The organism is Paludibaculum fermentans (assembly GCF_051172195.1).
GTDB lineage: Bacteria > Acidobacteriota > Terriglobia > Bryobacterales > Bryobacteraceae > Paludibaculum > Paludibaculum fermentans_A.
On record NZ_JBPJAQ010000001.1, the window covers coordinates 1,159,011 to 1,215,420 of the forward strand.

At 63.4% G+C, this 56,410-nt stretch carries 52 protein-coding genes (2 of these 52 only partly in view); 21 read left to right on the forward strand and 31 right to left on the reverse strand.

The window, feature by feature from the left end; all coding sequences use genetic code 11:
- The 5 genes from ACR9Y2_RS04710 to ACR9Y2_RS04730 form a co-directional block, all read left to right on the forward strand.
- A protein-coding gene (locus ACR9Y2_RS04710; protein ID WP_435039902.1) for a TonB-dependent receptor crosses the window boundary here: on the forward strand, positions 1-694 show its 3' end. It extends 2,831 nt beyond the left edge of the window; 694 of the gene's 3,525 nt are visible here — the last part of the coding sequence; the start codon falls outside the window, past its left edge; the stop codon is at positions 692-694.
- A gap of 151 nt (positions 695-845) precedes the next feature.
- Positions 846-2,081 (forward strand): ROK family transcriptional regulator, encoded by a 1,236-nt coding sequence (locus ACR9Y2_RS04715; protein WP_435039903.1) that lies wholly within the window; start codon positions 846-848, stop codon positions 2,079-2,081.
- Positions 2,082-2,128: 47 nt separating this feature from the next.
- Entirely contained in the window at positions 2,129-3,442 is a 1,314-nt protein-coding gene (locus ACR9Y2_RS04720; protein WP_435039904.1) for a Gfo/Idh/MocA family protein, read from the forward strand.
- A 235-nt stretch (positions 3,443-3,677) separates the two neighbouring features.
- On the forward strand, positions 3,678-4,406 hold the full coding sequence (locus tag ACR9Y2_RS04725; protein ID WP_435039905.1) for an SDR family NAD(P)-dependent oxidoreductase: 729 nt from the start codon (positions 3,678-3,680) through the stop codon (positions 4,404-4,406).
- Between the two features lie 128 nt (positions 4,407-4,534).
- Entirely contained in the window at positions 4,535-5,485 is a 951-nt protein-coding gene (locus ACR9Y2_RS04730; RefSeq protein ID WP_435039906.1) for a thioredoxin family protein, read from the forward strand.
- Between the two features lie 45 nt (positions 5,486-5,530).
- Here ACR9Y2_RS04730 and ACR9Y2_RS04735 read toward each other — a convergent pair whose 3' ends face one another.
- From ACR9Y2_RS04735 to ACR9Y2_RS04760, 6 genes are read right to left on the reverse strand one after another with little or no spacing between them, the layout of a single operon-like run.
- Complete coding sequence (locus tag ACR9Y2_RS04735; RefSeq protein WP_435039907.1) at positions 5,531-5,785, reverse strand: hypothetical protein; 255 nt, start codon at positions 5,783-5,785, stop codon at positions 5,531-5,533.
- On the reverse strand, positions 5,772-6,875 hold the full coding sequence (locus ACR9Y2_RS04740) for a cis-3-hydroxy-L-proline dehydratase (protein ID WP_435039908.1): 1,104 nt from the start codon (positions 6,873-6,875) through the stop codon (positions 5,772-5,774). Before ACR9Y2_RS04740 ends, ACR9Y2_RS04735 begins: the two co-directional genes overlap by 14 nt.
- 40 nt (positions 6,876-6,915) lie before the next feature.
- Positions 6,916-8,997 (reverse strand): M1 family metallopeptidase, encoded by a 2,082-nt coding sequence (locus ACR9Y2_RS04745; protein WP_435039909.1) that lies wholly within the window; start codon positions 8,995-8,997, stop codon positions 6,916-6,918.
- On the reverse strand, positions 8,994-10,361 hold the full coding sequence (locus ACR9Y2_RS04750; protein ID WP_435039910.1) for an aminopeptidase P N-terminal domain-containing protein: 1,368 nt from the start codon (positions 10,359-10,361) through the stop codon (positions 8,994-8,996). Before ACR9Y2_RS04750 ends, ACR9Y2_RS04745 begins: the two co-directional genes overlap by 4 nt.
- Positions 10,362-10,410: 49 nt before the next feature.
- Positions 10,411-11,499: a hypothetical protein gene (locus tag ACR9Y2_RS04755; RefSeq protein WP_435039911.1), complete on the reverse strand. Its 1,089-nt coding sequence runs from the start codon at positions 11,497-11,499 to the stop codon at positions 10,411-10,413.
- A 2-nt stretch (positions 11,500-11,501) separates the two neighbouring features.
- A complete protein-coding gene (locus ACR9Y2_RS04760; RefSeq protein ID WP_435039912.1) occupies positions 11,502-12,008 on the reverse strand; it encodes a hypothetical protein in 507 nt (168 codons plus the stop codon).
- A 394-nt stretch (positions 12,009-12,402) separates the two neighbouring features.
- Between ACR9Y2_RS04760 and ACR9Y2_RS04765 the strand changes: the two genes are divergently transcribed.
- Positions 12,403-15,150, forward strand: coding sequence for an ADOP family duplicated permease (locus ACR9Y2_RS04765; protein WP_435039913.1), 2,748 nt, complete (start codon positions 12,403-12,405; stop codon positions 15,148-15,150).
- Positions 15,151-15,304: 154 nt separating this feature from the next.
- Here the strand turns inward: ACR9Y2_RS04765 and ACR9Y2_RS04770 are convergent, their stop codons facing one another.
- The 8 genes from ACR9Y2_RS04770 to ACR9Y2_RS04805 all read right to left on the reverse strand — a co-directional run bounded on the left by ACR9Y2_RS04770 (position 15,305) and on the right by ACR9Y2_RS04805 (position 25,932).
- Positions 15,305-16,018 carry a 3-keto-disaccharide hydrolase gene (locus ACR9Y2_RS04770; protein WP_435039914.1) on the reverse strand — a complete coding sequence of 238 codons (714 nt, stop codon included), beginning with the start codon at positions 16,016-16,018 and terminating at the stop codon, positions 15,305-15,307.
- A gap of 65 nt (positions 16,019-16,083) precedes the next feature.
- The gene (locus ACR9Y2_RS04775) at positions 16,084-16,572 is read right to left on the reverse strand and encodes a Rid family hydrolase (protein ID WP_435039915.1); all 489 of its coding nucleotides are present in this window, start codon (positions 16,570-16,572) and stop codon (positions 16,084-16,086) included.
- Positions 16,569-17,615 (reverse strand): ABC transporter substrate-binding protein, encoded by a 1,047-nt coding sequence (locus tag ACR9Y2_RS04780; protein WP_435039916.1) that lies wholly within the window; start codon positions 17,613-17,615, stop codon positions 16,569-16,571. Before ACR9Y2_RS04780 ends, ACR9Y2_RS04775 begins: the two co-directional genes overlap by 4 nt.
- 2 nt (positions 17,616-17,617) lie before the next feature.
- Positions 17,618-19,060: an ABC transporter substrate-binding protein gene (locus tag ACR9Y2_RS04785; RefSeq protein WP_435039917.1), complete on the reverse strand. Its 1,443-nt coding sequence runs from the start codon at positions 19,058-19,060 to the stop codon at positions 17,618-17,620.
- On the reverse strand, positions 19,057-20,208 hold the full coding sequence (locus ACR9Y2_RS04790; protein ID WP_435039918.1) for a ligand-binding sensor domain-containing protein: 1,152 nt from the start codon (positions 20,206-20,208) through the stop codon (positions 19,057-19,059). Before ACR9Y2_RS04790 ends, ACR9Y2_RS04785 begins: the two co-directional genes overlap by 4 nt.
- The gene (locus tag ACR9Y2_RS04795; protein ID WP_435039919.1) at positions 20,205-23,003 is read right to left on the reverse strand and encodes a multiheme c-type cytochrome; all 2,799 of its coding nucleotides are present in this window, start codon (positions 23,001-23,003) and stop codon (positions 20,205-20,207) included. Before ACR9Y2_RS04795 ends, ACR9Y2_RS04790 begins: the two co-directional genes overlap by 4 nt.
- A 2-nt stretch (positions 23,004-23,005) precedes the next feature.
- On the reverse strand, positions 23,006-24,649 hold the full coding sequence (locus ACR9Y2_RS04800) for a CRTAC1 family protein (RefSeq protein ID WP_435039920.1): 1,644 nt from the start codon (positions 24,647-24,649) through the stop codon (positions 23,006-23,008).
- Positions 24,646-25,932 carry a hypothetical protein gene (locus tag ACR9Y2_RS04805; protein ID WP_435039921.1) on the reverse strand — a complete coding sequence of 429 codons (1,287 nt, stop codon included), beginning with the start codon at positions 25,930-25,932 and terminating at the stop codon, positions 24,646-24,648. Before ACR9Y2_RS04805 ends, ACR9Y2_RS04800 begins: the two co-directional genes overlap by 4 nt.
- A gap of 153 nt (positions 25,933-26,085) precedes the next feature.
- On the opposite strand from ACR9Y2_RS04805, the gene ACR9Y2_RS04810 reads away from it, so the two are divergent.
- The 3 genes from ACR9Y2_RS04810 to ACR9Y2_RS04820 are packed head-to-tail and all read left to right on the forward strand — an operon-like array spanning position 26,086 to position 29,121.
- Positions 26,086-27,360 carry a Gfo/Idh/MocA family protein gene (locus ACR9Y2_RS04810; RefSeq protein ID WP_435039922.1) on the forward strand — a complete coding sequence of 425 codons (1,275 nt, stop codon included), beginning with the start codon at positions 26,086-26,088 and terminating at the stop codon, positions 27,358-27,360.
- An 8-nt stretch (positions 27,361-27,368) separates the two neighbouring features.
- Positions 27,369-28,373 carry a formylglycine-generating enzyme family protein gene (locus tag ACR9Y2_RS04815; protein ID WP_435039923.1) on the forward strand — a complete coding sequence of 335 codons (1,005 nt, stop codon included), beginning with the start codon at positions 27,369-27,371 and terminating at the stop codon, positions 28,371-28,373.
- Between the two features lie 31 nt (positions 28,374-28,404).
- Positions 28,405-29,121 carry an FAD:protein FMN transferase gene (locus ACR9Y2_RS04820; RefSeq protein ID WP_435039924.1) on the forward strand — a complete coding sequence of 239 codons (717 nt, stop codon included), beginning with the start codon at positions 28,405-28,407 and terminating at the stop codon, positions 29,119-29,121.
- Positions 29,122-29,124: 3 nt separating this feature from the next.
- Here the strand turns inward: ACR9Y2_RS04820 and ACR9Y2_RS04825 are convergent, their stop codons facing one another.
- The 4 genes from ACR9Y2_RS04825 to modA all read right to left on the reverse strand — a co-directional run bounded on the left by ACR9Y2_RS04825 (position 29,125) and on the right by modA (position 31,984).
- On the reverse strand, positions 29,125-29,511 hold the full coding sequence (locus tag ACR9Y2_RS04825; RefSeq protein ID WP_435039925.1) for a DUF1634 domain-containing protein: 387 nt from the start codon (positions 29,509-29,511) through the stop codon (positions 29,125-29,127).
- Between the two features lie 4 nt (positions 29,512-29,515).
- Entirely contained in the window at positions 29,516-30,352 is an 837-nt protein-coding gene (locus tag ACR9Y2_RS04830; protein ID WP_435039926.1) for a sulfite exporter TauE/SafE family protein, read from the reverse strand.
- A gap of 72 nt (positions 30,353-30,424) precedes the next feature.
- Entirely contained in the window at positions 30,425-31,324 is a 900-nt protein-coding gene (locus tag ACR9Y2_RS04835) for a LysR substrate-binding domain-containing protein (RefSeq protein WP_435039927.1), read from the reverse strand.
- A 9-nt stretch (positions 31,325-31,333) separates the two neighbouring features.
- Positions 31,334-31,984, reverse strand: coding sequence for a molybdate ABC transporter substrate-binding protein (gene modA / locus ACR9Y2_RS04840; RefSeq protein WP_435039928.1), 651 nt, complete (start codon positions 31,982-31,984; stop codon positions 31,334-31,336).
- Between the two features lie 127 nt (positions 31,985-32,111).
- On the opposite strand from modA, the gene dnaK reads away from it, so the two are divergent.
- The 3 genes from dnaK to ACR9Y2_RS04855 all read left to right on the forward strand — a co-directional run bounded on the left by dnaK (position 32,112) and on the right by ACR9Y2_RS04855 (position 35,716).
- Positions 32,112-34,049, forward strand: a complete 1,938-nt coding sequence (gene dnaK / locus ACR9Y2_RS04845) for a molecular chaperone DnaK (protein WP_435039929.1) — start codon at positions 32,112-32,114, stop codon at positions 34,047-34,049.
- A gap of 73 nt (positions 34,050-34,122) precedes the next feature.
- The gene (dnaJ, locus tag ACR9Y2_RS04850; protein WP_435039930.1) at positions 34,123-35,301 is read left to right on the forward strand and encodes a molecular chaperone DnaJ; all 1,179 of its coding nucleotides are present in this window, start codon (positions 34,123-34,125) and stop codon (positions 35,299-35,301) included.
- A gap of 4 nt (positions 35,302-35,305) precedes the next feature.
- Positions 35,306-35,716 (forward strand): MerR family transcriptional regulator, encoded by a 411-nt coding sequence (locus tag ACR9Y2_RS04855; protein ID WP_435039931.1) that lies wholly within the window; start codon positions 35,306-35,308, stop codon positions 35,714-35,716.
- On the opposite strand, the gene ACR9Y2_RS04860 is transcribed toward ACR9Y2_RS04855, so the two are convergent.
- Together ACR9Y2_RS04860 and ACR9Y2_RS04865 are read right to left on the reverse strand one after the other, a co-directional pair.
- Positions 35,713-36,354 (reverse strand): PepSY domain-containing protein, encoded by a 642-nt coding sequence (locus ACR9Y2_RS04860; RefSeq protein WP_435039932.1) that lies wholly within the window; start codon positions 36,352-36,354, stop codon positions 35,713-35,715. The genes ACR9Y2_RS04855 and ACR9Y2_RS04860 overlap by 4 nt on opposite strands.
- Positions 36,355-36,777: 423 nt before the next feature.
- Positions 36,778-38,103 (reverse strand): hypothetical protein, encoded by a 1,326-nt coding sequence (locus tag ACR9Y2_RS04865; protein ID WP_435039933.1) that lies wholly within the window; start codon positions 38,101-38,103, stop codon positions 36,778-36,780.
- Between the two features lie 169 nt (positions 38,104-38,272).
- Here ACR9Y2_RS04865 and trhA point away from each other — a divergent pair, with 169 nt between their 5' ends.
- A complete protein-coding gene (gene trhA, locus ACR9Y2_RS04870) occupies positions 38,273-38,929 on the forward strand; it encodes a PAQR family membrane homeostasis protein TrhA (protein WP_435044821.1) in 657 nt (218 codons plus the stop codon).
- A 1-nt stretch (position 38,930) separates the two neighbouring features.
- On the opposite strand, the gene ACR9Y2_RS04875 is transcribed toward trhA, so the two are convergent.
- From ACR9Y2_RS04875 to ACR9Y2_RS04885, 3 genes are read right to left on the reverse strand one after another with little or no spacing between them, the layout of a single operon-like run.
- Positions 38,931-39,788 (reverse strand): glycosyltransferase family 2 protein, encoded by an 858-nt coding sequence (locus ACR9Y2_RS04875; RefSeq protein ID WP_435039934.1) that lies wholly within the window; start codon positions 39,786-39,788, stop codon positions 38,931-38,933.
- A 3-nt stretch (positions 39,789-39,791) separates the two neighbouring features.
- Positions 39,792-40,463 (reverse strand): class I SAM-dependent methyltransferase, encoded by a 672-nt coding sequence (locus tag ACR9Y2_RS04880; protein ID WP_435039935.1) that lies wholly within the window; start codon positions 40,461-40,463, stop codon positions 39,792-39,794.
- Positions 40,460-41,998, reverse strand: a complete 1,539-nt coding sequence (locus ACR9Y2_RS04885) for a hypothetical protein (RefSeq protein WP_435039936.1) — start codon at positions 41,996-41,998, stop codon at positions 40,460-40,462. The genes ACR9Y2_RS04880 and ACR9Y2_RS04885 overlap by 4 nt, the downstream gene beginning before the upstream one ends.
- Positions 41,999-42,131: 133 nt before the next feature.
- Between ACR9Y2_RS04885 and ACR9Y2_RS04890 the strand changes: the two genes are divergently transcribed.
- Genes ACR9Y2_RS04890 through ACR9Y2_RS04915 form a run of 6 tightly spaced genes read left to right on the forward strand, consistent with a single transcriptional unit; the run spans position 42,132 to position 48,402 of the window.
- The gene (locus ACR9Y2_RS04890; protein ID WP_435039937.1) at positions 42,132-42,350 is read left to right on the forward strand and encodes a PGPGW domain-containing protein; all 219 of its coding nucleotides are present in this window, start codon (positions 42,132-42,134) and stop codon (positions 42,348-42,350) included.
- A complete protein-coding gene (gene uvrA / locus ACR9Y2_RS04895; protein WP_435039938.1) occupies positions 42,347-45,121 on the forward strand; it encodes an excinuclease ABC subunit UvrA in 2,775 nt (924 codons plus the stop codon). The genes ACR9Y2_RS04890 and uvrA overlap by 4 nt, the downstream gene beginning before the upstream one ends.
- Before the next feature lie 10 nt (positions 45,122-45,131).
- Positions 45,132-46,091, forward strand: coding sequence for a hypothetical protein (locus ACR9Y2_RS04900; RefSeq protein ID WP_435039939.1), 960 nt, complete (start codon positions 45,132-45,134; stop codon positions 46,089-46,091).
- Positions 46,088-46,828 carry a CPBP family intramembrane glutamic endopeptidase gene (locus tag ACR9Y2_RS04905; protein ID WP_435039940.1) on the forward strand — a complete coding sequence of 247 codons (741 nt, stop codon included), beginning with the start codon at positions 46,088-46,090 and terminating at the stop codon, positions 46,826-46,828. The genes ACR9Y2_RS04900 and ACR9Y2_RS04905 overlap by 4 nt, the downstream gene beginning before the upstream one ends.
- Positions 46,828-47,856, forward strand: coding sequence for an S-methyl-5-thioribose-1-phosphate isomerase (mtnA, locus tag ACR9Y2_RS04910; RefSeq protein ID WP_435039941.1), 1,029 nt, complete (start codon positions 46,828-46,830; stop codon positions 47,854-47,856). Before ACR9Y2_RS04905 ends, mtnA begins: the two co-directional genes overlap by 1 nt.
- Positions 47,857-47,859: 3 nt before the next feature.
- Positions 47,860-48,402: a TlpA disulfide reductase family protein gene (locus ACR9Y2_RS04915; protein WP_435039942.1), complete on the forward strand. Its 543-nt coding sequence runs from the start codon at positions 47,860-47,862 to the stop codon at positions 48,400-48,402.
- A gap of 62 nt (positions 48,403-48,464) precedes the next feature.
- Here ACR9Y2_RS04915 and ACR9Y2_RS04920 read toward each other — a convergent pair whose 3' ends face one another.
- From ACR9Y2_RS04920 to ACR9Y2_RS04940, 5 genes are read right to left on the reverse strand one after another with little or no spacing between them, the layout of a single operon-like run.
- A complete protein-coding gene (locus ACR9Y2_RS04920) occupies positions 48,465-49,154 on the reverse strand; it encodes a class I SAM-dependent methyltransferase (RefSeq protein ID WP_435039943.1) in 690 nt (229 codons plus the stop codon).
- 3 nt (positions 49,155-49,157) lie between these two features.
- Positions 49,158-49,835: a DUF4276 family protein gene (locus ACR9Y2_RS04925; RefSeq protein WP_435039944.1), complete on the reverse strand. Its 678-nt coding sequence runs from the start codon at positions 49,833-49,835 to the stop codon at positions 49,158-49,160.
- The gene (locus tag ACR9Y2_RS04930; protein ID WP_435039945.1) at positions 49,790-51,019 is read right to left on the reverse strand and encodes an AAA family ATPase; all 1,230 of its coding nucleotides are present in this window, start codon (positions 51,017-51,019) and stop codon (positions 49,790-49,792) included. The genes ACR9Y2_RS04925 and ACR9Y2_RS04930 overlap by 46 nt, the downstream gene beginning before the upstream one ends.
- A gap of 52 nt (positions 51,020-51,071) precedes the next feature.
- Positions 51,072-52,022, reverse strand: a complete 951-nt coding sequence (locus tag ACR9Y2_RS04935) for a pyridoxal-phosphate dependent enzyme (protein WP_435039946.1) — start codon at positions 52,020-52,022, stop codon at positions 51,072-51,074.
- Positions 52,022-52,951 (reverse strand): D-2-hydroxyacid dehydrogenase, encoded by a 930-nt coding sequence (locus tag ACR9Y2_RS04940; RefSeq protein ID WP_435039947.1) that lies wholly within the window; start codon positions 52,949-52,951, stop codon positions 52,022-52,024. Before ACR9Y2_RS04940 ends, ACR9Y2_RS04935 begins: the two co-directional genes overlap by 1 nt.
- A gap of 66 nt (positions 52,952-53,017) precedes the next feature.
- Here ACR9Y2_RS04940 and ACR9Y2_RS04945 point away from each other — a divergent pair, with 66 nt between their 5' ends.
- The gene (locus ACR9Y2_RS04945; protein ID WP_435039948.1) at positions 53,018-53,731 is read left to right on the forward strand and encodes a zinc ribbon domain-containing protein; all 714 of its coding nucleotides are present in this window, start codon (positions 53,018-53,020) and stop codon (positions 53,729-53,731) included.
- On the opposite strand, the gene ACR9Y2_RS04950 is transcribed toward ACR9Y2_RS04945, so the two are convergent.
- A complete protein-coding gene (locus ACR9Y2_RS04950) occupies positions 53,728-54,630 on the reverse strand; it encodes a DMT family transporter (protein ID WP_435039949.1) in 903 nt (300 codons plus the stop codon). The genes ACR9Y2_RS04945 and ACR9Y2_RS04950 overlap by 4 nt on opposite strands.
- Positions 54,631-54,676: 46 nt before the next feature.
- On the opposite strand from ACR9Y2_RS04950, the gene ACR9Y2_RS04955 reads away from it, so the two are divergent.
- Positions 54,677-55,609, forward strand: a complete 933-nt coding sequence (locus ACR9Y2_RS04955) for a 1-phosphofructokinase family hexose kinase (RefSeq protein WP_435039950.1) — start codon at positions 54,677-54,679, stop codon at positions 55,607-55,609.
- On the opposite strand, the gene cobA is transcribed toward ACR9Y2_RS04955, so the two are convergent.
- Entirely contained in the window at positions 55,523-56,308 is a 786-nt protein-coding gene (gene cobA / locus ACR9Y2_RS04960; protein WP_435039951.1) for a uroporphyrinogen-III C-methyltransferase, read from the reverse strand. The genes ACR9Y2_RS04955 and cobA overlap by 87 nt on opposite strands.
- Positions 56,309-56,364: 56 nt before the next feature.
- Positions 56,365-56,410, reverse strand: partial view of a hypothetical protein gene (locus tag ACR9Y2_RS04965; RefSeq protein WP_435039952.1) — the final stretch only. It continues 227 nt past the right edge of the window; 46 of the gene's 273 nt are visible here — the last part of the coding sequence; its start codon lies off the right edge, out of view — the gene reads right to left on this strand; it ends in the stop codon at positions 56,365-56,367.

The window sequence follows — 56,410 nt, forward strand, 5'->3', positions numbered from 1 at the left end:
CCAGAAGACATTAACGACCTCCGAGGGGGCGAACAGCAGCTTCAGCGCACTGGAGATGTTGCCCGCGGCCCTCACCAACAATGCTTCGTCAGACCAGCGGCTGCGGCTCATTTACGGTCGTGACGGCGGCCTGCCCACCCACAACATCAGCTTCAACGCGAACTACGAGCTGCCCTTTGGCCATGGCAAGCCGTTCCTGGGCCACTCGAACGGGTTTGTCAGCCGCCTGGTGGGAGGCTGGAACGTCAGCGCGTTCTACTACTGGCGTAGCGGCCTGTTCTTCTCTCCTTATTACAGCGCTCGCGGATCCAACACCTATCTGGCTCCTGGCAAGAACGCCATCCTGCCAGCCGACCAGCGCCAGGGCGCCAAGTGGTTCGACCCCAGCGTCTGCAGAGCCGATATCGGCGAGGTGTGCAATGGTCAGAGTTGGATCCGGCGCACGTCACTCGATAGCGACTTCCTGAACAATGTGCCTCGCAACTATATGACGGGGCCGGGCTTCAACAACATTGACGCCTCGTTCTACAAAGTCACCCAGATCACAGAGCAGTTCAAGCTCCGCCTCGAGGGCCAGGTGTTCAACCTGCTCAATCACAAGAACTTCAACTTGCCGAATCTCACCTCCGGTGTCGTTACCAGCGGCATCGGAAGTGCCCGGCTCGCGCAGTTCCAGCTTAAGTTGGAATTCTGATCCCCGGCTCGTGCTTGAATCTAGGGGTGGCCTGCGGTGCAAACCGTGGGCCGCCCGCAGCCCTGGGTGTGTGCCATGTGGCGGCCGGTTCCGGTCCTGCTTCGGGGTTTACTTCCGGACCCTGCCGAAAAGGACCAGAGGCAATAGCTAAATGCGTCTTCCGCACGAACATCTCATCTCTCAAAACCTGAGCGCGCCGCTGATGCGCAGCATTAACGGCATCGGACTGCTGAATCTGATCAGGGAGCACGGGCCCGTTTCCCGCGCCAGTCTGGCGAAGTTGAGTAACTTGAGTAAGCCGACGGTGTCCAGTCAAGTTGAGACGTTGATGCAGCGCGGCTGGGTCGTCGAATTGGGCAGGGGGGAATCCGGAGCAAAAGGCGGCAAGAAGCCGACCATGCTCACCTTCAACGCAAACGCGGGCCGGTTGTTTGCGGTCGAAATTGGCGCATGGCATGTGCGTCTGGCCGCAGCCGACCTGGAAGGCAACATTCTCGCCCGCCTGGCCATAGCCATCGGCAGCGATCGCCAGGCAGCCAACGTCCTCTCGCTGGCAAAATATGGGCTCGAACAGTTGATGGCGGGCAATCCCTGCTCGGCCGACCAGCGTGTGATCAGCGTGGCCGCGCCCGGACGTGTCGACGTGGTGCGCGGCATCGTCCTGCAGGCCGGAAACGTCTTCAACTGGCAGAACGTAGCGATTCGCGAAGAGTTGGAATCGGCCTTCGGCACCACGGTCATCGTCGACAATGACGTCAGGATGGCAGCCCTGGGCGAGGTGCAATTTGGGGCCGCCCGCGGCGAACAGGACGTCGTCCTGGTGAAATTGGAAACCGGCCTCGGCGCGGCGGTGATCTGCCGCGGCCAGTTGATGCTGGGCAGCCACTGGGCTGCAGGCGAGGTCGCACACATGTTGCTCGACCACGCGAACACCGACACCGATTGGAGCGTCCGCGGGTATCTGGAGTCGATTGTGGGCGCGGACCGCATATTGGCCGCCGCCCAGGAGGCGGGCAGTTCTGCGCAGACGGCCCTGGAATTCCTCCTGACCGCGCGCCATAAGACCGGACCGGAGCGCGTTCTCTTCGACTACCTCTCCAACCACCTTGGCATCGCGATCGCCAACCTGATCGTGGTCAACGACCCCGCCATGGTCGTATTGCAGAGCACCTTGCTGGGTGCGCTCGAGCAGGAATTGAGGGCCATCGTCGAACGTCTCGTGCCCTGGGAGACACGGATCGAAATCTCGACCATCGGCGACGAGGCTGTACTGCTGGGCACGATCGTCGCGGCGCGAAGGCAAGCCTACGAACACATCGCCCGGCTGTTTGAAAATGGCGGGCAGCAACCCCTGGACTCGGGCATTCCCGTCCTGGCTGAACGCTGACAAAACTCGTTGCCTGCGTTCGTCCTGCCACCACATAGGACTCCACCATGCCAAATCAAGTCACACAAGACAGCCAGTTGCCCCGGCGCACTTTACTGCGCTCCGCTGCGTCCATCAGCGCCGCCGCGCTGGCTGCTCCGCTCTTCGCCGCAAACGACCGGATCTCGCTCGCATTCATCGGCACCGGAGTGATGGGCTCAGAGAACCTGGGCGCCGCGATGAAGCAACAGGGTGTCGCCGTCAGCGCCGTTTGTGATGTCTATCAGCCCAACCTCGAACGCGCCGCCGCACTGGCCAGAAGAGCGGGACACCAGCCCAGGGAGGTGCGGGACTTCCGGGAGATCCTGGCCGACCGGTCCATTGACGCCGTCTGCATCGCAACGCCTGACCATTGGCACCCCTACATTTGCGTCGAAGCATGCAAGGCGGGCAAGGACGTGTATGTCGAGAAACCGGCCTGCGTCGCCGCCGGCGAAGGGGCGGTGATGGTGGAGGCAGCCCGGAAGTATAAGCGGGTAGTCCAGGCGGGCACGTGGCAGCGTTCGGGCGCTCACTTTCAGAAGGCCTGCGAGATTGTCCGCAGCGGCGAGTTGGGTAAGGTCACCGCCGCGCGGTCGTGGATCTATAGCAATCAGCCCTCCGCGGGCATCGGCAATCCGGCCGAGAAAGAGCCGCCAGCCGGCTTGGATTGGGACCTCTGGCTCGGTCCGGCGCCGGCACGCCGCTTCAATCCCAATCGCTTCGGCGTCTACCCGAATGCGTATTCCTACTTCCGCTTCTTCTGGGACTACGCCGGCGGCCAACTCACTGATTCCGGCATCCACATGCTCGACATCATCCAGATGGCGTTTGGCGACCCGATGCCGCGCGGCGTCGTGGCCCTGGGCGGTAAGTATTGGTTCCAGGACGATACGGAAACGCCGGACACCATGCAGGCGACCTTCGAATACCCTGGCTTCCTGGGCTCCTGGGAGCATCGCTCGAACAACACCGAACTCACTGGCAACCGCCTGATGGGCGTGACTTTCCATGGCACCCGCGGCACGGTTTATGTCGATCGGACGGTGCTGCGCGTGACGCCCGAGAAAGGCTCTGACCTTGCGCCATTCGAGATGAAGCGCGTGTCCGATCCGCACCCGCTGCACTGGGCAAACTTTCTCGAATGCGTGAGGACCAGGCAACGCCCGAACAGTGACATCGAGACCTGCGTCCGCTCTTCCATCACATCCATTCTCGGGAACCTCTCGCTGCGCGCCGGCATGCGTTTGGACTGGGATGAAGAACACCACACGGTCGAGCAGCAGTCGGCGCGTCCGCTGCTTCACCGCGAGTACCGGCAGCCCTGGAAACTGGAAGCCTGACAGGGCCCGGCCGGCCAACATCCTAAAATAGCGAGCCTTTCCACGTGCAGATCCGTGCGATGGTTGCACGTGCGCACTGCCATTCCCCTTCTCTTTGTATCTACCGGTGAAAAAAAAGTAACACCTTCGTGGAATAGATTTGTGAGCACGCCTCTGGCTTAATCGGAATTAGGACAGAAGCTCAAAATCAGTGTTGCCGTCATATTGATTAGCGGCAGCGAAAGAGAGGTGAACTATGGCGGGTAAGCAGAAGACAGTCATCGTAACGGGCGCCTCGCAGGGCATCGGAGCCGGTGTAGTTCAGGCATTCCTTGCGCGTGGATATAACGTGGTAGGCACTTCGCGCAATGCTACAAAATCGAAGGAGTTGGCCGCGTCCAACTCCCTGGCGCTGGTCGACGGCGACATCGGCCAGGCTGCCACCGCACACAATGTGGCGGATGTGGCCATCCAGCGGTTCGGCTCCATCGATGCTGTCGTTGCGAACGCCGGCATCTTCTTTGTGAAGCCGTTTACCGAGTACACGCAGGAAGATTTTCGATCGCTCGTCTCCATCAATCTCGAAGGTTTCATTTACATCACACAGCTCGCGGTGAAACAGATGCAGGTTCAGAAATCCGGCGGCAGTGTCGTGGCCGTCACTGCATCCTTGAGCCAGAATCCCATCGCCGGTATACCGGCCTCCCTGCCAATGATTACCAAAGGCGGGGTGGAGGCGGCGCTGAAGAATCTGGCGATGGAATATGCAAAGGAACACATCCGGTTCAATGCCGTGGCGCCAGGCGTTGTCGATACGCCTCTACACGCTGACAATCCGAAGGACTTCCTGAAGACGCTCTCGCCCATGGGCACAATATCCACCGTTGAAGATATAGCTGGTGCCGTTGTCTATCTGACTGAGGCCCGTCAGGTCACAGGCGAAGTACTGCATGTGGACGGCGGCGCGCACCGCGGTAAGTGGTAGGCGATCGCATGTCGCTAAATGGCAACTTCAATCGCCGCCGATTCCTGGGGGCAACAGCCATGACATTGACCGGTTGGCAATCCGGACTCGGGGGACCCTCACAGGTGCGGTTGCACGTAGAGGGCAGGATGGCTTCACTGGCTGGCGCCACGGGTTGGCTCAATTCGCCGCCACTGACAGCCGCCGGCCTTCGCGGCAAGGTCGTCCTGATCGACTTCTGGACGTACACCTGTATCAACTGGATGCGTACGAATCCTTATATTCGCGCCTGGTCGAAGAAGTACAGGGAGCAGGGGCTGGTAGTCGTTGGAGTGCACACGCCTGAGTTCGAGTTTGAGAAGGACCCGGCGAACGTCACCCTGGCCGTGAACGACTTGAAGGTCGAATACCCGGTGGCGATGGATAGCGACCGTGCGATCTGGCGTGCTTTCAGGAATGAGTACTGGCCGGCGTTGTACCTGGCCGACGCGCAGGGCCGCATCCGCTATCACCAGTTTGGCGAGGGCGGTTACGATCGCTCAGAGGCGGCCATCCAGCAGTTGCTGGCCGAGGCAGGCACAGGCGCCATCGACCGTGAACCTGCGGCGATCGAGGCCGGCGGCAGGGAGGCGCCCGCCGATTGGAGCAACCTGCGTTCCCCGGAAACCTATCTCGGGTACGAGCGTGCGGCCAATTTCTCCTCTAAAGAAGATGTGGTGTTCGACAAGCGCCGCGACTATAGCGCGCCGCGGAAACTCCAGCTCAATCAGTGGGCCCTCTCCGGCGGGTGGAGTATCAGGAGACAGGCGGCCACCCTGAACAAGGCGGGTGGACGGATCGCCTACCGCTTTCACGCCCGCGATCTTCACCTTGTGATGGGGCCGGCGGCGAGAGGCAGCGAGGTGCGATTTCAAATCCTCCTCGATGGACGGCCTCCCGACACAGCGCACGGATCAGATGTCGATGAGCAGGGCCGCGGAGTTCTGAATCAACAGCGGATGTATCAGCTCATCCGGCAGCCTCAACCGATCGCCGACCGGCTCTTCGAGATTGAGTTCTCCGGCCCTGGCGCGGAGGCCTTTTCCTTCACCTTCGGCTGAGGGCAAGGCGCGGCAGTCACGCCCAGTCTCATCGCTCTGCCCGCTTCAGAACCAGGGGAGACGCAGGCCCGCCGCGTCCTGGTCCCAAACCCGCACCAAACGACGGATCCGTGCCATCGGGCGGTGGACCAATGGCAGGTCGAGCCGCGCCATCCGCAGCAGCCGGCGCCATGCCCGGGCCGCCCCGCCGCATTGGCGTACTGCGCGTTCGACGGATGTCATCCACGGCAGTTCCGGTCCGCCCAACGTCGTTGCCGCCCGCTTCTGGTAGGGCGTGGTTCCCGCGCTAAGCGGTTTCAAACACCGCCGGTCCCAGGACCTCAAAGCGCGGCGCGATCCCCAGTCCCGGCGCCTTCGATGCCGCAAGACGGCCGTGGTTCCGCTGCGGAGCGCCTTCGGCGATGCTGACGGTGACATAGCTATTGAAATCGGTCGACGAAAACAGCAGTTCCGGTGGAGTGCTGTGCGCCAGGTGTGCGATGGCCGACGTGATGATGTCTCCGCCCCAGGTGTCTTCGATCGTCATGGCAATACCCAGCGAGATACAGAGATCGCGGATCTGCCGGGCTTTGGTGATTCCGCCCACCTTGGAGATCTTGAGGTTGATGACATCCATCGCGCGGTCGTGATAGCCGCGCAGCACCTGGAGCACGTCGTCGATCACTTCGTCCAGCACCATGGGCCGGTTGGTGTGCTGGCGGACCGCCAGGCACTCCTCGTAGTGAAAGCAGGGTTGCTCGATGTACACGTCCTCGTGGCGAACCGCATCGGCAATGCGCACCGCCTGATGCTGCGTCCAACCGGTGTTGGCATCAGCCACCAGGACATCTCCGGGCTGCAGTCCCGCGGCCGCGGCCTGGATGCGCTTGATATCGGTATCGGGATTCCCGCCCACCTTCAACTGGAACTTCGTATAACCCTGCTCGCGGTAGACCTGGACCATCTTCGCCATCGCCTCCGGCGCGTCCTGCGAGATGGCGCGGTAAAGGGCAAAGTCATCGCCGAAACACCCGCCCAGAAGGACGGCGACAGGCTGCCCGCTCACTTTTCCAAGGATGTCCCAGCACGCCATGTCGAGCGCCGACTTCACGTATGGATGACCTCGCATGGCCCGATCCATCGTCTGGTTGATCACCGCGAGTTGCGTGGGATCGCTGCCAATCAGGTGCGGCGCGAGCTCCGCGATGCCGGTTCGCGCTCCGGCCGCATAGGCGGGCAGATAGGCGGGCCCGAGTGGACAGATCTCCCCGAAGCCGCTAATCCCCTCGTCGGTCTGGATCTCTACGACGCTGGAGTCGAACACCTCCACCGAGTTCCCACCGGACCATTTGTAGCTCCCCTCGTGCAACGGCAGCGCCACCTGGTACACCTTGATTTTCGTGATCCGCATTCAGCTATTATGCTCCTTCCCTTTCATTCGCCCCAGCCCATCATCTGCCTTCCAGGGCCGCCAGCGCGCTTTCCGCCGCCCGCTTCAGCACGTGGGCCGGTGACGGCATCGCCGCCGCCTCTCGCAGCAAGGGAATCTGCGTCCGGTCACCGCATCCGCCGATCGCCCGCAGAGCCTCTGCCTGGACGGCATAGCTGTCCTCGGCGCGAAATCGCCCGGCCAGGTAAGCGCAATCGTGGAAGGCAGCCAGCTTGCGGATCGCGGCGGCCCGGACCTCTGGTCGAGGGTCGGTGGCGCGATCCGTAAAGAACGCCGCATCGGCGACCAACGCCTGCACTGCCTCTCGCCGCACCGCCCAGAATGGGTCCTGGACCGCGGAGCGCTGAAGAGCCCCCTCGGCGCCCCTGCCCTTTAGTTGCGCGGCAGCCCACATGCGTCCCATCGCATCGTCGTGCACGAGCTGAAACTCAAGTTCATCCCGCTCCTTGGGAAACTCCAGCTCCATCAGCAGGTGATTGCCTTCATCGAATCGAACCAGACGGGGTTTCGAGCCACTGGCGATGCGGAACACTTGCCGCTCCCGCTTAGCGATGAGTACCCTCTCCACCCTCTTACCGGAATCCGTGGTGATGCCGATATCGACAGGCGTCTCGAAGAGCGGAGTCTGTTTCTGGACAACGGTTAACTGCACGGCCTGCTCCGCCTCCAGCCAGTCCCAGCGCACTTCGAACACCGGGTGGCCGGCCTGATACAGCCATTGTTCGAAGAACGAATCGAGCACTTGCCCGGTCGACTCCCTGATCGCGATGAGCAGGTCGTGCGTATCCACTGGCTGGAACGAGTGCTGCTTCAGGAAGTGGGTGATGGCGCGCTGGAAATCCCTGTCGCCCATGGTCCAGCGCAGCATATGCAGGACGGCCGCTCCCTTCTCATATGTATGCCGGTCGAAATTCTGATTGGGCATGGCCCACTGGTGGGAGACGATCGGCCGCTGGTACTTGGCATGGGCCTCCTCCAGATACCGCTTTCTCTTCAGGGCCAGGTTCAGTGCTCCTTCGTCCTCACCCAGAGAGTGTTTCGAATAGAGATACTCGCCGTAGGTGGCGAAGCTCTCGTTGATCCAGGTTTCGCTCCAGCCGCGCATGGTGACCAGGTCGCCCCACCATTGATGCGCTGCCTCGTGAGCCACCAGCCAGTGGCTGGGGTAGTCCTTGTCGGCCTTTTCGTTGTGAATCGTCCCGTCCGCAACGACCGTGGCCGAGGTGCTCTCGGCGCCGCCGCCGATGCCCGGGATGGTGACCTGATCGTACTTCGCCCACGGGAAGGGTACTCCATACTCACGTTCGAAGAACTGAATGATTTCCCGGGTGTGGCCGAAAGAGCGTGTGGCGGCCTGCTCGTCATTTGGATAGACCCAGTAGTTGACGGGCAGCGGGCCACCGCTATCCGCCACCCGCACGTAGGGTCCGGCCACCAGAACGAAGAGGTAGGTTGAGTGCGGCTTCTCCTGCGACCAGTGAAACGTCCGCGTGCGCCCGCTTCGCGTCGTCCCCACCAGGCGGCCGTTGGAGATCACCTGGAAATCGTCCCGGACCGTGGCGATGATCTCCGCCGTGGCCTTATCGTTGGGCTGGTCGTTCGACGGAAACCAGTGGCGGGCGCCCTCCGGAAACGAGAGGGTGTTGATCACCGCCGGATGCTCCGGCGTCGCGTCCTTGAAACTGAGCCCCAGGTCGTAGCCTTTCTGCATGCCGTACTTCTCCGGGTCCACATTCACGTGCTGCGCCTCGTAGGCCACGGTGAACGATAGCGTCTCACGATAAGAATGGGGCCGCCGTAGCGACACGGCGAGCTTGCCCGGTTGCTGCTCGAAGTGGAGCGGGCCCTGGTCGTCATCCACGCCGACAACAGTGAACGACTCGGCATCCAGTTCACAGCGCGTGAACGCGTCCTTCAGGGGCTGCAGCGTGATGGTCGTCCGGCCCTGGAACGAGTGTGTCTTCTCATCCAGCCGGAGCTCAATCCGATAGTGCTGCACGTCATAGTCCCGCCCTCGTTCAAACTGCCTGGGCTGGCCGACCAGGACCACGGAGGCAGCCAGGAGCAGGCAGAGCCGGATCACTTTGTTCTCTCTTTGATGAGCTTCTCGATATCGTCGGGCCTGGCCGGCATGAAGTCTGTAAAGTTCTCGACACCAGTGGCGGTCACGGTGACGACGTCCTCCATGCGGACATACAGGCGTTCTTCCGGGATCCACATCATGGGGTCGATGGAGAACACCTGCCCCACCGCCAGCGGCGCCTTCCGGTAGTCCCCGACGTCATGAACCGTCATGCCTACGGAATGAGAGAGGTGGCCACGGAAGGCCAGCATCCCGCGCGCGCCTTCGCGATAGATCTCCTTGGAGACGGCCAGTGCTTTCACCAGGGGCGCCATCTCCTCCCTGGCGCCGTCCATCACCTCGTCCGCGGTGATGCCGGGGCGAATCCGTTTCAACAGCGCGTTGCGGTAAGCAAGGATGAACTCGCACAAGGCACGCTGGTCCTTGGTGTACTTGCCATTCACCGGCCACATGCGTGTCACGTCGCTGGTGTAGTAGCGATAGTCCGGCGCGTAGTCCATTAGCACGAGGTCGCCATCCTTGAGCCTGGCCGAGTTGCTCATGTAGTGGCCCATGAAGGCGTTGGTGCCGCCCGCGGTGATGGACGGGTAGCCTTCGTACTTTGCTCCATTGGCAAGAAAGACGCGGCGGGCCGCGGCATCCAGTTCGTACTCGAAAACACCCTCGCTGGTGATGCGCATCGCATCCATCAAGCCCAGCGCCGCGATCTTCGACGCTTGCCGGATGAGCTCGATCTCGCGCGCGCTTTTCACCAGCCGGAGTTCATCCAGGATGGGTGACAAGTCGCGGTACTCGAACGACGGGAAGCGCGTCTTCAGCAGCGAAAGGAATTGCGCCGACCTCGAAGGCCGGCCGTCCCAGGGATCGGAAGCAACTTCGGCGCTCGCTTTCAACAGTTCGTCGCGACTCCCCATTACCCCCTGCAGGGGGCTCGCCGGCACATAGACCATCGGCGCTGGAAGCCGGATCTGCATCGAAGCCAGTTGCGCCGCCAGCGCCTCGACCCCGAAGACGCCGTCGACGCCGGAGACCTTCTTCACCTCATCGGCATCCTCCGGCGCGAGCGTCTTGCCTTGATTGTTGTCGCGCGCCACGTTGCGGTGCGGCAGAAACGCCGTAGCCCTGCGCGTTCTTCCATCCAGCAGCAGGTAGGAGTGCGGCACTTCCAGGCCCGTCAGGTAGTAGAAGTCGTTTGCCTGCCGGAAGACTCCAAATCCCTCCGGCAGCGCCGCGCTTTGGACCACGGCCACGGCCCGATTCCCTATCCGCTCGAAGACTTGTGCACGGCGCGCCTGGAAGTCAGACGGACCGAAGTCAGCAGCGCCAAGCAGCGGCATGAGGAAGAACAGCAATGCACGGGCCATGAGAATTTCTACCACGTCCGCCGGCCCGCATGGGAGCAATGCTGAATTGCTAGTGTTCCACCGCATCTTCGGGTGGGGCACGGGAGCGGCAGGCAGACAGGGCAGGGTTTGCTTCCCGATTGGGTTCGTTCTGCCGCGGTTGCCCCGTCCCGCCAGGACTCCGCACTGGTGAAACCGATGCGGGGCCATCGCCTGCATCGCTTTCAATGCGGGTGTCGGTTTGGCTTCGTTCCGCGGAATTGCGAAGGGGGACCGCGGCGGGTTGAGGCTTCGGGTGGCCGCTTGGCCTCAGCGAAAGGTGCGGATGGGCGTCCAGTGACCCGAGCGTTGATGAGCTGTGGAATTGGCCTCGTTTGTAGGCACCAGTCGCGGTGGGTGGGGTCGGGGCGTTGGCTTCGTTCGGGAGTTCCGGCGCCGCGGGGCAGCGGAGATAGAGGCGGTAGCGACCTCGGATGGGACTGATGGTTGGTGGTTTGGGTGGCCGCGGCGGTTGCGGCGGCTGGGGTACGCCGGCACGTTGCGTGAAGAGCCCGGAGAGTCCAGCGAAGCTCCAACCGCTGTCGCTCAAGGAGATGGGAAGCGTGCTTTCGGGACCGGGATCGGAGGGCGTCATCCCGCAAAGCGCCGAGCCCCCGCCCGCTCCGGCGGCCATGGTCTTCGGCGCTTCCGCTTCGACGCCGGCGGACTGCGTGGCCAGCGCGGCCAGGGAGCGCTCCACCTGGTTGATGCGGTGGGCGATCCAGCGACGGTAGGTGACCAGGCCTTTGGCGGCGGCGACCTGCTGCGCGAGCCACAGCGAAGCATCTTCGACGCAGCCTTTGGACTCGTCGAAGGCGACATCGAAGAGGGAACGTTCCAGGGCGGACCAGCGGATCTCGTGGGCCTGGAGCATGCAACGGTGGAGGAGCAGCAGGCGGGCCCGCCCATCGGAGCAGGCCGCGGTGCGGCGGAGGGCGTCGTGGAACCATTCGGCCTCGAACTTCGCAGGCAACTGGAGCGTGAACGGGCAAGGCGGCGTTTTGCGGGCGTTCTGGGAGGAGGCGCGTTTGCCGGCTTCGCTGCGGGGTCCGGTTGATTTCCGCGCGTTGGCCCGGTTGGCAGCCAGGCGGCGGGCGGAAGGCGTGGCAGGGGTCGACACAGTTATCGGCCCTTCCTGGCGGATGATGCCGCGGCGGCGTCCCGGCTACGGTTGGCCTGAGTGAGGCGATCCGCGTTGGCGCGAGAGGAGTGGTGGAGCCGGTGCTGGAGGTCGAGCAGGCTGCGGAACGCGGCCCGCTCCTGGTCAGTGAACGACCGGAAGGCCTGCAGGAGGCGCCGGGCCGGGGCGGCTTCCGGCGTGCCGGGTTTGATTTGGTCCCATTCCTCGAGCAGATGGGCGTTGAACAGGCCGCTTTCGAAGCGGGCGTAGCGCTTGAGGCTCCAGAGGCTGGACGCGACGGAGGCGGCGACGATCTGCTCATGAAGGGAGCGGGGGTGGAACCCTTCGGAGATATCCTGGCACAGCTCGAGGAAGCGGGCAGTGTCCTCGTAGGACGACACCCCGGCCGTCGCAGCCGATTCAAGATCCAAATGGGCATCCGTCTCCTGGATGCCGCGAGCGAGGGCGGCAGCGGCCCTCGCGTCGTTCGTCACAACGTCGTTCCTCATCAATTAGCCTCCAGAACAATTCTAGAGAGGGGCGACCAAATCCCGGCCTATGAGGAGGACATCAACTCTTTGGTAATAAAGGGGATCATGGAATTCTGAAGTGCTGTGACCGCTTTTTGTTCGCCCCATGTGCAGGGGGAGAACTATGACGTGGAGCTCCCGTGCTGAGGGCGGAGTACTTTCAGACGAGTTTGTGGTGCAGTTGCTTCGGTAAACACACGACTACCCCCCTTCCTCCTTCGAAGGCGCCGTGATATGTTCTCCTGTGGGAAACCCAGCGGAGAGACAGAATGAGAGTAAAGAGTGAAGTCTGGCGGGGCACGCTGACCAACGTGGTGCTCAAGACCACTGATGTCTTTGCAGCCTGTGGCTTCGCGGTGGAAGGGGAAGGGGCATGAAACCGTTACGCCGCGCCTGGAACCGGCTCACCGGCAGTCTCGCCGGCAGGCGTCGTGAGGCCGAACTGGCCGACGAGCTGCAGTCGCACATCGACATGCTAACGGACGAGAACCTGCGCCGCGGCATGTCTCCCACGGAGGCGCGGCGAGTGGCCCTGATCACATTCGGCGCCGTGGAGTCGGCCAAGGATTCATACCGCGATCAGCGTGGGTTCCCGGCGCTCGACTCACTGCAGCAGGACATTCGCTATGCGCTACGCGGCATGCGCAGGAACCCGGCTTTCACGGCCATCGCGGTAGCCTGCCTGGCGCTGGGGATCGGCGCGAACACCGCTATCTTCAGCTTGTTCAACGCCGTGATGCTGCGATCCATGCCGGTGAGTCATCCCGAGCAGTTGGTCTTCTTCGGGCATTCCCAGGCGGCGGGCGATATCAGTGCGGTGCGGCGGCTTACCTCCGGGTTCGGTGGGTCCTCGCTGCCCTACGCCACGTTCGAGACGATTCGAGACCATGCCCGGAACCTGGCCGGCGTATTTGTGTATGCCCCGATTGGAGCGGAGAGCAACGGCCTGACGGTGGATCTCGGCGGGCGGCCGTTCGCGGCGGATGGAGAGATGGTGAGCGGCAGCTATTTCGGCGTCCTGGGACTCACGCCGATTGCCGGGCGGAGCATCGTCGAAAGCGACCTGAGTCCGGGCGCCCCGGGCACCGTCGTGATCAGCCACAAGCTGTGGCTGCGCGAGTTTGCCGGGCAGGGTTCCGCCGTTGGACGCAGCATTCGTGTGAACAGTGCTCCGTACACGATCATCGGCGTGGCCCCGGCCGGATATGCAGGACTGAGCGGTACGGCGGCAGACCTCTGGCTTCCGCTACTGCCGTCAGCCGTGGTGAGGCCCTGGGGCTCGCGGTCCAAGGACATTGCGGCCTACTTCTCCGATCGCCGCTGGTGGTGGTGTATTGTTGGCGGCCGCCGCAAGCCGGGCGCGACCGGGGCACAGGTTCAAGGCGAAGCGGACTACCTCTACCGGCAGAGCATTACGGCGGGAGTCAGCAACATCCCGGCGCGCCTGCCTGCGCTCATTGTCTCGGGTGTCAGCCCGGCGTTCCAGAGCGTGCGTCGCAGGCTCTCCACCCCACTGGGCATTCTGGTGGTGACAGCGGCGTTGATGCTGCTGATGGCGTGCGTGAATGTGGCGTCCCTGTTGGTGGCGAGGGCGAACGCGCGCCAAAGAGAGATTGGTGTCCGGTTGGCCATCGGCGCCTCGCGGGCACGGGTGATCCGCCAACTCCTGACCGAGAGCGTGGTGCTCTCCGCTTGTGGCGGCGGGCTCGGCCTGCTGTTGGCGTACTGGGGCGCGCCGGCGCTGCTCAGCCTGATCGCCGGAAGCCGCCAGGCGACTCAGCTCGATGCCGGCCCCGATCGCGTCGTTCTGGCGTTCGCGGCGGCGATTTCGCTGGCAACGGGCGTCCTCTTTGGACTCGCGCCGGCGATTCGCGCCGCCCGGCATGACCTGGCGCCTCAACTAAAAGACGCCGGCCGGTCTGCCACGCAGCGCGGCGGCTGGGGGCGAGCGTTGGTGGGCCTGCAGATTGCGCTCTCAGTCGTGTTGCTGTTCGGCGCCGGCCTGTTCGTGCGCACTCTCCGGAACCTGGATGGGCAGGATCTCGGATTCGACCGCGACAACCTGCTGCTGTTCGATGTGGATCCCGAACGCAGCGGTTACGCGGGCCAGCGCGGTATTGCGCTGCACAATCAACTGGGGGAACAGATCGCCAAGCTGCCAGGAGTTCGCTCAGTGACCTACGTGCAGGAAGCGCTGCTTTCAGGAACCCACAACAGCACGCCCACCACGACCGATGGTCCGCCCCTTCCGGCGGGCCAGCCGAATGAGGACTACTACAACCGGGTTGGCCCGGGGTTCTTCGACACCATGGGCATGCGGGTGCTGCTGGGCAGGGGTATCGAACCGCGCGACACGGACGGAGCACATCCGGCCGCCGTCGTGAACGAGTCGTGGGCGCGGGCGCACTTTCCCAACGAGAATCCGGTGGGCCACTACCTCAGGGCAGGCGGAGAATCCTTCGATATGAGGTTCGCCTACGAGATAGTCGGAGTGGCCGCCGATGCCAAGTACAATCGCATGCGCGAGGCACCTCCACGGACCGTCTATCTCGCCTACGGGGAGAAGTGGGGCCGGACGCGCCGCATGTGTTTCGTGGTGCGCTCCGCCGACGTTGCTCCGGCCGCGCTGATGGACCTGGTGACGGAGGCGATTCATGGAGTGGATTCCGGCCTGCCGGTGTACAACGTAAGAACCCAGCGCCAGCAGGTGGATGAGGCCATGGGCACGGAGAGAATGCTGGCCCGAGTTTCGATCTTCTTCGGAGGGCTGGCGCTGCTGCTGGTGGCGATTGGCGTTTATGGAACGCTGTCCTACGCGGTAACCAGGCGGACCGGCGAGATTGGCATCCGGATGGCGTTGGGCGCTCGCCGGAGGACGGTGGTCTGGATGATCCTGCGCGAATCGCTGGTGGTCGCCGGTCTCGGCCTGGCGGCCGGCTTGCCCGCGGCGCTTGCGCTTTCGCGCTTCGCCGAAAATGCGCTATTCGGCATTGATGCTCACGATGGCGTGACGATCGTGGCAACCGTGCTAGTCCTATCCGCCATAGCGGCGGCGTCCGGATTTTTACCCGCGAACCGGGCGGCGCAGATCGACCCGATCCGGGCTTTGCGCCACGAGTGACATCGCTCGCCACGAGCTTCAGTCCCGATCTACCGGCCGGCAGACGCTCCGTGCCCTGCAGATCCGGCAGACAATCCCGAATCCACGGGCACTCGGATTGGCATCGCTCACTCTTCCTGGTGGAGCGCAGCAGAGCCGGGCCGCCGCGAGAGCCCTACCTGATCTCGCGGATCCGGATATTCCGGAACATCACGAATGTGAACTGGTCGTGCAACTGGAGCCCGATGGGGCCCGTCTTCGACCGCGCCGGATCGCCGGCATACTCGGCTACGACTTCCCCATTGACCTTCACGCGGATCAGGTTTGTGCGCGACTCGATATCCATCGAGTTCCACTCGTCGCGCTTCTGCACGCCCTTCTTAGCCGCCACGAACGTGTAGACACTGCCCGTTGGGTACTTGTCGGCGTTCCCGTCAATGAGCTGGATCTCGTAGCCGATGTGCGCAGGCGTGCCTTTGAGTGTGGTCTGCAGAGGCGGGTCGGCTTTGCCGGCATCCCCGATGGCGTAATGCGCCCGGGAGACGTCGCGGATGGAGATGCCGCTGTTCGTGCGCGCAGGCAGGAAGTACTCGACGTGCAGATCAAACTGGCCGTAGGAGGCAGACGTGTAGAGCCACGCCTGGCGGTACATCCACGACTCCCACTGCTTGCTGTCGATGGGCCACGGCTGGCCGAATGGATCCTCGGGTTTGTCGTGCCGCCGCTGGCCCAGCAGCGAGCCATCCGGCATGACCGTCCATATACCTTCACCTCGGGCCTGCCACCCGTCCAGGTTCTTGCCGTTCAACAGCGGATGCCAATCCTGGGCAGAAGCCGCCGGCGTCAGCCAGGCCGCGACGAGGAAGGAGGAGAGAAGGAGATTGCGCACTCCTCCATTGTCGCGCCACGAGGGCCGAGCCGGGCACATTTGCCCACCGAAATTGCTGATGGACTCTACTCGGCCGAAGGCTTGCGGAAGACCGCGATGGCTTCGATCTCGATGAGCAGGTCAGACCGGCAGAGAATCGCCTGGATGCCCGTCGACGCGGGCAGCGGATCCAGGCCCTGCTCCGCGAAGAACGCCGTCCGCTCTTCGTTGAAGGCTTCGTAGTCGCGTTCCATATCGCGCAGGTAGCACGTCGTGCGCACGATGTCCTTCCAGGTGGCGCCTTCGCTCTCCAGCAAGCCCGTGATGTTCTGGTAGGTCCGCCGCTGCTGTGCGCGGAAGTCGCCGACATGCACGGTCTTTCCTTGTTCGTCGATGCTGGCCGTACCCGATATCAGCAGCACCGCGATGTTGCCGAAGTCCAGGCGGAGGCCACGCGAGAACGAACTCGGCTTCGCATACGCATACGCCTCGTTCAGCACGTTGTGGTTGGTGATCTTTTTCTTTTCGATGGTCGTGGCGCTGGCGATCTCGGCCAGGGCGTCGTCGAGTGTCATGAGGAAACCTCCTGGATTCTTCGGCCTCGTGGGCCAAAGTGGGGCGCAAGCCGGTCGCGAATGAGTGCGCGATTGAGTCCGGCTTCGCGGATGGCCTCGACGACGAACTGGGCCGCGTCGTAGGCGAGAAGTGAAAAATCGTCGGCGGGACGGCCGAAGCGGCTCACCAGCCGCTGGATGCGGGCGTTGTCCACCGTATGCAACCTGGGAGTCACCACATGGCGCCCCGACGAAAAAACCCTGCTGCGCGCCGCAGGTCCGGCCAGCAGTTTCATACCCTCAGGAGCCGCGGCCATCACCGCCGCAGTCTCCGCCGAAGGGGCCAGAATCACACAGGCCGCGCCAGCCAGAGCCGGCAGTTGTAAGGGGCCCGAACCGATATCGTGACGCTGAGCCGGCAGCCGCCGCTGCAGGGCTGCCGCTTTCAGGAACTCCTTCGCGAGATTCCGCGAATCGTGATCGGTGCCCGCCACCACCGTGAAATCGCCTTCCGGCAACTGCCCGGCCAGATACGTGGCAATCGCCGGATCGCCCGGCGCGCACGAGAACATCCACGGGATGTTGGCGTGGTTCACGGTCTGGTCGGTACTCACCGGATCCACAAGCGGCAGCAGTGCCTTGGTCACCACCTGTTCCGCCAGGTGCGTGGTGGCTCCGTCGATGCCGCCGAGAATCGCCCAGACTTCATCTGTATACGCCAATCGGACCACGGCCGAAGCGCCGCTCCGCCAAACATCATCGGACCAGCGCTCCACCAGCTCGAACGGCTTGCCGCGATACCCGCCCGACCGGTTCGCATCCTCCAGCGCCAGCATCGCGCCCATCCAGATGGACCCGGCCCTCGGATGCGCCGCCTCATTGGGACCGAAGAAGCCGATCCGCACCACCTCGACGCCGCGCTTCTCACCCCGCTCCCGGCCCGGACCGTCGTACTCCAACTGAGTCGACCGTTTGTCGAGATAAGGCTCCTGCCCGGGGAGACACGCGGCGCCGCCCAACGCCAGAAAGGCGCGGCGGCTCCAGGTGTCTCCTCGTCGGATCATGGTTATCGGCTCGCTGATTCCAAACCCCGGCTTGTCCTGTCCCGCGCGGGCACAAATCCGCGAGGAATCTGCAATGACTCCCGCGACTCATACTTCCAACGCCCCTGGCCGAACCGCGCCAGAAACACCTCGCCTGCGTCGTCCAGCACCGCGCTCAGCGGGATCGCCCCCGTCACACCGGGCCACGGCTTCGACCGCGTTGAAATCAGGTCGCGGATCTTCGCCCGGTTCAAGCCGCCCTGCTGCACAGCCCACATCAGCATATTCATTCCGTCGTAGGCGTGCGCGGCATACGTCTCCGGATCTTCCTGGAACCGGGCTTTAAACGCCTTGCGGAACTCGTCCAGCTTCGGATCCTTCCGGTCAGGATTCCAGGGATATCCGCAAATCACGCCTTCCGCATTGGCGCCCGCCGCCTGCTGGAACTCCGGCGACACACTGCGATCGGAACAGAAGTAAGGCTGCTTCATGCCGCGCGCCCGCATCTGGTTCAGGATCAACGCGCTCTCGCGCGCATCCCCCCAGTGCACAATCGCGTCGACATTCATCTCCTGGATGCGGTCCAGTTGCAGCGAGAAATCATCGCCGCCGACTTTGTAGGCCATCTCGATCGCGACCGGATGCCCCAGCCGCCGCGAGCTGTCCTTGATCTCACGCACGCCGAACCGTCCATAGCGGTTGCTCGACCGGATGATCCCGATTCGCTTGTAGCCCATCTTGCGAATCATGTAATCCACCAGCAGGTAGCCCTGCTGACGGTCGTCGCCGATGTTGCGCGCCACCCACGGGATGTTCGTCTCGATGAAAGTCGGATCCGTGTCGCCGGTGTTGATCATCACCACCTCGGCCTTCAGCGCCACGCGGATCGCGATGTGCGAGTTGGCGCTGTCGATGGTACCGAGAATGGCCCACACCGGGTTCTCATACGCCATCTTCACCACTTCATTGCCGGTGGAACCCCACAACCCGTTGTCGTTCGCCACGGCCAGCTCGAACGGGATTTTGCCTTTCAGATACCCGCCCTTCGCATTGGCCTGTTCCACGGCCAGTTGGGCGCCCTTCAGCATCATCTTGCCCAGCACTTCCTCGTGGCTCTTGCCGCCCGTGGCAATCGAGACAGTCGACTCAATCGGCCCGATGAACCCGATGCGCACGCTCTTCAAGCCCGCAGGTTCTGGCACGGCCCGCCCCGGACCCGTGTACTCCATCTGAACCAGGAAATGTTCCTTATACGGCTTCACGGCGCCGAAGGGCTCCACATCCGTCGAAGTATGCGCGTAGTTCTGCTCTGTCCGCAGCTTCAAGTCCGGCACTTCATAAGGAGTCAGCCCGTTGATGCGCCGCAGCACTTCCTGCGTCTCGGGATCCGCGGCCGGCGCTGGTTTCTTCGCTTCCTGCCCCATTGCCACCGCCAAACACACCATCACCAGCAGCAGGCGTTTCATTTCGACGCCCTCCCACTCGAAGCCACAGCCTTGGGCCGCTCGCGCAACCCGCCATAGTATCCATCCCCGACGCCCCAGGCCAAACCCTTTGATGTCGCGATGAACACGTCGTTGTCTTCCACGTCGATGGCCAGGATGTAGTTGTGCGTTAAATTAAGACCCATCTCGACGGTCTCCAGAACAGTCTTGTCGCGCGTCACCACGGCCTTGCCCGTCTTCGACTTCGGATCGCGCGTGTAGGTCACCCAGGTGTTCGTCGCCACATCCATAATCGAGCCGACGCCCTTGTCCGTCGCAAACCACGCCTCGTTGCCGCTGCGCGCCCGCAGGTTGTTGTTGAAGTCGCTGGGATTGCCTGAGTCCTTGTTGTAGTACGCCCGCCAGTTGCGCCCGTCATAGCGGCACACCCCGAAATAGGTGGAGACCCACAGCACCTTGTCGATGTAGTTCGCCTGCGTCGTAATCACATGCACGATGCCGTCGTCGCGGTATAGATCGATCTCCATCTCGCCGTCCGGATCCAGGTAGTCCTTCCAGCGGCCGGACGCCACGTCGTACTCCAATACTCCGCTGCCCCACACGGCCAGGTGGATCTTGCCATCGCGGTAGTTCACGCCGTAGTTCCAGATCTCTTCCATCGGCGCATTCTTCTCTGTAAACACAGACCACTCGCGCGTCACCGTGTTGTAGCGCGAAGCGCCGGCCGTGGTCGCCACCCACACGTTGTCGTTCTCCACCGCCACACCATAGGCCACATCATTCACCAGGCCGCTGTTCATCTGGTGCCAGTGTTCAAACCGGCCGCCGCTGAACCGCGCCAGCCCGCCGCCAAACAGCGCCAGCCACACATCGCCTGTCTTTTTGTCGACGTCGATGCCCGTCACGACACGCCACGGCAGGCCGTCCTTCTCTGTCCAGCTCTTCACTTTGCCCGTGGCTTTGTCGACCATCGCCAGGCCGTTCTCCGTGCCCAGCCAGATGCGCGGCCCGTCCGACTTCACCGCGAAGATATGGTCGTTCGGCAAACCGTTCTCCGTGGTGAACTGCTTCCACTTCGTATACACGAATGGCAGCTTGTTCTTCTCCATGGTGGTCTGCGCCGGAGCGGCGCAAGTCGCCAACAACGCTGCTGCGAGTAAGTACTTCATAGTGTTTTCACGAACTCAATCAGATCGTTGAGCTGGTCCTTCGTCATGTCGTTGGTCACACCGTGCTTGTCGTAAGGGTTGAACACGGTCCAGATCTCTTCCAGCGTGTCCGCCATTCCGTTGTGCAGGTACGGCGCCGAATCATAGATGTTGTTCAGGTGCGGTACGTCGAACGTACCCTGCCGGTCCAGCGCCTGCTTCGTCCCGACATCGAACTTCTTGCGGCTGGTGTAATACGGCGGCATGTGGCACGTCACGCAGCGGTTCTCCACCGGAATCACGCGCCGGTCGTTCGTCATCTCCCGCTCGAAGATCGCCTTGCCCCGCTTCTGCGCCGGCGTATACATCTCACCCGGAGTGTGGTGCCGGTTGGGCGGCCGCTGGATCGTCGTGATGTAGTAATCCAGCGCATCCAACTCCTCGTTCGTGAACGGCAGGTTGCGTGTGAAAAACACCGACAGCCGCGGCCCGCACTGCCGCCGCAGCGTCGCATTCGTGCCTTCCCATTTGAACGGCGCCGTGTCATAGATGCCGCGCAACGTCCGGTTGTCCACCGGGCTTACGCCGATCCCATCGGCCTCAATGTCGTACGCCAGCCCATCCACATGCCCGTCGGGATGGCAACTGTGACACGCGAACTGCTGCCGGAACGAGATCTTCGCGTTGTGGAACAGCCGTTCGCCCTTGCGTTGCAGCGTGACTTCCTTCGGCCCGCCCAGGCTGATGCGCCCGGCCGGCTGCAGCGTCTTCAAATCGATCACCGTCAGCTCGTCGTCCAGGGATCCGGCCACATAGGCATACCGTCCGTCCGGCCCTGTCGTCACGCCACGCGGGCTTGTCGAGGTGGGCACGAACCCGGCCAGAAATTCCGCCGATTTGCCCAGGTGATTCGGGATTACTGTTTCGCGATCTTTCTTCGTAGCCGTCTTCAGCATGCGCTCGAGCTTCGTGCAGTCGACCACCGCCACGCGGTCTGTGCCGGAGCTCGTCACCAACGCATAACGCCCGTCGTTCGTGATGGCCACATCGGTCGCATCCGAGAAGCCGGAGCCCGGCTGGTCCAGCAGCACCTGGTCCACCGTGCCGTCGGCCCACAGCACAGCCAGCCCGTTGGTGATCGTCCAACCCTGCATCAGGCGCGTCATCGGGACCAGGTTCTTCGTCCGGTTCATCGTCGCCAGCGCATACTGCCCGCTGGGATGCCATGCGATGCCCGCCATCAGGTTGGTACCCCGCACCATCGCACGATCCGTCACCACGGCCCGCTCCGTCTCGATCACCGTGATCTCCGACTTCAGCGGCTTGCGGAACCCCGTCAGGTTGGAGAACGTGCTGGTCACCGCAATGGTCTTGCCATTTGGCGACAACGCCAGCGACCACGGCCCGATGCCACCCGAGAGTGTTTTCACAAACTTCAGCGTCGCGACATCAAACACCCAGATATCGTTCGACGAGGTATTCAGCACGTACAGGCGGCGCCCCTGCGCATCCGTCAGCACGCCATGCGGCTCGTCGCCCACTTTCAAAGTCGCAGTCACCTGGCGCGTCACTGTATCGATCACGCTCACGGTGTCGCTCTCGCGATTCGACACGAACGCCCGCAGCCCGTCCGGAGTAAAGGCCACATCCGTGGGCGCATTGCCCACCACGATTTCCGCCTGCTTCTGGCGCGACACCGTGTCGACAATCGCCACCACGTTGCCGGACTCGCAGGTGACCCACAGCTCCGTCGTATGCGGCCGGAACGTCAGGTTCAACGGCGTCTTGTAGCGGATCTCGGCCGGAGGCGGAGGAACCTTCGTGGGGTGCGCGATCTTTGTCCACGCCTTGGCCGCGTCGAACGTCTTGCCGTGCGTCTCTCGATGGCAGTGGTTGCAGCCCGTCGTCGAAGGAATCCGCAAGCCCGCCGCCTTGGCCGCCGCCGGATCCTTCATCACCGCCTCGGTTGCGTACTTCTTGCCCGCGCCGTGACAGGCTTCACACCCCACGCCTTCGTTTGCTTCGGCGCCCACCGCGTGGCAGCCCAGGCACTGCTTGCTCATCTGCGGATCGCCCGTCACCTTCATGTCGTCCGCGATCCGCCGCCCCTCCGCCGTCGACAGGACAGCCCATGCCCGCGCATGGTCGCTGCGCCGCCACACGTCCCACTGATGCCCGTGATCCGGTCCCTTGTGACACGCTCCGCACGCTGAGGACCCGATGAAGTCTCCGCCTCGCGGAGCCGGCGGCGCGCGCAACTGCGACGGCTTCATCAGCGGATGGGCAATGCGTGGAATCGCCTTCTTGATATCCACCGTGGAGTTCGGGTTCACTGCCGTGTGCGACCCCTTCTCCATATGGCAGCCCAGGCACGTATCCTCGTTTGGCAGCCGCAACCCGGCCTTCATCGCTTCGGCCCGGTTCCGCATCACCTCTTCGCTCATGTACTCGCTGCCCGGACCGTGGCACGACTCGCACTGCAGCCCGTCTTCCGGCCGGAACGCGTCGTCTTTCTCCCAGTCCTCCGCCGTCGAGGCCGTGGAATGGCACCCCAGGCAGACCGGCTCTTTCCACGGTTGCCCGCGCAGCCCGCTGCGCTTCGTCATCTCCACTGATTCCGGCAGCGACAGCACCGCATAGGCCTTCGAATGCTTCGTCGTCAGCCACTTGCTGTACTGGTTGCCCATGCCGGCGCCGTCGTGGCACTGGCCGCAGGCCCGCGCGCCCACATACACCGGCTTCTTCGGAGCCGCGCCGCCCAGGCCCAGCAGCGCCACCAGCCCGGCCGCCAACACTGCGATGGTCCTTGCCCTCATACTCAGCGCGCCGCCTTTACAGTGGCCGCGTGCTCCAGCTTCAGAATCTGGTTGGCCTTCACGTGTTCCAGCCGCTGCACCTGTCCGTCGGGCCAGCGGATCTCCACCGAATCCGCCTCCTGCGCGCCGGCCAGCCCGAAGTGCAGCCGCGCGTCGCCCTGCGACAGATAACCCCGTACCGGATTCACGTCGTCGATCATCTTCAGGCCGCCGGCCATCACGGTCACACGCGCCCCAATCGCCGTCCGCGACCCGGTGGGAAACTTCAGCCGAGCATCCACCATCAGCCACGGCTTGGCGTTGCCGCCGTCATTGCGCAGCAGCTTCGCCGCGTCGTTGAGGTTCACCACCAGCAGGTCGATGTCGCCGTCGTTGTCGATATCCGCCCACGAGGCTCCGCGGCCCACATACTTCTCGTTGAAATATGCGCCGGACCGCCGCGACACGTCTTCAAACGTGCCGTCGCGCTTGTTTCGCACCAGCGTGTCTTCCTGCACATACTCGTGGTGCGCGTTGCCGTGCACCGTGAACAGGTCGGACCACCCGTCGTGGTCGTAATCGAATACCACCGAACCCCAGCCCGCATACTGCCCCAGCATCACCGACAGCCCCGCCGGATTTGCGCGATTGTCGAAATGCTTCTCCTTCGGGTCGTAGACGAACAGGCTCACGTAGTTCAGGTTCGGCACGAAGATGTCCAGCCAGCCGTCGCGGTTCACATCCCCGAAGAACGGGCCCATCGACGACACGCCCTGCCCGTGCTCGCTATACGCAATGTCCAGCTCCAGCGCCTTCTCGACGAACGTGCCCTTGCCCGTGTTCTCGAAGAAGTAGTTCTCCATGGCGTCGTTGGCCACGAAGATGTCGAGATACCCGTCGTTGTTGAAGTCGGCCGCGCTGACGCTCATCGCCCGCCCGTTGGACTTATAGACTCCGGCTTCCTTCGTCACTTCGGTGAACGTGCCGTCGCCGTTGTTGCGGTACAGTGCATTCGCCTGCCCGCTGTAACTCAAGGGACCCGGATACCCCTGCGCCGGATAGAAGTCCCTGAACTTGCCATCGTCGTATTGCAGGTAGTTGCCGACAAAAACATCCAGCCAGCCGTCGTTGTTGTAGTCGAGCCACACCGCCGAGACGCTCCAGCGCGCATCGGCCAGGCCGGCCTTCTCCGAGACGCCCGTGAACGTCCCATTGCCGTTGTTGTGATACAGCGTGTTCGCGCCGTAGTTCAGCAGGTACAGATCCACGCGCCCGTCGTTGTCGTAATCGGCCGCCGAACAGCCCGACCCGAAGGTCATGCTGGCCACACCGGCCTGCGCCGTGACATCGCTGAACGTCGCGTTGCCGTTGTTCTTATAGAGCTTCCCGGACAGCTTGCCGCGCAGCTCGCGGCCTTCGTTGTCACTCACACTCTTGGTCCAGACGCCGGTGACGAAGTAGATGTCCTGGAACCCGTCGTTGTTGAAATCGAAGAAACACGCGCCGCCGCCCGTGCCTTCCACGATGTTGTCCAGGTGGTGGTCGCCGTAGCTGTGCCGGAACGTGAGGCCCGCGGCTTTGGTGATGTCCGTAAAAGTCGGCTGGGTGCCTTCGTCGCCCGCCCACACCGTCGCCGCGATCAGAATCACCAGCCGGCTGAGCTTCATTTCTTGTCTCCCAATCCCAACCGCACCGGCGTTTTGATCACGGCCTGCGCTTCCACGTTCTCCGGCGACAGTTCCGGATCCTCGTGGCAGCCGATGCAACCCCGGTTTTCCTTGTTGCGCACCCACACCCAGCCGCTGCTGCGCATCACCTGGCCCGCCGCGTCCAAAGTCTGCAGCTTCACCCGCGTATTGGCTGGAAGCTCCAGGTGGAACGATCCGTCCGCTTCCACCGCCAACTCGCCCAGCCGAACTGGCGCTGCGTCTGGTCCGGTGAGCACTCTTACTTTTTTGATCGAGCCCGCCGCCGCCGGCCGGTCGCTGGTATACACGTTCAGGCAGTACAAATGCCCGCTGCGCGCCGCAGTCTCCACCACGGTGCCGCGTCCATCCGGCTCTTCGTGCGGACCCACCACTTTGGCCTGGATTTCGTCGAACTCCGGGCTGTCATAGACCAGCGTCCGCTGCCGCGTCGCCAGGTCCAGCCGCCACAGGCCCCAGCCCGCCGGGCCTTTCATGGAAACGACCACTGCGCCGCTGCCCAAGGCCGCCGGAGCCGCGAATGCTCCGTCCACGGCCGCCGTCAGCGCGGTGTGTGAGTGGAGCGGCCGCTCCTGCGTGACCATCGACAACTGTCCGGCCGCTTCCACAAACACAACCTTGCGGCCTACCGCCGCAGCAGAGCGCGCATTCACACCGCCCGTGAACAAAGCGTAATCCGTCCCATCCAGGTTGATGCCAAACAGCCGGCCTCCCGCGGAGTAGATCATCCGGCCCTCCGGCAGCATGGCCGGACCCGTGTCGCCAGCGGACGCATACGTCAGCCGCTGGACATCCGAGCCGTCCAGCTTCGACGAATAGAGCGCGCCGCCGCACACAAACGCCGCCTGCGGCCAGGGTTCGGGAATATCCAGCGAAAATATGCGCGATTGGTACACCGGCTGGCGGCACCCGCCCTTCTCGTGGCTGATCTGCCGCGCGCCGCTGCCATCCGCGTTCATCTCGAATACCTGCCAGGGATCGCCCGCCGCGCGCCGGCCGGCAAAAAGAATGCGCTTGCCGTCGAAAGATACGTCTGGATCGGCAGCGGCCGCGAAACCCTCGCCCAGGACGCGCCCTTTGCCCGTCCATTCAAGGAGATAGAGGCGCTCTGCGCGGCCCGCCCGGGCCTGCGTGATCACCAGTCCGGACGAGCCCGGAGCCTTTGCCCCGGCCGCCGCAAGTGCGCCATCAGCGCCCCACGCGGCCATCAGGGCCGCGCAGAACAGTGCGCCGCGCACAATCATACTTACCGAATTAAGGAGTATAGAACCTGAAGCTAGCAAACCTAAGCCAGTCTAGGGTAAACGGGTCCGTTTGCCAATATCTAAATCACACTACTTAGTTCATATTAGATTTCCTACTCATCCGCCGCAGGCCCGCGGCTGTAAAATAGCCACATGAACCAATCAGCTGAGGGGCTACCCGGCCGCCGCGGCTTCCTAAAAGCCGGCGCCGTGGGTTTCCCCGCCATACTTTCCGCCGCGCAGAGCGCGAATGCAATCAAGGTTGGACTCGTCGGTGCAGGCGGTCGTGGCAGCGGTGCAGCCGCCCAGGCCCTCAAGGCTGACGACTACGCCGAATTGACGGCCGTTGCTGACATCGACATGGATACGATCGACAAGAGCCTGGCCCGCCTCCAACGCGCCGCCGGCCCTAAGATCAAGGTTGCCAGCGACAAGAAGTTCGTGGGCCTCGACGCCTTCCAGAAGGTCATCGACAGCGGTGTCGACGTCGTGCTGCTGGCCACGCCGCCCGGCTTCCGCCCCCAGCACCTGCGCGCCGCCATTGAGGCCGGCAAACACGTCTTTTGTGAGAAACCTGTCGCCACCGACGCCCCCGGCGTCCGCCACGTCCTGGAAACCGTCGACATTGCCACCAAGAAGAATGTGTCCCTGGTAGCCGGCTTCTGCTGGCGCTACTCCAACTACATCAAGGAGACGTTCGACAAGATTGGCAGCGGAGCGATCGGCGACATCGTCACTTACTACGCCACGTACTACACCAGCCCTGTGAAGCCCATGCCCCCCGAGAGCACTCGCCCCGCCGGCATGAGCGACGTCGAATGGCAGATCCGCAACTGGTACAACTTCCAGTGGCTGTGCGGTGACAGCCTGGTGGAACAGGCCGTCCACAGCGTCGACAAGGTGGCCTGGGCCATGAAGGACCAGCCTCCGGTGAGCTGCGTCGCGGTCGGCGGCCGCCAGATCCCGGCCAATGGCGGCAATATCTACGACCATTTCGCCGTCAACTATCTGTATCCCAACGGGGTGCGGGCCTTTGTAGCCAACCGCCAGACCGAGAATTGCTACAACGAAAACTCCGACTACATTCTGGGCACCAAAGGCATTTGCACGATCGGCCGCGGCCCCAACCCGCGCATCGAAGGCCAGAACCCGTGGGCGTTTGAAGGCCAGAAGAACGACATGTACCAGCACGAGCACGACGTGCTGTTCGCCTCCATCCGCAAAGGCCAGCCCATCAACGACGGCAAGCGCATGGCCACCTCCACCCTGCTCGCCATGATGGGCCGCATGGCTGCCTATACCGGCCAGCAGATCACCTGGGAACAGGCCCTCAACTCCCAGGAACGTCTCGTCCCCGACACCATCGACTGGAAGGGCAGCCTCGCCGTTCCGCCGCTGCCGCTGCCGGGCAAGACCAAGTTCATCTAGCCCGACCCATGCGGAAATTGCGCAAGCTCCTCTTTCTATTAGCTCTGCCGGCGGCCGCCCAAACAGCGGCCCCGGCCAAACCGCCCGCCGACGATCTCAAACTCGTCCAGGGCCTGCAGCGCCGCATCGCCGCCGGGACGAAGGAAAAGAAGGCTTCGGACATGAAGCCTTACAAATCCACCATCCCCGGCACCGATGTCAGCTTCGAAATGGTCCCCCTCCCCGGCGGCGAATTCAACATGGGCACACCCGCCGGGGAAGCCGGCCGTCAAAAGGACGAAGGTCCGCAGCACAAGGTCCGCCTCGATCCTTTCTGGATGTCCGCCCGGGAAGTGACCTGGGACGAATACCGGCTGTTCCAGTTCGCCCGCGTCGAGGGCAAGATGCCCGACGTCGACGCGGTCTCCCATCCCACCCGTCCCTACGTCGAGATGAGCTTCGGCATGGGCCTGGATGGCTTTCCCGCCATCAGCATGACCCAGCACGCGGCTAACAAATACGCCCAGTGGCTGAGCGCGAAGACAGGCCAGTTCTACCGCCTGCCCACCGAGGCCGAATGGGAATATGCCTGCCGCGCCGACAACGCCCCCGTCGATCTGGCCGCTTCGTCGTGGTATGACGCCAATGCCAACGGCAAGTATCAGAAGGTGGGCACCAAGAAGCCTAACGCCTGGGGGCTCTATGACATGCTCGGCAACGTCATGGAGTGGACCCTCGACGCCTACGCCCCTTACCCGGCCGGCGATGCCGTCAATCCCTGGGTGAAGTCCAAGACTTCTTACCCGCAGGTCGCCCGAGGCGGCTCCTGGAACGACCCCCCGTCCAGCCTCCGCTGCGGAGCCCGCGTCGCCTCCGACGCCAGTTGGAAACAGCAGGATCCTCAACTGCCCAAGAGCATCTGGTACCTCACCGATGCCCAATGGCTCGGCTTCCGCCTGGTGCGGCCCCTGAAGGTGCCCTCGGTCGTCGAGATGAACTCCTTCTGGAACAACGGGGTAGAAGTCGATCCGTAAACCCGAACGCTTCGAGCTCGTGGAGCCCGCTATGGGCACACTCGTTCGCGTGGTGATCGAAACCCGCGAACACGACCGGGCCGACCACGCCCTCCGCGCCGCCTTCGGCCGGCTCCGCGAGCTCGATGCGACCCTCTCCGACTACAAGCCCGACAGTGAACTGAACCGCCTGTGCCGCGCCGGCCGCGCCCAGGTCTCAATCGACCTCTTCCGCAACATTGAAGCCGCCCAAAGCCTGGCCGTCGCCACTCAGGGAGCCTTCGACATCACCATCGGCGACCGCACCCGCTCGTCCACCTTCCGCGACGTCGAACTGGACGCCAAAACGCGCACGGTGATCCTTCATAAACCAAACATGAAGTTGGATTTAGGGGCGATTGGCAAAGGCTATGCGGGTGATGAGATGCTGCGTGTGCTGCGGGCCCACGGCTGCCGCTATTCGATGATTGCCCTCAGCGGCGACATCGTCGTCGGCGAAGGCGGCTGGCACGTCATGATTGAAGCCGCCCAACAGACTTTCGAACTGAAGAACTCCGCCGTCTCCACCGCCGGGGACACCGGCCGCCGCCACATTCGCGATGCCCGCACAGGCGAACTGGTGGAGCAGGTGTGGCTCGTCTCCGTGCTGGCAAAAACGGGTCTGGAAGCCGACGGCCTGGATACCGCCCTGCGCATCATCGGCGAGGAGGAGGGCCGCAAACTCGCCGCCGCCCGCCACGTCAAAGCCTGGTTCCGGCGCGTCGCCTGACGTCTAGTGCAGCAGAATGCTGCCGGTGAGCGCCGCGAGCACGGCGGCGGTAATCAGGACGTAAGTCCGGTCCCGTTCGAGGGCAAAGCCGACGATCGAGAACGCCACCCGCAGGATGGGCGTCAGCAGCAGGCAGAGAATCCCCAATTGGGCGATCGCCAGGCCGCGGGCCTGCGTCCCTTCTCCGTGCGCCGCGAACGCCAACCGCAAGACCTGCGAAGGAGAGGCATAGGGCGTAGCTGCGCCGTGAAAGGCCGCATAGGCGGGGACAGGCGGGCTGGAAAACAAATAGAGCGCTCCGCCGAGCAGCCCGATTCCAGCGGCAATGATGACTCCGCCGCGCAAGGTGGCGGAGATGATCTGTTGGAGTTTGTGGTCAGAGGGAGCCATGGCTTCAAATCCTGCCCGACAGGGCGCTGCGAATCATTTCCAGGGCGATGGCTGCCACCACGACGGCGAAAATCCGGCGCAGGATGAGCACAGGCAGGCGCGGCAGCAGGCGCGCGCCCAGCAGCGAACCGCTCAGGACGCCCAGCATCACCGGCAGGGCGATCGCCGGCTGGATGTACCCGCGTTTCAAATAGATAGCCGCGCTGGCCACGGCCGTGACGCCGATCATGAAACTGCTGGTGGCGGTCGAGACCTTGAACGGGATCCCCATGATCCGGTCCATGGCGATCACCTTCACGGCGCCCGATCCAATGCCCAGCAACCCGGAGAGCGCTCCAGCCACGTACATCAGGCCAAAGCCCAGTTTGGCGCGGCCCACTGAGTAGGGGATGTCTCCTTCCCTGGCATGGTAAACGCCGCCCAGGCGCAGGCGGGCCGAAAAGGAGTCGGCCGTCGCAGTGGAGGCGTGATCGCCCTGAATGCGGGTCACCTGCCAGGCCGAGTGCAGCAGCACCACGCCAAACAGCAGCGCCAAAGCCTGCGTCGGCGTTTTGCCCGCCAGCAGGGCTCCGCAAATGGCGCCGATCGTGGTGGCGATCTCCAGAAACATCGCGATGCGGATATTCGAAAGTCCGTCGCGCACATAGGCCGCCGCCGCCCCCGACGAAGTGGCGATCACCGAGACCAAGCTCGCCCCAATCGCGTAGCGCAGATCGACGCCGAGCAGCAGAGTGAGCGCAGGAGTCACCACGATGCCGCCGCCCAATCCAGTCAATGAGCCGACCAATCCGGCCGCAATCGAGATCAGGAACACGGTCAAGGTGAACTCGGAAGCTGGCATGCTTCCAGTTAACGGCCAGTGTCTGTATGTTGTCCAATCGTATGATTGGCACTCTGTGATAGGAAAGTTGGATTACAGAACAGCGTCTTCCTGCGACCGGTGGGACCGTGCCAAATCGACGAATGCCTGGACCAGTTTGGAAGGCTCGGCCGCACGGGTCGCCACCCCGATCTCCGAGACGCCCAGGGACTCGGGTAGCTGGCGGACTTCCACCTTGTGTGAATGCGCCAGAAGCACGGACCTCGGTACGATGGCCACCCCCACGCCCACCGCGGTGAGGGCGATGGCTGTGTACATTTCGCTTGTCTCCTGAACGACATGCGGGCTGAAGCCGGCTTGCGCGCACATGCGCATGGTGGCGTCGAAGTAGCCCGGAGCCCACTCCCGGCCATAGGAGACGAACGCCTCGTCCCGTAGCATTTCCAGTGCGAAGTGGGCTTCCGCGGCCAGCCGGTGGCCGGGGGGCAGGATGGCCGCGAACGGTTCGCTGTGAATGATGGTGATGTTGAGCTGCGGGTGCGTGGTGGGCAGCCGCAGGAAGCCGATGTCCAACGACCCGTCCAACAGGCCTTGCACCTGATTGACGGTGCGCAGGTTCACCAGGTCCAGCCGGACGCCGGGGTGTTGATTCCGGAAGTCGGCCACGATTTGCGGGACCACTTCCAATGCGGCGGAGAAGACGAACGCGATCCGCAGCCGGCCAATCTCGCCCTGGGCGGCTTTGCGCGCGCGATCGCCCGCCGCCTGCGCCCGGGCCAGCAGGTCGCGCGCTTCCAATAAGAAGACGGCGCCGGCGTCGGTGAGCTTCACGACGCGGCGGTTCCGTTCCAGCAGGCGGACGCCGAGATCCTGTTCCAACTGGTGGATCTGGGCGGACAGTGCCGGCTGCGAGAGATGCAGGGCCTCGGCCGCGCGCACAAAGCTGAGCCGGTCAGCGACCGCGACGAAGGAGGCTAGCTGCTTGAGTTCCATAGGCGCAGGTCAGCGCGGAGGGAAGAGCCCGTAACGGGTGAGGATGGCACGGCCGGCGGGGCTGGCCAGGAAATCGAGGAAGGCCTGGGCCGCCTTGGCGTTCCTGGCTCCCTTGACCACGCCGCCGGATTGGCGGATGGGATTGTGATCCTTTTCGGAGAGCAGGATGCCGCCCTGGTCATGGAGCAGGGTCCAGGAGGTGAGGACCGCGTCCGCATTGCCGGTGCGGCCAAACTCGTAGGCCTGGCGCACGTTCTCGGACAGGACGATCTTTGGCTGAAGCTGTTGCCACAGTCCGGCCTTCTCCAGCACTTCCCGGGCGGCCACGCCATAGGGTGCGTGTTGAGGGTTGGGGAGTGCGATGTGGCGGACTTCCGGCAGGCTGAGGTCCTTGAGCGTCCTGATGTGACCGGAGTGCGACCAGAGGCCGATCCGGCCGGAGGCGTAAACCCGAACTGAGCCGGGGAGTAGCAGGTCTGCCTTGGTTAATTCCTGGACAAAGGCTTCATTTGCAGACAGATAGAGGTCAAATGGGGCGCCGGCGCGGATTTGCCGGGCGAGCAGGCCGGAAGAACCGAAGGACCACGTGACGGGCGTTTTAGAATGGGCTGAAAGTGCAGATTCGAGAGGGGTTAGGTCAGCAGCGGCGGCGATGGTCAAGTTTTGCGCCGCAATAGAACTTGACAGCAACACACTAAACTTACATAATACGAACAGGCGCAGTAAAGGCGAGCGGATGGACGCCTGGAACGCCGCGAGATTTAAATCCTGGAAGGACGGGAGCGACATGAGCAAAATCATTGGCATCGACCTTGGAACCACCAACTCTGTAGTGGCGGTTATGGAAGGCGGGCAACCGGTTGTGATCCCGAACCAGGAGGGTGGGCGGACAACCCCCTCCGTGGTCGGTTTCGCCAAGTCGGGAGACCGGTTAGTCGGACAGGTGGCCAAGCGCCAGGCTGTCACCAATCCTGAAAATACCATTTACTCGATCAAGCGGTTCATGGGTCGGCGTTTCGACGAAGTCTCGCAGGAGATGAAGTTGGTGCCGTACCATGTGGCTCGCGGCGATTCGGGCGATGCACGCGTGGATTCGGGCGGCAAGAAGTGGTCGGCGCCCGAGATTTCGGCGATGATCCTGACGAAGCTGAAGGAAGCCGCCGAGGCTTACCTGGGCGAGACGGTGAAGCAGGCCGTGATCACGGTGCCTGCGTACTTCAACGATGCCCAGCGCCAGGCGACGAAGGATGCGGGCCAGGTGGCCGGCCTGGAAGTGCTGCGTATCATCAACGAGCCGACGGCGGCCGCGCTGGCTTACGGGCTGGATAAGAAGAAGGAAGAGCGCATCGCGGTCTACGACTTCGGCGGCGGCACGTTCGACATTTCGATTCTCGAAGTGGGCGACGGCGTGGTGGAAGTGAAGTCGACCAACGGCGACACGCACCTGGGCGGTGACAACATCGACCAGCGGCTGGTGGACTGGCTCATCGAGGAATTCAAGAAGGAAGAGTCGGTCGACCTTTCCAAGGACCGGATGGCGTTGCAGCGCTTGAAGGAGTCGGCGGAAAAGGCCAAGATCGAGCTGTCTTCGGCGATGGAGACGGAGATCAACCTGCCGTTCATCTACGGCGATCCGCAGACCGGGCCGAAGCACCTGGTGAAGACGCTGACGCGTGCGCGGTTCGAGCAGATGATTGAAGACATCCTGCAGCGCTCGGTGGGTCCGTGCAAGCAGGCGTTGACGGATGCCGGCATGTCCACGTCGCAGATCGACGAAGTGGTGATGGTGGGCGGCTCGACGCGTATCCCGCGTGTGACGCAGATCGTCAAGGAGCTGTTCGGCAAGGATCCCAACAAGACCGTCAATCCGGACGAAGTGGTCGCGGTAGGTGCGGCCGTGCAGGGCGGCGTGCTGGGCGGCGAAGTGAAGGACGTGCTGCTGCTGGACGTGACGCCGCTGTCGCTGGGCATTGAGACCCTGGGCGGTGTGTTCACGAAGCTGATTGAGCGCAACACGACGATCCCGACGCGCAAGTCTGAGGTCTTCTCGACGGCGAGCGACAGCCAGACGAGTGTGGAGATCAAGGTCTACCAGGGCGAGCGTTCGCTGGCGCGGGACAACCGCATGCTGGGCGTGTTCCAACTGGTGGGCATCCCGCCGGCTCCGCGCGGCGTACCGCAGGTGGAAGTGACGTTCGATATCGACGCGAACGGCATTCTGCATGTGACGGCGAAGGACCGGGCGACCAGCAACGAGCAGAAGATCACGATTACGTCTTCCTCCGGCCTGTCGAAGGAAGAGGTCGAGAAGATGGCGCGGGACGCTGACGCGCACAAGGCGGATGACGAGAAGCGGCGCGAAGAGATCGAGGTGAAGAACCATCTCGACAGCGCGGTCTACAGCGCTGAGAAGACGCTGAAGGATCATCGCGATAAGGTTTCGGAAGCGGACGCCAAGGCCGTGGAAGAGGCGATCGCGGAAGCGAAGAAGGCGGTGGAGGGCGGCAACCTGGAGGCCATGAAGGCTGCACAGGACAAGCTGCTGTCATCCAGCCACAAGTTGGCCGAGGCGATGTACAAGGCGGCCGGCGCGCAGCAGCCTCCGCAGGGCGGCGACGGCGCCGGGCCGGGTGCTTCGGCGGGTGCGGGCAGCACGGAGTCGAAGAAGGACGACGTGGTGGACGCCGAGTTCGTGGACGTCGACGATAAGAAACCGGGCGCATAAGCGCCACTGAGCCAGATGGAAATGAAAGCCCCTCCGTCCGGGAGGGGCTTTCCTGAAATGAGGCGGGTGTAGCATGCCTTCGACGAAAGATTACTATCAAACTCTCGGAGTCAAAAAGGACGCTTCGGCGGATGACATCCGCAAGGCGTACCGGCGTCTCGCCCGCAAGTACCATCCGGATCTGAACCCTGGCGACAAGGCGGCGGAAGAGCGCTTCAAGCAGGTGCAGGAGTCGTACGACATCCTTTCGGACGCCAAGAAGCGCAAGATGTTCGACCAGTATGGGTTCTATTCGGAAAACGGGTTTCCGGGCGGCGGACCGCAGCCGGGCGGGAATGCGGGTTTCGGGTTTGGCGGTTTCGATTTTTCAGAGCAGTACAATCCGGGCGCGGGACCGGGCGGTGCGGCTGGAGCCGGCGCAGCGGGCGGCTTCGGCGGCGGCAGTTTTTCGGACCTGTTCAGCCAGTTCTTCGGGAACAAGCGCGGGGAGCAGCAGCATGCTCCGGCGGAGAAGGGCAGCGATCTCGAGTATTCGCTGCAGATCGACTTCTGGCAGGCCATTAAAGGGACGCAGGTCCGGCTGAGCATCAGCCGTTTGGACCAGTGCGGCACGTGTCACGGGTCGGGCCAGGGCGGCGGCGCGTCGGTGACGTGTCCGCAGTGCCAGGGTACGGGCAACGTCAACCAGATGGCGGGCGCCATGAAGTTTTCGCTGACGTGCCCGCAGTGCCAGGGCACGGGCCGGCTGCGCAACGTCTGTCCGGTGTGCCACGGCGAGGGGCGTTCGCAGAAGAACGAATCAGTGGAAGTGCGCATTCCGCCCGGGGCGGCGACGGGGTCGCGGCTGCGGGTGGGCGGCAAGGGCAATGCGGGGACGATGGGCGCGGCGGCGGGCGATCTGTATATTACGATCCGGGTGGAACCGCATCCGGTGTTCTCGCGCGAGGGTGACGATGTCTCGATTGTGCTGCCGGTGACGGTGGCGGAAGCGGGGCTCGGAGCCAAGATCGAAGTGCCGACGGTGGATGGCCGGGCGCTGCTGAAGATCCCGCAGGGGACGCAGAATGGGCAGAAGTTCCGTTTGCGCGAGAAGGGCGTTTACAATTCTAGAAAGAACTCGCGCGGCGACCAGATTGTGGAGATTTCGATCCAGGCGCCGGACGTTCGCGATGAGCGGACTCGTGAGCTGTTGAAAGAGTTATCCAGGCTGGACCCGCGGGATCCGCGGTCGGACCTTTGGTCGAAGGTGTGACACAGTGCCGAAGCAACGATCCAAAGCCGCTTACATGATCTCTGCCGTCGCCGATAAGTACGGCGTGCATCCGCAGACTTTGCGGATGTATGAACGGGAAGGTCTGCTGAAGCCGTCGCGTTCCGATGGGAACACGCGGCTTTATACGGACGACGACCTGGTGCGGCTGGAAGTGATTCTGGAGCTGACGCGGGAGCTGGGTGTGAACCTGGCGGGGGTCGAGATCATCCTCAACATGCGCGAGAAGATGTCGGCGATGCAGACGCAGATTGAGCAGTTTGTGGCGTCGCTGAACGTGGAGATTACGCGCAACATGCGGCCGATGGAGCCAGAGCAGAAGAACATGCTGATGCGGGTAGTGCGAGTGGAAACGGCTCCACCCGCACCCGTGAAGAAGCGAACCCGCAACGTTTAGTGCATTTTCTTGACGAACTCGCCGGTGCCGGCGTCGATCAGGATGGAGAACAGGCTCTGCGAGACTGAGGCGCCAAAGACTACGCGCCAGTAGGGTTTCGGATTGGTGCCAGTCCAGTCGAGGATGTACTGGACTGGAATGTCCTTGTTGTCGGCCAGAGCCTTCGCCATCGCCTTATCCTTGGCTACTTCCTTCAAAGCAGTTTCGAGCGCGGCCGTGGTGTCGATGTGCACATCCTGGATGGTGAAGGGGTGGACCAGCGGACTGGCGTTGTAGGGTGCTTCGCCGCCTGCGCGAGGTCCTTGGATGACGCCGCCATCGGAGTCGGCTACGGCGAAGGAGTAGTCGCGTTTGATCTTCTTGGACGGTGACAGGAAGGTGGCGCGCCACAGGCCGTATTTGCCGGGCTGGGCCTTTGCTTCGGGGATGTCGCCATTTTCCACTTTGAGGATCATGGCGTCGGGTGCCCAGGGGCGGGCGATCTGAAACATCTGAAAGAGTCCGGATTGACCGGAAACCGGCTCGATGGGCTTTTTGGCGACTTCAGCCTTCTTGGGCGGAGGGGCTGCATCGCCGCATCCAGTGAGAGCGATGGAAAGCAGGCCGAGGGCCGAAATGGAGAAAAAGGTGCGATTCATGTGTTATTCGGAGTCCCTTAATCATCATAGTTCAGTGAAGACTTCGGGAACAGAGGCGGGCGAGAGGTGGAATGAGTAGACACACTACGACCGGGGCCATTTCGTCAAACCCCATCGCGAGGTTGAGTTTGATCGCCCGGTGGAGCGCAGTACATATCTGACCGCTCCACCGTATTTCTATTCGGGCTCCCCAAGATGAGAACCGGTTCTCGACGCGCCACCACGCAGGGTGACGGCCCGGAATGAGTAACGGCGCCAAATTGACGCCGCCCCTACTCCGAGGCGATAAGGGCTCGCTGGCCAGCGGTTTCTACCCTCGACGACTAGTTTACCTCCACGGGCAGGTAGCCTTCTTTTTCAACCCATTGATAACAAAAGAGAAAAATGCTGAACTGATTTTTCGTGGGAGGCCGGGTTCCCGAATCAGGGCTGAACGGCATTGTCAAAACCTGCCTTGGCGACCTCGACACCATCGACCAGCAGGGTATAGACGGCGGTATAGATGCCAGTGGGGCGGCTGCCCACTGCGTTATTCAGAGGCACCCAGGATCCAGCCGTCACCGCGGCCGGGAAGGTAGCGGAATCGAGCACTAGCGGCCCTTCCGCCGGAATGGTGCCGGTGCTGACAACGAGGCCCATCCCAGCGAGGCTCGACGGCTGGTTAGGCAGGGCCAGCAGCGGGAAGGTGCTGAAGTAGTAGACCGGCATGCGAGACAACGGCACGATGCTGCCGGGCATGGGGAGATTGGCGAGGAAGTCCCAGACGGTGATCCCGGTGCCACTGAAATCGCCCTGGCGCGTTTGAGCGATGGGGGTGCCGGCGGAGGCGGTCCAGGTGCCGGTCGCGGGATCGACCTGGACGGTGATGCCGCCGACGGGCGCTTTGAGTTCGATCTTGAACGGTTTCGCTCCGGGCGCAAGGGTGAGCTTCACGTTGAATTTGGCGGCCGTGAAGAGCGGCGACCAGGTGACCTTGCTCATGGATGCGGCGTCGAACATCGACTCGATGGAACCGCTGACCTCGGTGGCATTCGCCGCGGGCGCGGGCACGGGCAGATTGACGCGATTCAACTCGCGGTTGTCGGTCATGACTGCCACTGAGCCGTCGCCGCCTTCGGGCACAATCACCTTCACGTGATAGAGGGCAACCTGGCCGGCTGCGAGGGTCGCGGAGACGACCTGGGCCTCGGCATCGCCAAAGAATACACGGACAGGCGACAGGATGGCCGGCAGCGGCTCAACAACTGGAGTGGCGGCACCGTCGGCAACGGCCGGTTCCGTGGGACCAAGGCCGGTGACAGGCAGGATGACGGTCTGTCCGGCGGCGACCGAGGAGAGCGGAGTGAGGGTTTCATCAAGGACTACGGCGGCGCCCGAGTCCTCGCGATCGGCCGTCAGGATAACGGGCCGCAGGCCCCAGGTTGCTGCGAAGGGCTCAGTGGAGCCGGCGTCGTTGGTGAGCACCAGGGCGACGTCGGGCGCGGCGGGGTCGGCGAGGGCCATGGGCAACAGGGCAACGGCGCGGGTGGGCGAGACGGAGACCAGGGGGCAGGCCAACCCGTTGGCGGTGACGCGGACTCCGGCGAGTTTTGCAGGATAGGGGGCGACGAGTGCCTGCAGTTCCTTCTCTGCAAAGCCGGTGCCTTCCAGGATGACGAAGCCGCCGGGAGCCAGCGGGCTGAGGGTGTTGAGGGTTCCATGGGCGGTGGTGAGAACAGGCGGAATGGGCGCCTGGGCTCGCAGGTTCATGGAGCTGATGCAGGTTAGAAGAATAACGGATCTAAATCTGCCAAATCTCATGAGCCGTACGATATACCCTGCGCCGCCTGGAAACAATGGTACTTAGGGGCGTGTCCAACACCGCCTGGCGTAAGAGGGATGATGGAAGCAGGGGCATGCGTGCTCCGGGGAGGCAACCATCTCTCAAACGGCAGGCGAAGCCGTCGCAACGCCAGGCGAGGAGATCGCCAGCAGTGTGACGCACGGCCTGGGCGCGGCATTGAGCGTGGCTGGGTTGGTGATGATGGTGGTGGCGGCGGCCACCCGCGGTACGGGGCGGCAGGTGCTGGCGTGCGCGGTCTACGGCTCCAGCCTGATTCTGCTGTACCTGAGTTCGACCCTGTATCACGCGCTGAGGCACCAGCGGGCCAAGCGGGTCTTCCGCATTCTCGACCACATCTCGATCTACCTGCTGATTGCGGGCACCTACACGCCATTCCTGCTGGTGACGCTGCGCGGTCCGTGGGGTTGGGCGTTGTTTGGGGTGGTGTGGGGGCTGGCGGTGTTGGGAATTGGCTTCAAGTGCTTCTTTACCGGCCGGATGGAAATCCTCTCGACCTCGGTTTACCTGCTGATGGGCTGGGTGGCGGTGGTGGCGATCCGGCCGTTGCTGGCGGCGCTGCCGTGGACCGGATTCCTGTGGCTGCTGGCGGGCGGACTGGCATACACGCTGGGGGTGGTGTTCTACACCTGGCGCCGGAAGTATGCGCACGCGGTGTGGCACCTGTTTGTGCTGGCGGGCAGTGCCTGCCATTTCGTGGCGGTCTGGTTATACGTCCTGCCGCACGCGCGGTGAGCTAGCGGCTGTTGATTTCGTGGGCGGCGGGTTGAGCCGTCTCATGCCGGGCCAGGGCCTGGGCCAACTGGAGCATGGAACGGTCGGACAGGACCAGGGCACGCTCGTCGGGCGACTTGCCATCCTGGGCGGTCCAGGGCTGGCGATCGCGGCGCACGAGGCCGAGGCGGTATTCCCACACCAGGGCGATCATGCGCATGCCCAGCTTGAACGCTTTCCAGAAACTGCCGGTGACGGAGGATTCGCCGACGCGGCTGCGGTAGTTGACGGGGATCTCCACGAACGGGATGCCGTGGGAGACGACCTCGAGCAACAACTGGGGTCCGAAGTGCGAACCGCCGATGGTGAGGTGCGGGCGGATGCGCTGGATGGCGCGGCGCTCGAAGAGCCGCAAGGTGCAGCCCATGTCGGTGAGCAGGGTGGTGTTGAACAGCAGTTCCGTCATCTTAGCGACGGCCCAGTTGCCCCAGCGCAGGAAGCGGCCCATGTTGGCGTTGGCCCAAATGAATTCGCGGCTGGTGCGGGTGCCGAAGACGACGGGGACATCGTCGGAGTAGGCCAGAATCTTGACGAGATCGTTTGGATTAAAGGTGCCATCCGGTTCGGAGAGGACGAGGAAGTCGGCGTCGGTGTTGTCGATGCCGCACAGCAGGGCGTTGCCGTAGCCCTGTTTTGTCTCGAAGATCTCGCGGGCGCCGGTGCCGGCGACCTCTTCCGAGGTTCCGGGGGCGGCGTTGTTGTTGACAACAATGACTTCGTCGGCCAGGCCGGTGGCGAAGTAGCCGAGGACGGCGGCGCGAATGGAGTCCTTCTCGTTATAGGTGGGGAAGATGACGGCTACTTTTTTGCCTCGCCACATGGGTTAACGCTCCGGTCTTTCGGCCACGACCAGGAACTGGCCGGCAAAGGGACGCCAGGGGAGGGCGAGGTAGAGGCGCACGAGCCAGCCTCCGGTGGGCAGGCGCGATTTCATGCTAAAGGGCGTGAAGCGCGGCTCGGAGTGAACGATCTGGAAGCCGCAGGCGCACAGGAAGTCGCGGAAGCCGCCGTCGGTATAGGGTGTGCGGTGTGTGTAGTCGTCGAAGTAGCGGCGCGGTTCGAGGCGGAAGTTGGGTTGCACGGCGATGAAGCGGCCGCCGGGTTTGAGGACGCGGCGGATCTCGCCGAGGATCTGGGCGCCCTGCTCCAAGGTGAAGTGTTCAAAGAAGTTCGAGGCAAAGACGGTGGACAGGCTGGCGGAGGGCAGGGGCAGCGGCTCGAGCGCGGACTGGAGGATGGGTTGGACGCCGGGGCCCCAGTATTCCGCGAGGGCGGGGTTGGTGTCGAGGGCCCACTTCCGGCCGGCCTGGATGGAGAGAGAGAACTCGCCGTAGCCGGCCCCGAGGTCGAGGAGGGCTCCGTTGGGTTCGACCCAGCGCTGCAGGTAGGACGCCAGGACGCGCCAGACCGCGGTGCGCCGGGCGTCGGGCGTGAAGCGGACGGCATGATAGGCGGCGAGGGCATCCGGCGCCGAGGGTTGGACGGTGGGGTTCATGGGGTGCCTTGTGGTGGCCGCGAATTCTGGCGGGGTTCGTACAGGTAGAGGCCGTCGAGGTAGGGCCCAGGGATGTGCGCGGCGAGCCGGTAAGCGCCGTGGATGATGGCGTTCTGGGCCGGAGTGAGGCGCGGGATTTCGGCGTTGGTGCCGGCGGTCCGGCTGACGTCTTCATACAGAACGATGCGATCAAAGGCTGCAGCGCGGAGGTCGCGATCGAGGGGTGTGGGGTCTATGCGGCCGGCTTCGACGAGCAGGCGGTAGATGAGGGGCTCGACTTCGAGGTTGCGGCCGGTGCGGATGAGGACGTTGGTATCGGCGGAAAGGATGCGTTTGGCGCCGGCGAGGTGTGGCCGGACGGCGTCGGACTGGCGGGAGAATTCGCGCTGGTAGGCGGCTTCCCTGAGGAAATTGTCGACGTCGAAGCGGAGGTTCTGGACGGCGTAAATGCCGACGGGTAACAGCAGGAGCGTGACCCAGCTTTTGCTCTGGCGGAAGAAGAGCGGGAAGAAGTCGAGGGCGTGCAGGGCCAGGCAGGCGCAGAGGATGAGGGCGAGGGTGGACTCGAGGCGATAGTTGGTGCCGGCTCCGATTTTGCCGCAGGTGCCGAGGAAGACGAGGGCCGCGCAGAGGAGGTAAAGGAACGGGGCGCCGAGACCGCCGCGGATGGCTTTGCGAGCCCCCAGCACCACGATGAGCAGCAGGGTGGGCGCGAGGAAGGCGGCGAACTCCAGGTGCTGCTGGAACTTGTACCAGGCAAAGGGATTGAGGTTGGCAAAGAGAGTGTTGGCGAGGAAGCGGCCGTCCATGGCGTAGTTGAGGCCGAGGACGATGGCGGCACCGAGACCGCCGGTGATGGCGGCGAACTGAAGGGCTTTGGCCGGACGCTGGGTGAGCAGCAGCAGGAAGATGGCGGCGGGCGCGGCGATGACGGTTTGTTTGGTGAGGAGCCCGGCCAAGGCCAGGAGGGCCGCCAGGGGGATGGTGTCGTGGCCGAGGACGCGGTAGCGGGCGTAGCAGTAGAAAGACGCGAAAGAGAGGGCGATGGCCAGCACGTCGGACTGGGCGACTGTGCCCCAGGAGAGCAGCAACTGGGAGACGCCGGCGAGAACAAGTCCAGTGGCGGCGGCGAACCGGTCGGCGGTATAGAGCTCAATGGTGCGCCAGAGCAGCCAGAAGATGGCGGCGAGGGCGGTGATCCCGATGAGGCGCCCAGCCAGCAGCAGGGGCAGTCCGAGCAGGGACAGGCCGGCCTGGAGCAGGTAGAAGACGGGCATGTAGGCGCAGACGGTGTAGGGGTAGCCCTTGAGGTCGTAATAGAGAGTTCCCTGCGCGGCAAAGACGCGCGACTGGGAGGCGATGATGGATTCGACCTGGGTGAATTCGTTGGGCGCGGTGAGGGCGAGGTAGAGCTGGGCGGCGATGGCGACGGCGGCCAAAGCCCCGAAGACTATGAGGATACGGCGGTAAGCGGCCTGGCCTGCGGGGGCAGAGAGGGAGCGTACGCCGGGCGCCAGGATGTCGGTCTCTGCCACGTTGACTTTATCGGCATTGGGAAATGGTTACTTTACGGGGTCTTCGGGATTCAGGGCAGAGGAGGGGGCGGTGCAAACTTACGGGCAAGCGGCGATCTTTCGACAGGTGAATGGTAAACTGGAAGTGCTTCCCTTGGCCAAACTCCTACGCATCCTCTCCGGGTTTGGATTGCTCCTCCTTGGCGTTCTCGGGCTGATCATGCCGATTATGCCGGGGTGGGTGTTCCTGATACCGGGCCTGGTGATCCTGGCCGACTACTTTCCGCCCATCCGGCGGCTGCTGGACTGGGCCAAGCGGAAGTTCGAACAGCAGAGCGGCCGTATGCGGGACAATAGTAAGACTCCGCAATGATCAAGAGCATAACCGTGCATGGGGCGCGGATGCACAACCTGAAGAACATCAGCGTCGAGATTCCCCGTAACACGCTGACGGTGATTACCGGACTGAGCGGTTCGGGCAAGTCGTCGCTGGCCTTCGACACGATCTACGCCGAGGGACAGCGGAGGTACGTCGAGACGCTTTCGCCGTATGCTCGCCAATTCCTGGACCAGATGGAACGGCCGGAGGTGGATTCGATCGACGGGTTGAGCCCGGCGATTTCCATCGAGCAGAAGACGACGAACCGCAGCCCGCGGTCGACGGTAGGGACGATCACGGAGATCTACGACTACCTGCGCCTGTTGTGGTCGTCGATTGGCGTGCCGCACTGCCCGAACTGCGGAGTTCCGATTTCGAAGCAGACGACGCAGCAGATTCTGGAGAACATCCTGGCGCTGCGGCAGGACGACCGGATCATGATTCTGGCTCCGGTGGCGCGGGGGCGGAAGGGCGAGTACAAGAAAGAGCTGGAGAAGTACGCGCGGGCGGGCTTTGTGCGGGCGCGCATCGATGGCGTACTGCGGTCGCTGGACGAAGAGATCGCGCTGGACAAGCGGAAGAACCACACGATTGAGGTCGTAGTAGACCGGCTGTTATTGAAGCCCGGGCTGGAGAAGCGGCTGGAAGCGTCGATTGAGACGGCGACGAAGCTGGCGAACGGGCTGGTGACGGTGGTGGTGGTGAACGGGCCCTCGGGCGAGAGCGAACGGCTGTACTCGCAGAAGATGGCGTGCCCGGACTGCGGCGAATCGGTGCCGGAGATCGAGCCGCGGTCGTTCTCGTTCAACAGCCCATATGGAGCATGCGAGACGTGCCACGGGCTGGGCAGTTCGTGGAGCTTCGATCCGATCAAGGTGATTGTGGATTCGTCGAAGCCGCTGTTTGACGGCGGGCTGGGACCGGGCGGCAGTTCGGCTTTGATGCAGCAATCGGTGAGCGAAGCGGCCAAGAAGCTCAAGATCAACATCACGAAGCCGTTTGACGAGTTGACGCCGAAGAACCAGCAGACGCTGCTGTACGGAGCGACGGGGTTCCCGGGAATCATCAAGATTCTGGAGCGGGCCTTCGAGGATTACAGCGAGGGCTATCGCGAGTACCTGATGGAGTACATGTCGGCGACGCCCTGCGCGACGTGCAACGGCCAGCGGCTGCGGCCCTCGAGCCTGGCGGTGCGGGTGAAGGGCATGGGGATCGCCGAGTTCACTGGGATGCCGATTGCCCGGGCGTTGCCGGCGGCGCGCGAGTGGGTTTTGACGCCGCGGGAAGAGCAGATTGGCGCGCGGATCGTGGAAGAGATCCGGAACCGGCTGGAGTTCCTGACGGCGGTGGGGTTGGACTACCTTTCGCTGGAGCGGTCGGCTGCGACGCTGTCGGGTGGCGAGGCGCAGCGCATCCGGCTGGCGACGCAGATCGGATCGAAGCTGCGCGGAGTTTTGTACGTGCTGGACGAGCCGTCGATCGGGCTGCATCCACGGGACAACGAGAAGCTGCTGGAGACGCTGGGGCGGTTGCGGGATATCGGCAACACGGTGCTGGTGGTGGAGCACGACCAGGAGACGATTGAGCGGGCCGACTATGTGATCGACCTGGGTCCGGGGGCGGGCCGGCTGGGCGGGTATCTGGTGGCGGCGGGGACGCCGAAGCAGATCGCAGCCAACAAGAATTCGCTGACCGGGCAGTATATGAGCGGCGCGCGGGCGGTGGAGATCCCCGAGTTCCGGCGGCCGGGCAACGGGAACAAGCTGGTGCTGCGCGGGGCGCGCGAGCACAACCTGAAGGAACTCGATGTCGAGTTTCCGCTGGGCACACTGATGGTGATTACGGGTGTGAGCGGCAGCGGGAAGTCGACGCTGATCCACGATCTGCTGTACCGTTCGATTTCGCAGTTCCTGTACAACAGCAAGGCGAAGCCGGGGAACTACGACAAGATCGAGGGGCTGGCGCACATCGACAAGGTGGTGGAGATCGACCAATCGCCCATCGGGCGGTCGCCACGGTCGAATCCGGCGACGTACACGGGGGTCTTCACACCGATTCGCGAGATTTTCGCGATGCTGCCGGAGTCGAGGGAGCGGGGGTATAAGCCGGGCCGGTTCAGTTTCAACGTGAAGGGCGGGCGGTGCGAAGCCTGCCAGGGCGATGGGATGAAGCGGATCGAGATGAACTTCCTGCCGGACGTGTTTGTGCCGTGCGACGTGTGCCGCGGGCGGCGGTACAGCTCCGAGACGCTGCAGGTGAAGTTCAACGGCGTGTCGATCGCCGACCTGCTGGAGACGACGGTGGAAGACGCGCTGGCGCTGCTGCAGAACATCCCGCAGATCAAGCAGAAGCTGCAGACACTGGTCGATGTGGGGCTAGGGTATCTGCACTTGGGCCAGAGCTCGACCACGCTGTCGGGCGGCGAGGCGCAGCGCATCAAGCTGGGGCGGGAGCTGTCGCGGCGGCAGACGGGCAAGACGCTGTACATCCTGGACGAGCCGACGACGGGCCTGCATTTCGAGGACGTGCGGCGGCTGCTGGATGTGTTGAACCAGCTTGTCGACCTGGGCAATACGGTGCTGGTCATTGAACACCATACGGATGTGATCAAATCGGCCGACTGGATCATCGATCTGGGTCCGGAGGGCGGCGAAAAGGGCGGGACGATTGTGGCGACGGGGACTCCGGAGCAGGTGGTGAAGAACCGCCGCAGCCACACGGCGCGTGCGCTTGAAAAAGTGCTGAAAAACGGCAAAGCTGGTTGAAGTACCCGAATTGACGAAATACACCCACCAGCCCCTAGAGTTCCAAGGACTTTCCACCGTACCGATTGAAGCGCGCGGCGGCAAGGTGCGCCACGAGCACATGGCCGTGCCGCACACGGCGGGCAGCGGGCTGAGTGCGTGGCTGGACCGGTTGCCGAAGCTGCTGGCGGCTGAGTCGCTGCGCGGGGTGGTGGCGGCCCTGGAACAGGCGCGGATGCGCGGCCGGGGCATCCTGTGGGGCATGGGCGGGCACGTGATCAAGTGCGGGCTGGCGCCGGTGTTCGTGGATCTGATGGACCGCGGGTTTGTGAGCGGCATCGTGATGAACGGTGCAGCGTCGATCCACGATTTCGAAATGGGCATTGCAGGATGTACGTCGGAAGAAGTGGAAGACGTGCTGCCGGACGGGCGGTTCGGGTCGGCCGAAGAGACGGGCCGCGAGATGAACCTGGCCATCCGGGCGGCGGCGGCGCAGGGCATCGGCATGGGCGAGGCGCTGGGCGCGCACCTGGAGCAGATCGTCAAACCGCAATATGCCGAGGCGTGCGTGTTGTGCCAGGCTTGGAAGCGATCGATTCCGGTGACGGTGCATGTGGCGGTGGGGACGGACACGCCGCACACGCATCCGGCGGCGGATGGAGCGGCGATTGGGGCGGCGACGCATCACGACTTCCGATTGTTCTGTTCACTGGTACGGACCCTGCACGATGGCGGCGCGTATCTGAATGTCGGCAGCGCGGTGGTGCTGCCTGAGGTGTTTTTGAAGGCGATTTCGGTGGTGCGGAACCTGGGCTATCCGCTGGGCGAGTTCACGACGGCGAACTTCGATTTCCTGCAGCATTACCGGCCCAGGGTGAACGTGGTGAGCCGGCCGCACGCGCAAAGGGGCGGCCAGGGCTATGCGATCACGGGGCATCACGAGATCATGATTCCGCTGCTGGCGGCGCTGTTGATTGAGAAGCAGTCATGACGCAGCCGGGCTCCCTATTTGCAGAAGAGGCACCGCGCCCCGCGCACCCGTTCTGGTCGTGGATCGACGCGGCGCTGGTGTTTGCACTGGCTGTGCCGTGCCTGTTCCTGTCGGCGCTATTGAGCAAGGGGTTGTTCGCGCTGGCGTCTGCTCCGCCGAGTGACGCGGTGAAGGCGATCACGCTGCAGTTCGTGGCGTATGCGCTGTGGTTCGGGGTACTGGTCCTGCTGTTGAAGACGCGGTATGACGAGCCGTTCTGGCAATCGCTGGGGTGGAAGGTGCCGTGGCCGCGGGTGGGGTGGACGATCATCGCGGGTCCGCTGCTGGTGGTGACGGTAGCGGTGCTGGGCCAGGTGCTGAAGACGCCGGAGATTGACAACTCGATTGAGAAGCTGCTGCACGGGCGGATGTCGATTCTGCTGGTAGGATTCTTTGCCACTACGCTGGGTCCGCTGGCGGAAGAGCTGGTCTTCCGCGGGTTCCTGCAGCCGCTGATGATGCGGACCTTTGGGATCGCGGCGGGCATAGTGCTAAGCAGCCTGCCGTTCGCCCTGCTGCACGGACCGCAATATTCCTGGAGCTGGCAGCACATCGTGTTGCTGGTTCTGGCCTCGACGGTTTTTGGTTACACGCGGCATCGCACAGGCTCGACGGCGGCGTCGACGCTGGTGCATGCGACGTACAACCTCACGTTTTTCGCAGGATTCCTGCTTCAAAGGAAGGAACTGTTTTCCTAATGGTCGAGACCATTCAATGGACCGATGCCGGCGTGGTGATGATTGACCAGACGCGGCTGCCGAGGGTGGAGGAGTTTGTCACCTGCACCACGTACGAAGAGATGGCGCATGCCATCAAGACGATGGTGATCCGCGGCGCTCCGGCGATTGGCGTCGCGGCGGCAATGGGTGTCGCGCTGGGCGTACTGAAGGCCGATCCGGCGAAGCTGGACGCTGAGTTTGAAGTAATCTGCTCGACGCTGGCGGCGACGCGGCCCACGGCGGTGAATCTGTTCTGGGCGATCGACCGGATGAAGAAGCTGTATGCCTCACTGCAGGGCCAGCCGATTGAGGCGTTGCGCGAGGCGATGGTGAAAGAGGCGAAGCTGGTCTACCTCGAAGACATCGCGATCAACGAGGCGATTGGCGCGCACGGGGCTCCGCTGGTTCCGGACGGAAAGACGGTGCTGACGCACTGCAATGCGGGCGCGCTGGCGACGGCGGGCTTCGGCACGGCGCTGGGTGTGATTCGCGCGGCGGTGAATGCGGGCAAGAACATCGACGTGTTCGCCGACGAGACGCGGCCGTTCCTGCAGGGAGCGCGGCTGACGGTGTGGGAGCTGCAGCAGGACAACATCCCGGTGAAGCTGATCACGGACAACATGGCGGGCCACTTTTTGAAGAGCGGCCGCATCGGGTGTGTGGTGGTGGGTGCGGACCGGATCGCGCGGAATGGCGATGTCGCGAACAAGGTGGGTACGTATGGCGTGGCGGTGCTGGCGAAGGAGAACGGCGTGCCGTTCTATGTCGCGGCTCCGATCTCGACGCTGGACCTGACCCTGGACCACGGCGACCAGATTCCGATTGAGCAGCGGCCTTCGACGGAAGTGACGGAAGTGTTCGGGGTGCCGGTGGCTCCAGAGAATACCCAGGTGGAGAATCCGGCGTTTGACGTGACACCGAATCGATATGTGACGGGGATCATCACGGAAAAGGGCGTCGCACGTCCACCCTATGAGGAGAGCCTGCCGAGGCTGGCCCAGGAATAACCCATGAAAAAACTTCTTCTCTTCTTTGTGCTCGCGGTGAGCGCCATCGCGGGGCCGCTGAGCGGCAAGCGGGTGGCCAGTTTCACGCTGCCCGATGCCACCGGCAAGTATTATGATGTGCTCGATTTTCGCGGCAAGGTGCTGCTGATCGACATCATGAGAACCGAATGCCCTCACTGCCAGACGCTTTCGCGAACGCTGGAACGCGTGAAGGAGAAGTACGGCAACAGGATCGCGGTACTCTCGGTGGTCAACCCGCCCTACACCCCGCAGACGGTTGCAGATTATATCGCCAAGTACAAGGTCACAAACCCGGTACTGTTCGATTTCGGCACAGCCACGGGGGCGATGCTGAAGATCACTCCTCAGAATCCGAGCATCAATCTGCCCACGCTGTTGATTGTGGATGCCAGAGGCATCGTGCGGGGAGACCTGACGTACAGCGATTCGGAGAAGGCCAGCTTTGAAGAGGAGGGTCTGTGTGCTCTGATCGACAAGGCGATGGGTGGGGCGGCTCCGGCCGCCGCGCCGGCGAAGAAGAAGTAGATTCGGGGTTTCTGAATTTGAGAAGGGCCGGTGTCGAAGCCGGCCCTTTCGTGTCCCTGCTGTCAGGCGCTTTGGAGATCTGCGAGCTTCCAGAGACCGAGAGCTTTGTCTTCGTAGCCGCCGCCCGCCTCAGTGCAACCTTCCACCAGGATCCTGGCCGGGGCCGGCCAATGGAAGGGTGCCAGTTCGAAGTTCAACATACGCCAGTCGCCGTCCTGGATGTCGGCGTTGTGTTCGCATTCGAGGAACGTGGTGGTGAGCAGCCAGGTGGAGCCGCTGCGCTGGAGGTTGGCGAGGGCGCGTTGGATGTTGGCGAGGGAGAGGTGGACCAGGCAGTCGCGGCAGAAGACGACGTCGGCGCGCGGAAGCGGGTCGGCGCAGAGGTCGAGGCGGAGGAACTCCTTGCCGGGTTGGCCGGCGAACCGGGCGCGATTGGCCTGGACGAGGGTGTCGACTAGGTCCGCGCCGATGTAGCGCTGGACGGGCAAGTCGGCTTTGCTGAGCCAGCCGAAGTCGCCGCAAGGGATGTCGAGGAAGGTCTCGGCGCCGAGATCCGCCAGGAGTTTGGGGAGTTCCGTGCGCAGGTGGAGGGTGGCGGAGTCTTCCGAGCCGAGGCCGGAGACGGACTCTTCGGCGCCCCAGAGGTTGGTGTCGTGGATGGTGGTGAAGACCTGGTCGAGGGGGAGTTGCGCGAGTTCAGCGGCCTTTTCGCGGAAGCGGACGGAGGCGGTGACGGGGGGACGGGGTTTCATGGGTTAGGTGGGGTCCTCCTGTTGGTGCCCCTGCTCAACCAGAAGCGATGCAAAGAGATCTTCACAGACATGATAGAAGCGATCAAAGGAGCGTGCACGGCGTGCCAGGTTCAACTCGAAAATGGAGGTGAGTGCAGGTTGATCGACAGTTGGGGAGTAAATGGAAGAGCCAAGCATTTTCTTGGACAGCCACTGCTTGGCGCCCTGCACTGTTTCGGGTTCTGGATGAGACTGCAAATCGTTGGGGAATCCGCGTTTCCCAGCTAACGAGTCAGCAGAGGCCAAGAACCAAGCCTCGTACTCCTGGTGAGCTAAGGCTACTCGAATATGTTTATCCGCCCGCGCTGCTCTTGCACGCGTCAACAGTGAAGGTCCGAGTTCTTTAGGACAGGCCCCGTCGGAATCGAGCAGAATCAAGATGGCACCCGGGCCCTGCAATTTCGCGGCGGCAAGCGCAACGACGGCCTCAAGTTTCCCAGGCAGCACAATCTTGTCGCGACTACTGCGAATCGGCTTTTCGACCTTCAAATGCAAGGAGGGGCAGAGCTCCGCGGACAGCCGGCGCAACAGGATCGGCACTGCCTCGACTTCGCCCTGGCCTTCAACGATCGGAACAATGGTTGCGCTGGACACGGCTATGAGAACAACCTCATATTCGGTGCTGATGTAGCTGGGTTCCAAGTGGTATCGGGATCCAATTGATTAATCCGCATGAGTTCGCCTGCGGTCCACATGCGTTCGTGCATCACCTGCCTGCTTGCATTGTCGACGGGGGCGATGTGGGTTTCTCCATCGTCCGCAGAGACGGCCAGAATTGACTCGACGGGAATGTCTTTTCTATCGAGAAGATCAGGGCTATGTGTCGTGACCAGAACCTGTCTGGTGAGGGAGGCTTCCCGCAGGCAGTCGAGAAGGACTTCGGCAGCTCCGGGGTGAAGCGCGATCTCGGGCTCCTCAATTGCGACCAGCGCCCTGATGCGATCATCGTAGCCTTCCTGAAGGAGGGCAACCAAAATTGCCAGGGCTCTCAAGGTGCCATCTGACATGCTGGAGGCGTAAAACTCCCGGGTTTCCTTACCGCCATGGACCCGCTCAAGGAACTCCAGCGTCTCTTTCATGCCAACCGAAACCGGCCTGATCCTCTCCACCGCCGGAACCACCAACCGGAAGAACTCCATGACTCGCTGCGCGCGATCAGGATCGAAGCGGAGCATCTTCGACCAGGACGCCACAAGATTGCTGCCATCCCCAATCAGCACCTCACCGTCCCCTTCCGATTGGGGCTCGCGCATGCTGCCGGGAGTGAGATTGTAGGACGCTATCAGGGACAGAATCCGGTAGAGGATGGCCAGATCAGGATCGCCGGACGCTGTCACCAGGTAGATTTGGTGGCTCGAAGCCTGGGGGGGCAACGGGAAGCTGGAGTCCACGACCTGTCCGCTTTGCACTCGGAAGTGCCCGGTCTCCAACTCGGAGTCCTTCGACCACCATTTGCACTCCTCACACAGGACGATGGGGCCGCCATGCTCGCGGAGCCCCACTTCCAGGAAGTACTCAAAATGGAGGTCGATCTCTAGCTTCAACTCGTTGTCAGGTTGTCTGTCCACGTCCAGCCGGATGGCGAATCGGTCCGGGTTTTCGAACGACCGCCGCACGATTTCGCGAAATCCGCCGCGCCTGCGCACTGCAGAGTCCAAGGTATTTCGCACCGCGTCCGCCACAAACCCCAGCGCGTCCAGGAAATTGCTTTTGCCGCTGCCGTTGGGGCCTACCAGGAACGTCAGGGGGCCCAGGTTCACATCGCAATGGGCGATGCTCTTGTAGTCCTTGATGGCGACTCGCCGGATTTGGGTGGATAGGCTCATACTGACACGGCACCGCTCGGGCGGGCGGACACACACAGTCTAGCGCGCTGAATCAGAGAGAGCCGAGGGTTTCCAGATCCACATTGCCGCCGCTGAGGATCACGGCTACACGGTTCAGGCCGGAGGGCAGTTTCTTGTGGAGTACGGCGGCGGCGCCCACTACTCCGCTGGGTTCCACTACCAGCTTCATTCTCGTCATCACGAATTTGGTCGTTTCCTTGATCTCGTCCTCAGTCACCAGGAGGACGTCTTCCACGAGTTCCTGGATGATGGGGAAGTTGAGCGCTCCGGGCTTAGTGGTGCGCAGGCCGTCAGCGATAGTAGGCGGTGAATTGATCTCCACGGGGTGGCCTTCGCGGCGCGAGAGCCAGTAGTCGTTCCCCAACTCGGGCTCGACTCCGAAGACGCGGATGGCGGGATTGAGCGCCTTGGCGGCTACCGCGGAGCCGGACAGGAGTCCCCCGCCTCCGAGACAGACGACCAGGGCGTCGAGCGAGGGAACCTGCTCCATGATCTCCAGGGCGCAGGTGCCGGCTCCGGCGACGATCCAGGGGTGATCGAAGGGCGGGACGAGCATGGCTCCGGTCTCCTCGGAGATCTTGCGGCCGATGGCTTCGCGCGATTCCTTGAGACGGTCGTAGGTGATGACGGTGGCTCCATTGGCGCGGGTGGCCGCCAGTTTGGACTTGGGCGCGTCGTCGGGCATGATGAGCGTGGCGTGCACGCCCAGGATGCGGGCAGCGATAGCTACGGCCTGGGCGTGGTTGCCGGAGGAGAAGCCGACGACGCCCTTGGCGCGCTGTTCCGGTGTCATCGAGTAGAGAAAGTTGGCCGCGCCGCGGATCTTGAAGGCGCCGCCTTTCTGGAGATTCTCGCACTTGAAGAAGACTTCGGATCCGGCTCGATCGTCGAAGCTGCGGGAGGTCCAGATGGGCGTCTTCTGGGCGATGGGCGCGATGCGGGCCGCGGCCGCGCGGATGTCGTCGAGGGTGATGGCGGCCATTAGTAGCCCGCCTTCTTGTCGCTGATGTTCTTCAATGGTTCCCCTTGGGCAAACAATGAATAATTCTCGAGAAAGAGCTCCATGGCATCGTAGAGCCAGGTGGCGGTGTTGTCGGAGCAGTGCGGGGAGAGCAGGACGTTGTCGAGGGCCCAGAGGGGGTGATCCTCGGGCAGCGGTTCCTCGTCGAAGACATCGAGAACAGCGCCGCGAATCCAGTTTTCGCGCAGGGCGTGGAGGAGGGCTGGTTCGTCGACAACGGGCCCGCGGCCCAGGTTGATGAGCACGGATTCGGGCTTCATGAGGCGCAGTTCCGTTTCGCCAATCATGCCGCGGGTATCGGGGGTGAGAGGCGCGCCGACCAGCAGGTAGTCGGACCGCTGGAGGATTTTTTCGAACTCCTCGCGGGTGTGGCGGCGGCCGATGCCGTGGACGTGCATGCCGAAGGCGTTGGCGAGGGAGGCGACGGCACGGCCGATGGAGCCGTGGCCGATGACGCCGAGGGAGGCCCCATGAAGTTCAGTGATGGTGAATTTTTCCCAGCGGCGTTCGCGCTGCTGGCGGCGCATGCGGCGGATGTCCTTGGCGAACCAGAGCATGCCGGCGATGGCGAATTCGCCGAGGGAGCGGGCAAACACGCCGCGGCCATTGGTGAGGGTGACCTTGCTCTCGATGAGCGCGGGGAAGAGCAGGGTCTCGAGACCGGCCCACATGGAATGAACCCACTGGACGCGCGGCGCCAGGGACCAGACCTGTTCGACGACCTCGCGGCTGACCGCGCCGACCAGCAGGATATCGGCTTCAGGCGCGGCGTTGGCAAAGGCTTCGGCGGTGTCGCCGGCCACGATGCGGCAGCCGGAGGGCAGGCGGTCAAGCAGCGTCAAATGCCGGGCAGTTGGGCTATTCAGCACCAGGATCGTATGTCCAGCCATCAACTCTCCATTCCCAGGGATTGAGCCCCGGCTCGCGCCGGGCCTAGCCTCAGTATAAAGCCCGCCTTGCGGCTGCCATCGATACTACGGGACACTGAAGGGGTGGAAGGCTACTGCACCTGCGGAGCGAAGCTCCTGCCGGATTCTCAATTCTGTCACCGCTGTGGCCGCCCGCTGCGAGACGACATCGGCGTGGCGGAAGCGCCGGAACCGGAGCCGGGCGAGATCCCGGTGGAGGCGGCGCCGGCAGAGCAACCGATCCTGATCCAGGTTGCCCCGGCGACACCGGCTGAAATCAACTTCCACAATGGGGTCGCTGTGCGGGTGGGATTCCTGGCGGCGGCGATCGTCCAACTGCTGATGACATTGTCCGCGGCGGTCGCGGGGCCGATCATGATGCCGATCGTTTTGTGTGGCGGCGGCTACTATGCGGTGTTCCTGTACCGGCGTAGAACTGGTGCGGGGCTTACGGTAGCCAACGGCGCGCGGATGGGCTGGATCACCGGCGTGTTCACATTCGTCATCACCACTGTATTTTTCACCCTGGGGATGGCCGCGCTGGCCGGCAGCGATCAACTGATGAAGGCGTACAAGGAAAGTGCCGCGGGCCTGGGCCTGCCACCGGACGCCGCTTCGCAGCTCCAGAAGGTGATGAACGACCCGGCGACGTTTGGGTTGTCCATCGTGTTCACGCTGATTCTGCAGTTCTTCCTGTTGACCGTGCTGTGTTCGCTGGGCGGCGCGTTGTGCGCCAAGTTCGGCCAGAACCGGAAGGCCTAAGCCAACTTCCTGCGCCGCGCCTCGGCGTGTTTCACCACCGCTACGCCCGTGAAGATGATGAGCATGGCCACGGCTTCGCGGAGTCCGAACGGTTCGCGGTAGAAGACCCACCCCAGGAAGACGGCGACCAGCGGATTCACGTAGTTATAGAGCGAGACCATGGAGACGGGCAGGCGGTCGAGCGCGAACACATAGCTGGAGTAGCCGATGATGGAGCCGAAGGTGACGAGGTAAAGGGTGGCCGAGATGCCTCTCGTGGACCAGTGCACGGGTCCCTGCAGGAACAGGGCGACCGGAATGAAGGCCAGGCCCGCGGCGAGTTGCTGGACTCCGCCAGAGACGATGGGGTGGGCCCTGGTTTCCTGGCGGCGCTGCAGCATCGAACCGAGGGACCAGGAGAGACAGCCGACCTGGAGAATGCAGAAGCCGAGGATGAGGTACTGACCGGCGGCTCCGCCAGCCAGTGCGCCGGGGCCGACCAGCAGCGCGGCTCCGCCCAAACCGATGGCCATCCCGAGGAGGGTGGGGCCATGCAGCGGGGTGCGGGGCGGCATGATCGCGTCGAGGCCGACCATCCAGAAGGGCGAGATGGTGATGATGAGGGCGGCGAGTCCGCTGGGGATCATGGTTTCGGCCCAAACCAGGCCGCCGGTGCCCAGGCCAACCAGCAGGATGCCGTTGCCGGCGCTGCGGGCCAGTTCGCGGCCGCGCGGGATGTGGGCGCCCATGAACAGGGCTCCGATGAGCAGGATGGAGCCGGAGAGCGTGAAGCGGACGGCGACCAGCAGGGCGGGCGGAAACGTCTCCAGCGCCATGCGGATGCCGAGATAGGTGGTACCCCAGAAAAAGCATACGGACACAAGGGCGGCGTAGGCGCTGAACTGGGGGTGATTCCTCAAATAGTTAGCGTAGCATCCGGATGTCAGACTCCGATAAACTGATGGTTTGATCCTCACGCTCACCGCGAATCCAGCCATAGACCGCAACGTTGCCGTCGATCGCCTGGTCTTCGAAGACCGGGCCTACATCCTGTCGACACGGGAATCGGCGGGCGGGCGCGGCATCAATGCGTCCAGTGTGATTCACAGCTACGGGGGCCCGACGCTGGCAATTGCGATCTGCGGCGGGAAGTCGGGCAAGTTGCTGGAAGGGTTTCTGAGCCAGGCCGAGTTTCCGTGTGAGTTTGTGCGGGTGCGGCACGAGATCCGGACGAATTTCACGATTGCGGACAAGAACGGGCTGGCGATCAAGCTGAACGAGCATGGTCCGGCGTTGAGCGAGCCGGAGCTGGCGCGGCTGGAGAAGACCGTGCGGCACCGGATGAAGGAAGCGACGTGGCTGTTGCTGTGTGGCAGCCTGCCGCCCGGGGTACCGGCCGAGTTCTATGCGCGGCTGATCCACACGGCTTCGAAGCTGGGCGTGAAGACGCTGCTGGATACGGATGGCGACGCGGTGGAAGCAGCGCTGGAGCAGGGTCCAACGGTGGTGACACCGAACCAACCGGAGGCGGAACGGCTGCTGAATCGCGCGTTACTGACCCGCAACCACTTCCAGGAGGCGGCCGAGCGAATCAGGGGCATGGGCGCGAAGAACGTGATCCTGTCACTGGGTGCGCGGGGTGCGCTGGGCGCCTTTGAAGATGGCGCGATCTGGGAAGCGGTGCCGCCGAGGATCGATGCGCTGTGTCCGATTGGCGCGGGCGATGCGCTGGCCGCAGCCTACGCGTGGGCAGCTCACGACGGCAAGGATGCGAAGGATTCGCTGCGGTGGGGTGTGGCGGCGGGTACGGCGTCAGCAAGACTGCCGGGTGTGAGCTTCGCCAACCTGCAGCAGACGCGTGAGATCTACGGCCGCGTCGAAGTGCGCCGGATGAACTAGCTGGCCGCGCAGATTCACCACGTCACCAATCACCATCACGGCAGGCGAGTTGACCTCGCAGGCGCCGGCTGCGCGCAGGGTGGTGACGACGACACGTTCCCGGGCGGTGGAGCCATTCTCGACGAAGGCAACAGGGGTATCCCCATCACGGCCGGCGGCGATGAGGCACGCGGCGATTTCCGCGCGATGGCCCACGCCCATCAGCACAACGAGGGTGTCGACATGGGCATAGGCTGACCATTCCTGGCAAGCAGCGGGGTGACGGTGTCCGGTGACCACGGCGAAGCCGCCCGCAATGCCACGGTAAGTGACTGGAATTCCAGCCAGTTCGGGAACAGAGATGGCGGAACTGAGCCCGGGGGTAACTTCGACATCCCAACCACGGGCGGCCAGCCAGCGCCATTCTTCGCCGCCACGGCCGAAGACCATGGGATCGCCGCCCTTCAGGCGGACCACGGTTTCATGGCGGCGGCCGCAGTCTTCCAGTAGTTCCAGGATGTGGCGCTGGATCTCTTCCTGGCGACCCTCTTCCTTGCCGACGTCGTGGAGTTCTGCTGCGGGATTGATGGTTTCGAGCACTTCGCGGGAGACCAGCCGGTCGTAGAGGACGGCACCGGCGCGAGCAAGGATGCGGGCGGCGCGAACCGTGAGGAGGTCGGCGCGGCCGGGTCCGGCTCCGACGATGTGGATGGTGCTCATGCGGGAACTAGCCTCAGGCTAGCATATGGCCACAAAGCCTATCAACAAAGTGAAGATTAGGCGCCGGGAGTGGAGTCGGCGGGTGGTGGAAGGTCGTCGGAC

What these genes read in the sequence shown, in the direction of transcription:
- ACR9Y2_RS04715 (WP_435039903.1), top strand. Translation starts at nt 846, where the DNA reads ATGCGTCTTCCGCACGAACATCTCATCTCTCAAAACCTGAGCGCGCCG.
- ACR9Y2_RS04720 (WP_435039904.1), top strand. Translation starts at nt 2,129, where the DNA reads ATGCCAAATCAAGTCACACAAGACAGCCAGTTGCCCCGGCGCACTTTA.
- ACR9Y2_RS04725 (WP_435039905.1), top strand. Translation starts at nt 3,678, where the DNA reads ATGGCGGGTAAGCAGAAGACAGTCATCGTAACGGGCGCCTCGCAGGGC.
- ACR9Y2_RS04730 (WP_435039906.1), top strand. Translation starts at nt 4,535, where the DNA reads ATGGCTTCACTGGCTGGCGCCACGGGTTGGCTCAATTCGCCGCCACTG.
- ACR9Y2_RS04740 (WP_435039908.1), bottom strand. Translation starts at nt 6,875, where the DNA reads ATGCGGATCACGAAAATCAAGGTGTACCAGGTGGCGCTGCCGTTGCAC.
- ACR9Y2_RS04750 (WP_435039910.1), bottom strand. Translation starts at nt 10,361, where the DNA reads ATGGCCCGTGCATTGCTGTTCTTCCTCATGCCGCTGCTTGGCGCTGCT.
- ACR9Y2_RS04760 (WP_435039912.1), bottom strand. Translation starts at nt 12,008, where the DNA reads ATGAGGAACGACGTTGTGACGAACGACGCGAGGGCCGCTGCCGCCCTC.
- ACR9Y2_RS04765 (WP_435039913.1), top strand. Translation starts at nt 12,403, where the DNA reads ATGAAACCGTTACGCCGCGCCTGGAACCGGCTCACCGGCAGTCTCGCC.
- ACR9Y2_RS04775 (WP_435039915.1), bottom strand. Translation starts at nt 16,572, where the DNA reads ATGACACTCGACGACGCCCTGGCCGAGATCGCCAGCGCCACGACCATC.
- ACR9Y2_RS04780 (WP_435039916.1), bottom strand. Translation starts at nt 17,615, where the DNA reads ATGATCCGACGAGGAGACACCTGGAGCCGCCGCGCCTTTCTGGCGTTG.
- ACR9Y2_RS04785 (WP_435039917.1), bottom strand. Translation starts at nt 19,060, where the DNA reads ATGAAACGCCTGCTGCTGGTGATGGTGTGTTTGGCGGTGGCAATGGGG.
- ACR9Y2_RS04790 (WP_435039918.1), bottom strand. Translation starts at nt 20,208, where the DNA reads ATGAAGTACTTACTCGCAGCAGCGTTGTTGGCGACTTGCGCCGCTCCG.
- ACR9Y2_RS04795 (WP_435039919.1), bottom strand. Translation starts at nt 23,003, where the DNA reads ATGAGGGCAAGGACCATCGCAGTGTTGGCGGCCGGGCTGGTGGCGCTG.
- ACR9Y2_RS04800 (WP_435039920.1), bottom strand. Translation starts at nt 24,649, where the DNA reads ATGAAGCTCAGCCGGCTGGTGATTCTGATCGCGGCGACGGTGTGGGCG.
- ACR9Y2_RS04805 (WP_435039921.1), bottom strand. Translation starts at nt 25,932, where the DNA reads ATGATTGTGCGCGGCGCACTGTTCTGCGCGGCCCTGATGGCCGCGTGG.
- ACR9Y2_RS04810 (WP_435039922.1), top strand. Translation starts at nt 26,086, where the DNA reads ATGAACCAATCAGCTGAGGGGCTACCCGGCCGCCGCGGCTTCCTAAAA.
- ACR9Y2_RS04815 (WP_435039923.1), top strand. Translation starts at nt 27,369, where the DNA reads ATGCGGAAATTGCGCAAGCTCCTCTTTCTATTAGCTCTGCCGGCGGCC.
- ACR9Y2_RS04820 (WP_435039924.1), top strand. Translation starts at nt 28,405, where the DNA reads ATGGGCACACTCGTTCGCGTGGTGATCGAAACCCGCGAACACGACCGG.
- ACR9Y2_RS04825 (WP_435039925.1), bottom strand. Translation starts at nt 29,511, where the DNA reads ATGGCTCCCTCTGACCACAAACTCCAACAGATCATCTCCGCCACCTTG.
- ACR9Y2_RS04830 (WP_435039926.1), bottom strand. Translation starts at nt 30,352, where the DNA reads ATGCCAGCTTCCGAGTTCACCTTGACCGTGTTCCTGATCTCGATTGCG.
- ACR9Y2_RS04835 (WP_435039927.1), bottom strand. Translation starts at nt 31,324, where the DNA reads ATGGAACTCAAGCAGCTAGCCTCCTTCGTCGCGGTCGCTGACCGGCTC.
- dnaK (WP_435039929.1), top strand. Translation starts at nt 32,112, where the DNA reads ATGAGCAAAATCATTGGCATCGACCTTGGAACCACCAACTCTGTAGTG.
- dnaJ (WP_435039930.1), top strand. Translation starts at nt 34,123, where the DNA reads ATGCCTTCGACGAAAGATTACTATCAAACTCTCGGAGTCAAAAAGGAC.
- ACR9Y2_RS04860 (WP_435039932.1), bottom strand. Translation starts at nt 36,354, where the DNA reads ATGAATCGCACCTTTTTCTCCATTTCGGCCCTCGGCCTGCTTTCCATC.
- ACR9Y2_RS04865 (WP_435039933.1), bottom strand. Translation starts at nt 38,103, where the DNA reads ATGAACCTGCGAGCCCAGGCGCCCATTCCGCCTGTTCTCACCACCGCC.
- ACR9Y2_RS04875 (WP_435039934.1), bottom strand. Translation starts at nt 39,788, where the DNA reads ATGTGGCGAGGCAAAAAAGTAGCCGTCATCTTCCCCACCTATAACGAG.
- ACR9Y2_RS04880 (WP_435039935.1), bottom strand. Translation starts at nt 40,463, where the DNA reads ATGAACCCCACCGTCCAACCCTCGGCGCCGGATGCCCTCGCCGCCTAT.
- uvrA (WP_435039938.1), top strand. Translation starts at nt 42,347, where the DNA reads ATGATCAAGAGCATAACCGTGCATGGGGCGCGGATGCACAACCTGAAG.
- ACR9Y2_RS04905 (WP_435039940.1), top strand. Translation starts at nt 46,088, where the DNA reads ATGACGCAGCCGGGCTCCCTATTTGCAGAAGAGGCACCGCGCCCCGCG.
- mtnA (WP_435039941.1), top strand. Translation starts at nt 46,828, where the DNA reads ATGGTCGAGACCATTCAATGGACCGATGCCGGCGTGGTGATGATTGAC.
- ACR9Y2_RS04915 (WP_435039942.1), top strand. Translation starts at nt 47,860, where the DNA reads ATGAAAAAACTTCTTCTCTTCTTTGTGCTCGCGGTGAGCGCCATCGCG.
- ACR9Y2_RS04920 (WP_435039943.1), bottom strand. Translation starts at nt 49,154, where the DNA reads ATGAAACCCCGTCCCCCCGTCACCGCCTCCGTCCGCTTCCGCGAAAAG.
- ACR9Y2_RS04930 (WP_435039945.1), bottom strand. Translation starts at nt 51,019, where the DNA reads ATGAGCCTATCCACCCAAATCCGGCGAGTCGCCATCAAGGACTACAAG.
- ACR9Y2_RS04935 (WP_435039946.1), bottom strand. Translation starts at nt 52,022, where the DNA reads ATGGCCGCCATCACCCTCGACGACATCCGCGCGGCCGCGGCCCGCATC.
- ACR9Y2_RS04940 (WP_435039947.1), bottom strand. Translation starts at nt 52,951, where the DNA reads ATGGCTGGACATACGATCCTGGTGCTGAATAGCCCAACTGCCCGGCAT.
- cobA (WP_435039951.1), bottom strand. Translation starts at nt 56,308, where the DNA reads ATGAGCACCATCCACATCGTCGGAGCCGGACCCGGCCGCGCCGACCTC.